Origin of the sequence: Clostridium sp. YIM B02569 (genome assembly GCF_022320765.1) — a bacterium.
Lineage (GTDB): Bacteria > Bacillota > Clostridia > Clostridiales > Clostridiaceae > Clostridium > Clostridium beijerinckii.
In genome coordinates this window covers 57,672-111,833 of the sequence record NZ_JAKJJX010000021.1, presented here as the reverse complement: position 1 = coordinate 111,833, position 54,162 = coordinate 57,672, and the positions used below count along the sequence as shown (strand labels likewise).

Sequence of the window (54,162 nt, the reverse complement as noted above, 5' to 3'; positions counted from 1 at the left end):
GGGGCATATTTAATAGCCAAAATACTAATTAAGATGGCCAAGTTAAAAGATGAAGGAAAAGAAATATCAAGCCTTATAGAAAATTTAAAATATCCTAAGGAAAGTATGGATATGAGAATAAACATAAAGAGGGAAGATTTTAAATCATATGGAGAAATGATAATAGAAGGCTTGAAGAAATATGTAGATCATGTGAATGGATGGACTATTGAACCTAAAAATTATGAAGGGATAAAGATAAATTGCGATAAAGAAAATGGAGATGGCTGGCTATTGTTAAGATTATCGCTGCATGAGCCTGTACTGCCACTAAATATAGAATCGGATTCGGAAAACTCTATTAACATAATATTAGAAAGATTAATGCCATTTTTAAGAAAATATGAAGATTTGAATTTAGATAACTTTAGCAATATATTTGAAGTACAATTAAAAAAATAATAAGGGCATTTTGGACTTGTTATTTTCTTTCATATGCCTTAAATGATTTTTGATTGGAGTGATTGTATTGAAGATAGCAGCCTCAATAATGTGCGCGAATCAATTAGAACTTCATAGTGAACTAAAAAAATTAGAAGATGCAAAGGTTGATTTATTACATTGCGATGTAATGGATGGAGTTTTTGTTAACAATTTAGCTATGGGACCTTATGTATTGGAACAAATAAAGAGTGTTACCAATATTCCTCTAGACATACACTTGGCAACTGTAGACACACTGAAATATATAGATATGTATAGCTATCTAAATCCAGAATATATATCATTTCATATTGAAGCAAGTAAAGATGTAGAAATAGATATAAAGAAGATTAAATCAAAAGGAATAAAAGCATCAATTGCTATAAGTCCAGAAACGTCATTAGAAAGCGTAAAACCATATTTACAGGATATAGATATGATTCTTGTTATGACTGTTAATCCTGGTTTTTCAGGACAAAAGTTTAATTATAAAGTTCTTGATAAGTTAGATGAATTAAATAAATATTTATCAACACTTAGTAATAGACCATTAATAGAAGTTGATGGATGCATAAATAAAGAGACAGTTAAGGAATTAAAACATAAACAAATAGATGTTTATGTTTTAGGTACATCTGCATTATTTAACAATAAAATAGAGGATTATAAATCTAAGATAAATGAAATAAAAGAAATTAAATAATAATTTTCGCCAGTATTTAAGTATAAACCAATAATCACATACAAGAATATTAAATATTATAATCATGCTTTCACAATTTTAAATTTTTATTAAAACTGCTACAGAGAAATTTTTGTAGCAGTCTTTTTTTTCATAAAGATATTTATATATGTTGCTATAATAAATTTACAATTAGGCCTATAGTAAGCTAAGCGTTAAAATAAGATTGTAATTTAGAAAATTGAGTGTAATATATATTTACGGGGTGTAAAGAGAAAAATTTATATTAAAGAGAGATTATAATATTTAAATTTGAAGGAATATAAAAATATTATATAGGCAAAAGTACATGTAGTAATTAAAATAATATTATGAAGATATATTGCATTACATAAGATACGGGGAGGAAATACAATGTTAAAGATAGGTTGCCATTTATCGGCTTCAAAAGGATTCAAGAATATGGGAGAAGAGGCTATTAGTATAGGCGGAAATACATTTCAATTTTTTACTAGAAATCCAAGAGGTAGTAAAGCAAAGACTATAGATGAAACAGATATAAAAGAATTTTTAAAGTTAGCAGAAGAAAATAATTTATCTAAAATATTAGGTCATGCACCATATACATTAAATGCTTGCTCTGCAGATGAGAACACAAGAAATTTTGCAGTAGAGATAATGAAGGATGATTTAGAAAGGATGGAGTATATTCCTAATAATCTTTATAATTTTCATCCAGGCAGTCATGTTAAGCAAGGTGTGGAGATTGGAATTAAATATATTTCAGATATGCTAAATACAATTCTTAAGCCAGAACAAACAACTACTGTATTGCTAGAAACAATGGCAGGAAAGGGCACAGAAATTGGACACACATTTGATGAATTAAAAGAGATTTTAAATAATGTAGAATTATCACATAAAGTAGGTGTTTGTCTTGATACGTGTCATGTTTATGATGCAGGGTATGATATTGTTAATAATTTAGATGAAGTAGTAGAACAATTTGATAAGATAATTGGGTTAGATAAATTATGTGCAATACATTTAAATGATAGTATGAATCCATTTGGAAGTCATAAAGACAGGCATCAAAAAATAGGAGAAGGTTCTATTGGATTAGAGGGAATTAAGAATATTATTAATCATCCAATGTTATGCAATTTACCATTTTTCCTTGAGACACCAAATGAGATTGACGGATATGCAAGGGAAATAAAATTATTAAAGAGTATATACCAAAATTAAAAATATTTAGTGATAAAATTATAGACTGTGTATAGCGTAATTTTACTAATCAAATTGCATGATGAATAAAAAATAATAATATAGCAATATTACTTCTATAATAAATATTAAGTAATATAGAGAATTATGATATACTTAAGCTGTCAAAATATACATAAAAGGTGGAAAAAGTTATGAGGATCACGAAGAAGAAAAGTTTTGTTTTTATAACAATTATAATGGGAATATTTTTATTGGTAGGTTGCGGAAATAAAAATGCTAGCAATGGAAAAGGGGAAGCAGATAATTCCTCTAAAACAAGTGAAAGCAATGAGGCAACTCCATCAGCAAATAGTAAGGACCTGCCAATAGCTACTATAAAAGTAGAAGGATTCGGAGAAATTCAAGCTGAATTATATCCGGAAATTGCTCCTAATACTGTTAACAACTTTATATATTTAGCCAATAAAGGCTTTTATAACAACTTAAAATTCCATAGAGTAATTAAAGGGTTTATGATCCAAGGAGGAGATCCTAAAGGAAATGGAACCGGTGGGCCAGATTATTCAATTGAAGGGGAATTTACTTCTAATGGTTTTGCAAACAGTTTAAAGCATACAAAAGGAGTATTATCTATGGCAAGAGCACAAGACCCTAACAGTGCAGGAAGCCAATTTTTTATAATGTCAGGAGATGCACCAAATCTTGATGGAGAATATGCTGCTTTTGGAAAAGTAATATCAGGGTTAGATATAGTAGATAAAATTCAAAATGTAGAAACTAATTCTGCTGATGCACCTAAAAAGGATGTTGTAATTACATCAATAACTGTTGATACAAAAGGTGTTGAATACAAAGAACCGAATAAAAAGTAAATTTAAAATGTAGCTTAGAATCTAAGAATAAATGATTTAGTGGAGACTTATATGACTAATATCAATCATATAAGTCTCCACTAAAATTTTATCAGGCATTTATTGGATAGCTTGAGTAATGGAGTTTATTTTATCACTGGGATGCTTATTCCAATTATTTTTCCAAGATTTAATACATTCATATAGGATTATAATTAACATAGCAAGTATTATAACTGATAACACGGTTAATGTAGTCTTACCATTTGGAATATAGTTATTAAAGATATTTTCAATAGAAGCTGTTGAAGTCGTTATAGCGATAAATATCATAGGTAATATTGTTATAGGGGTATATTTCTTCTTGCCCATCTCTATAAGTACAGAAGTTCCGATTGCAAAAGCAATTGCGGCAAGAGTTTGATTGGCGACTCCAAATAGAGGCCAAATAGTTGAAATGTTACCACTATAAAGTAAGGCTCCCCAGCTAAGTGACATTAATGCACTGAAAAATACTAGATTAAATTTAGAATCTTTTCTAGCAAGTGGTTTGTACATTTTGCCAAAAAGATCTTGTAATAAATATCTTCCTATTCTTGTTCCTGAATCTATAGTTGTTAAAATAAATAATGCTTCAAACATTATACAGAAATGATACCAATAAGACATTAAGGTTGATGCACCAGGTAGCTTTTGGAATACATATGTCATACCAACGGCTAGAGACACAGATCCACCAGGCCTTCCAGCAAGTTTCTCACCAACAAGTGATTCGAGCATTCCTAAATCTTTTGGGACCAAATTTAATTTATCAAAAACTTCTGGCAAAGAGTTTATGGCAAAATAGTCAGCTGTAGGCAATGAGGTAGCTGCAATCAATGCCATTAGGGAGACAAAAGCCTCAAGTAACATAGAACCATAACCTATTGGAAGAATATCTTTTTCGCTCTTTATTAGTTTTGGAGTAGTTCCAGTGCTAATAAGTGAATGGAACCCAGATAGCGCACCACAGGCTATTGTTATGAATAAAAACGGAAATACTTTACCGCTAACAACCGGACCACCACCATGAACGTATTGAGTTAGTGCAGGCATTTCTAAATTTGGTCTGACTATTATTATACCGATAACTAAAGCACCAATAACTCCAAGTTTCATATAAGTACTTAGATAATCACGAGGTAATAATAATAGCCATACAGGTAAAGCCGCAGCACAGAATCCATAGATTACTAATATTACAGATAGTTGTTTAGTATCAAGAGTCAAAAAATTACCAAGAGTTGTACCTTCAATTTGTGGCCCAAAGATGACCGCAAGCATTATTAAAGCCATACCTATTATAGTAGCCTCACCTATTTTACCAGGTCTAATGTATTTTAAATAAATTCCTATAAAAATTGCAATTGGAATAGTAGCCCCAACTGTAAATGTACCCCAAGGGCTATTATAAAGCGAGTTAACGACTGGCAAGCCAAGACCTGCCATTGTAATTATTAATATGAAGATAACTGAAATGGAAGTAATAAAGCCAATTCTTTTTCCTAATGTATGCTTTGCAATTTCTGCTATGGACTCACCATTAAACCTAACTGATGAGAAAAGCATTATCATGTCATGAACTGCACCTGCAGCAACGGAACCAATCAATATCCAGAGAGTACCAGGAAGGTAACCAAACTGGGCTGCTAAAACGGGTCCGATAAGAGGACCAGCTCCTGCAATAGCCGCAAAGTGATGACCTAGCAGAACCCACTTATTTGTTGGAACATAATCCTTGCCATCATTGTATATTTCTGAAGGAACTTTTTTAGATTCGTCTAAAACCAATACCTTTGCAGCAATGAAAGCACCGTAGAATCTGTATGATAGTATTAGAATTAAAGCACCAATAATAACTAAAACAATAGAATTCATATCTACATCCCCTTTGTGTAAATGTTTTCTTACATATATAATCTAACATTATAAATAAATAGTGACTATATTTTGTATGTGAAATGCTATATTTAGTGGATGAATTAACAAAATATTGAGGCGGTTTGCAGTAAGTTTTTATATAAAGGAAGTGAAAATTGAGATTTTATTACATAGTAGTATAATTTATGTATATAGAGGTGAAAGGGAGGTGATAGTATGTTGATGGTGAATATGCTAGAGAGAATGGCACTTATAACAATATTTATATATGTAATATTACAGACTAATATTATGAAGTGTTTCGTTAAGGACAAGTTTGATAGAAAAGATAACATAATGATGATTCTGATATTTTCACTCCTTGCTATTTTAGGAACTTATTTTGGAATATATATAAAAGATCAATCATTAGCAAATAGCAGACCAGTTGGAGCAATAGTTGCAGGATATTTAGGGGGACCTGTTATTGGAATTATAGTTGGATTTATAAGTGGATTGCATAGGTATTCATTTGGAGGATTTACGGCGTTAGCTTGCGGATTATCAACAATTGTGGAAGGCGCAATAGGTGGAGGATTTAGAATATTATTTAAGAAAAAGGGGCTAAACCCAGCTGTTGCAGGGTTAGCTGCAGTAGTAGCAGAAATTACTCAAATGATAATTATATTAATGTTTTCTAAAGATATAAATTCAGCAATAGATCTTGAGAAAACAATAGCATTATCTATGATACTTATAAATTCTATTGGTGTATTTTTAATAGTTATGGTAATTGAAAGCTCAAAAAAATTGGTTGATGGTGAAGTAAAACTTATAAAATTAAAAGAAGAAAATAAAGTAGCAGAATTAAAGGCTTTAAAAGCACAAATAGAGCCTCATTTTTTATTTAATTCTCTTAATGTGATAAGTGCATATTGTAGAACTGATGGAGAAAAGGCAAGAGAACTTATATTAAATCTTTCAAATTATTTTAGAGCTACGCTAGAAATAGAAGGAGATTTTTCTACATTAAAAAAAGAATTGGCTTTGATAAGGGCTTATGTAGCAATTGAACAAGCTAGATTCTCAAATAGACTAGAAGTGAAATTTTTAATAGATGATAATTTACTAGATATAAAATTCCCAATACTTGTACTTCAGCCAATTGTGGAAAATTCAATTAAGCACGGAATACTGAAAAAAATTAATGGTGGTATAGTAACAATTTCTATTAAAAATGATGAAAATGACGTTAGTATTGAAATTAGTGATAATGGGGTAGGCTTTGAAAATGCAGATGAATCTTTATCAACTGGACTTGGCCTTAAAAATATCAACAATAGACTTAGATTATTATATGGAGAAAGTTACTCTTTAAATATAGTAAGTTCAAATAATGGAAGCAGTGTTAATTTTAACATTCCAAAATAATTATTATAATTAATGGGGGGAATTAAATTGAAATTACTAGATGAGATAAAAGTAGCAATAGTTGAGGATGAAGCAATATCCAGCGATGAATTAAAATACATAATATCTAAGGATGGCAGATTTAAAGTTGTAGGGCAAGCATATGATGGAATAAGTGCATTAACTTTAATTGAAAGCGAGGAGCCAGATATTGCTCTTATTGATATCAATATTCCGGGAAAAAACGGAATAAAATTGGCAGAAGATGTAAAAGAGATATTTCCGGATATAATTCTAATTTTTTTAACGGCATATGATACTTATGCAATAAGGGCTTTTGAACTTAAAGTTTATGATTATATACTAAAGCCATATGATGAAAAGAGAATAGCGGAATCATTAAATTGTGCGTTAAATACAATTAGTAATAGAAATGAAAATGAAATAATCAATATATTAAGTAAGCTTGAAAATAAACAAGCATTGAAGAAAATCCCGTGTGAGAACAATGGAAAAATAATTCTTATCGATGTTAACAAAATTTCCTTCTTTTATTCAGAGGGAGAGAGGAATTATGTTAAGACTAATAAAGATATTTATTGTACAACAAAAACTTTACAAGAGCTAACGGAGAAAACAAATTTCTTTAGATGCCACAGGAGTTACGTAGTAAATCTTGAAAAAGTTAAAGAAGTTTACCCTTGGTTTAACGGTACTTATAAGTTAATTATTGATGATGATGAAAATAATGAAATACCGGTGAGCAGATCTCATGTTAAGGAAATAAAGATTATTTTAGGACTATAGTACTAGCTCCAGTTTTAGAAGTATATAAATTTTAGAAGAATATTAATTAAAATTGAGTTTTTAAATTAAAAAATTAGATGAATTTTTTGAATAAAATATTAATTTATTCATTTGTAGTTTATGAAAAAGTCTAAATAAGGGATACTCATTGTTAATCTTACCAAGATTAACAATGAGTATCCTTTATTTGGATTAATTATTATATAAAGTTCTGTATTATCTCAGTTATACAGTCTTTTTGCAGGCGCAATTATAAAAATTAATTTTGTAATTAATTTTATCAAGATTTCTTTGTAATTCAGCTATTTGGCTAATAACTTCTTCACGGTGTTTTATAAATATTTCTCTACGAACATCAATAGTATTATCACCTTTAAGGCATAACTGGATATATTCTTTGATTTGCTTTATAGGCATACCTGTATTTTTTAAACAACAAATAAGTTCAAGCCATTCTAAATCTTTTTCTTTAAAATCCCTGTTGCCTGACTCACTGCGATCCACAAATGGAAGTAAACCTTCTTTTTCATAATATCTAAGAGTGTGTGGACTTAAATGTGTTTTTTCAGCAACTTCAGCAATACTGTATCCCATAGTATTACCCTCCTTTAAACTGCATGATGTATTTTATAACTTAGAGTATACTCTAAGAGTAAGCATTTGTAAAATTGCATCAAAAAATTATTTCTAAAATGAAAAGTTATAAATGATGAATATGGTATTATAAATAAAAAATTACTTTTTAATTTTGGAACAATGACTTTAGTGCTGCAATAACGAAATTAACTTTTCATTTTAAGGTTTATTTTTCCAAAATATGTTGACTTAGAGTTAACTATAAGATGTAAAATATATATAGAACAATTTATCATATAAATTATCTATTTTAAGGAGGAATTACTTTGTTATATAGAGGGTTTGGAAAGACAAATGAAAAGGTTTCGGTTCTAGGATTTGGTTGTATGAGGTTACCTATTATTAATGGAGATACTACTAAAATTGACGAAGAAAAAGCTACAAAAATGATTCGCCACGCAATTGATGAAGGAGTTAACTATATTGATACTGCATACCCTTATCATGGAACAGGAATGGCAAGTGGAGGGGAAAGTGAACCATTTGTAGGTAGAGCCTTAAAAGGCGGATATAGAGAAAAGGTGAATTTAGCTACAAAACTTCCTAGTTGGGCAATTAAGACTAGAGAGGATATGGATAAATATTTAAATGAACAATTAGAGCAATTGCAAACAGATAGAATAGATTTCTATTTAGTTCATGCTTTAAATAAAGGTTCCTGGTAAAATTTAAAGAAGTTAGGAATAGATGAATTTTTAAACTCAGCAATTAAAGATGGAAGAATAAGATATGCAGGATTTTCATTTCATGATAAGTTAGAAGTTTTTAAAGAGATAGTGGATTATTATGATTGGTCATTCTGTCAAATTCAATATAACTATTTAGATGAAGAATTCCAAGCCGGAACTGAAGGCTTAAAATATGCAGCAGATAGAGGTCTTGGAGTTGTTATCATGGAGCCGCTTAGAGGTGGAAAAATAGTTAGAAATCTTCCGGATGTAGTTACTGATACATTTGATAAAGCAGAAATTAAGAGATCTCCAGCCGAATGGGCACTAAGATGGGTATGGAATCATCCAGAGGTATCTGTAGTACTAAGTGGTATGAATGTAATGGATAATGTTACTGAAAATATTAGAGTGGCAGGTAAAGCTTTACCAAATTCACTAACAGAAAAAGAGCTAGAAATAATGGATAATGTTAAAAAAGCATTTAAAGAAAGAATAAAAGTTAATTGTACAGCTTGCGAGTATTGCATGCCATGTCCAGCAGGCGTAAATATTCCTAAGAATTTTACATTATATAATGAGTATAATATATTCGTTACTCCAGCAACAGAAAAAGAACTTAAGGAAAGATATAATGGAGTAGCACCATCAGAAAGAGCAGATAAATGTGTTGAATGCGGTAAGTGTGAAAGCCATTGTCCTCAAGCAATCAAGATTCGTCAAGAATTAAAAAATGTTAAAACAATATTTGCATAAAGTAAAATATTACAATTCACAAAATAGTTTCTAGACAGTTGAAAAAGATCATTACATTCCAAAATAAGAAAAAAATGTATATATTCAAAAGAGTATTTTTTCGATAATTAAGAAGATATAACATTATATAGACAAAAATAAATTTATTAAAATCATACAAATGAGTTAAGGAGTGAGCTAAATGAGAATATTATATTACGATTGTTTTTGCGGTATAAGTGGAGATATGAATCTGGCAGCGATGTTGAACTTAGGAGTTCCTAAAGAATATTTATTTAAAGAAATTTCAAAGCTTAATTTAAATTCTGAATATGATATACAAATTAACAGTTCTGAGAAACTTGGAATAACAGGAACAAGAGTAGATGTTATATTAAAAGATGAAGTAAATAATTCAGATAACATAGGATATAAAGATTTTGAGAATTGCAGTACTGATATTATAGAAGATCACAGTCACTCTCACGTACATGATCAAGAGCACGATCATCATAATCATTCTCATGGTGAAGATGCTTCACATAATCATGAACACAATCATCCACATAGCCATGAACATGATTGTTCACATAATCACGAACAAGCTCATGTTCATAGCCATTCAGGAAATCACGATCATCATCATAGAAACTTAAAAGATATAGAGAATATAATAAATTCTAGTAACTTAAGTGAAAAAGTTAAGAATTTAAGTTTAAATATGTTTATGAGAGTAGCAGAAGCAGAAGCAAAGGTACATGGCAAAACATTATATGAAGTACACTTTCATGAAGTAGGCGCCATTGATTCAATTGTTGATATAGTAGGAGCTGCTATTTGTTTAGATTATTTAAAAGTTGATAAGATTATGGCATCTCATGTTCAAGTTGGTGGCGGATTCGTAAAATGTGCTCATGGTCTCATGCCAGTTCCAGCACCTGCGACCGTAGAAATATTAAAAGGCATTCCAATAAATGTTGGGGTAGTTCAATTTGAAACAACTACGCCTACAGGAGCTGCGATACTAGCTGAAAATGTTAAAGAATTTACTTCGAAAATAGATTTCTCTATAAAGAAAATTGGATATGGAATTGGACATAGAGATCTAGATATACCTAATGTTTTGAGAGTTTACTTAGGAGAAGACAATAGCTTAGAGAAGATAGAAGAACAGTATATATTGGAAACTAATATAGATGATATGAATCCAGAATTTTATGGATATATCGAAGAAAAGCTTTTTGATGCAGGAGCATTAGATGTTTTTAAAACTCCTATATTCATGAAAAAAGGAAGACCAGGAATAAAGTTAAGTGTATTAATTAGTGAAAAAATAGAAAAAGATATTTTGGACATAGTTTTTGAAGAGACGACATCTATAGGCGTAAGAAAATATAAATTTGAAAAAATAATGTTAAATAGAGAGTTTTCAAAGGTAGAAACTCAGTATGGAGAAGTAACAATCAAGAAATCATATTATAAAGGTAACTTAGTTAAATATAAGCCGGAATATGAGGAATGTAAAAAGATTGCAAAAGAGAATAACATAACTATGGAAAAGGTGTATAGGGAAGTTTATAAGCAAACTTCGAATATTTATAATGAGTAATTCTACAATCAAATTGAGAAAATAAAAATGTATAGGTGAGAGGCGGAATAGATAGATGATTAATAATGATAAATATAGTGAACTAGTGAAATACCTTAAAGGATTAGGAAAAGTAGTTTTAGCATTCTCAGGGGGAGTAGATAGCACATTCTTACTTAGAGTAGCCAAGGAAGCTCTTGGAGACAATGTAAAGGCAGTAACGATTTTATCACCTTACATTCCTAAGTGGGAAATAGCAGAGGCTAGAGAATTGGTAAGGGAATTGGGAGTTCAACATGAAATTATTGAGGCTCCAATTATTGATTCAATTAAATTTAATCCAGAGGATAGATGTTATCTTTGTAAAACAGCTGTATTCACTATGATATTAAATGTAGCAAAAGAACAAGGTTATAATTGTGTAATTGATGGGACAAATTTTGATGACATAAGTGATTATAGACCAGGTCTTAAAGCGTTAAAAGAACTAGAAGTAAGAAGTCCGCTATTAGAGTGTAAATTAACTAAAGCAGAAATAAGAGCATTCTCTAAAGAATTGGGACTTAACACTTGGGATAAGCCACCTTATGCTTGCCTTTTGACAAGGATACCTTATGGAAATGAGCTTAAGGTAGAAGATTTTGAAAAGATTGAAAATGCAGAAAAGTATATGATGAGTATAGGTTTTAGAGCTGTTAGAGTACGATGTCATGGTGATTTAGCGAGAGTTGAAGTAAGCAGGAATGATAGAAGTAAACTATTTAATGAAGAACTTTTAGATACTATTGCTGAAAAAATAAAAGAATGTGGATTTAAATATGTAACATTAGATTTGCAAGGTTATAGAGTAGGAAGTTTTAATGAAACTATAGTAAAAAAAGAAGATAATCAAAATAAATAGTAATATTTTAGAGATAAATTAAAATGGTGTAATAAGGTAGTGTAGAAGATCTCAGGAGGATAAAGCTAATGAACAAAGAAGAAATTAAAGAATTATTAGAAAGTGTTAAAAATAACAAGTTGAATGTAGATGAGGCACTTGAAAAATTGGAAGATCTACCTTTTAAAGATTTAGGTTTTGCTAAAATAGATAATCATAGAGAAATTAGGGTTGGCTATCCGGAAGTAATATACTGCGAAGGTAAGACTGTAGAGCAGGTTAGAGATATTGTAAAATTTATGATTACAAAAAATAATAATATATTAGGAACTAGAGCCAATGAGGAAATGTATAATGCAGTCAAAGAAATATGTGAAGAAGCAAAATATAATAAACTTGGTAGAACAATAACTATTAGGAAAAATGAACAACCTCTTACGGAGAATTATATAGCAATTGTTGCAGCAGGGACTTCAGATTTACCTGTTGTAGAAGAAGCATTTGAAACAGCGAGTATATTAGGCAATAGAGTTGAAAAAATAACTGATGTTGGAGTTGCAGGGATACACAGACTTTTTTCAAAACTGGATGTCATTAGGGGGGCAAAAGTCGTTATAGTAATTGCAGGTATGGAAGGTGCATTAGCGAGCGTTGTAGGAGGACTTGTAGATAAGCCAGTAATAGCAGTGCCAACAAGTGTTGGATATGGTGCTAATTTCGGAGGAATTGCAGCTTTATTATCTATGCTGAATAGTTGTGCTAGCGGTGTTAGCGTAGTTAATATAGATAATGGCTTCGGGGCGGCATATAATGCTAGTATTATTAATAAGCTGTAGTTTTTTACAATGATTTTATATGGTTAATTAATATTTAAAATTCAGTATCCAATTGTTTAGTTAGGAAAGAATATAATTAACATTATAAATATAAAAACAAAAGGGAGGAGGAATTATATGTCAAAACTTTTTTCAAATTTTAAACTCAAAAATTTAGAATTTAAAAATAGAATCGTTATGGCACCTATGTGTATGTATACAGCTAAGGAAGATGGAATAGCAACTGAGTGGCATAAAATACATTATGCTACAAGAGCTTTAGGCGGAGTAGGACTTATAATCCAAGAAGCAACTGGAGTTGAAAGTAGAGGAAGAATAAGTGATAAAGATTTAGGAATATGGAATGATTCACAAATAGAGGGTTTAAAGAAGATAGTTGATACATGTAAAAGCTTAGGTGCGGTTATGGGAATTCAACTTGGTCATGCAGGTAGAAAGTGTGAAATAAAGAATCTTGAGATCATAGGACCTAGTGCTGAAGCATTTAGTAGTGAATATAAAGTTCCAAAGGAAATGAGTAAAGAAGATATAAATGAAGTAATAAATGCCTTTAAAAGTGCCGCTAAAAGGTGTATTGAAATAGGATATGATATTATAGAAATCCATGGTGCTCACGGATACTTAATAAATCAATTTTTATCTCCTCTTACCAACAAAAGAACTGATGAGTATGGAGGAAATTTAGAAAATAGAGCGCGATTCCTAAAAGAAGTAGTAAAAGCGGTTAGAGAAGTGTGGACCAAGGAAAAACCAATAATACTTAGGGTAAGTGCTGAAGATTATTTAAATGAAGGAAATCATCCAGAGGATTTGGCTAAAATAATAAATTTGGTTAAAGAAGAAGGTATTGATATAATTAATGTAAGCTCAGGTGGCGTTGCACCAACTCCTGTTCCAATTAAGGTATATGAAGGATATCAGATAAAATTTGCAGAGATAATAAAAGAAAATACAGGACTTCCTGTAATAGCTGGAGGACTTATTATATCGCCTTATATGGCAGAGGAAATAATTCAAAATGATAGAGCAGATATGATTTTCTTAGGAAGAATTCTTTTAAGAAAACCATACTGGCCGCTTGAAGCTGACTCAAAATTAGATGGTGAGGTAAAATGGCCTGAGCAATATGAAAGAGGTAAGTTCAGAAATAATAGATAACCATATTAATTGGCAATAGTTAATCTTATTAATAATTATTTGAATAAATTTTAATTTTAAAGCCAGCAGTATAAAATGAATTTAAATGTACACCATAATAATGAGGTGATACATATGGATAATAATAAAAACAGAATAAAAGATAGACCTAAATCTAATGCGGAACGTAGAAAAATAGATCCTAAAAATAATGCGGATTTAGGCATTATTGATGGAAAAAAGATAGGCGCGCCTCCACATAAAGAAAAGGATCACCTATAATATAAAGAGGATATATCAAAATGTTTTTATCTGTTTGATATATCCTTTATATTTTATATTAACAAGTATATAGATAGAGGAAAATTAAATTATTAATTTTTTATAAAAGCAATTATAATAGATGATATATTACATAAGCAAAGGAGACTAGCAAATGAAACTAGATTTAACAATATTTGAATTAGGAAAACTTTTAAAGAAAATAGAGGATAAATATGATTTGAACATATTAGTGAAATTAGCATTAAGTGGTGGATGGGCTACAATAACTGGCAATGCTAATATTTTAAAGTATCCAAATGATTCAAACTGTGGCTGCAATGGAAAAGACAACATTATAGATATAAGTGTAGAGCATGATGGTAATGAGCATGGATCTGTAATAAAAATTACAGGTGCTAAAGATAAAAAGTTTGATATAGATATATCAAGTACTAGATACAAAGAATTGCGTCCAAATAACTTAACTGTTAACAAAATAAAAATTAACGAAAATGAAAGTAAATTAAGAATTGATGAAAATATAATATTTACAATAGGTGCGTCAGTTGATGATATAAAAGAACTTATAGAAAACTAAATATATACAACATTAGCCAGCATAAAACAGTCCGAAATACACATACTATTAAAGAGTCAATAGGAAGAGGAGAGTGATATAAATGGACAACAGTATGAAAAGAAAACATACAAGCAAACATAAGACTTTAAATCATAATCCACAGGCAGAAAGCGTAAAAGCAGTTTTTGGCGAGCCAAAAGCGAAAGATTCTGAATTTACTCCAAGAACTTTTGACTAATAGCAGAGATATTAAACATAGGCACGATTGTAAATATTATATAATTATATTTCATAGTGATTTCTGAAATGTGAATTGTATAATAGACCAAACAATTTAATAGTTAAAGAAGGAATATTTTGAGTATAAAAAACTTAAAATATTCCTTTTTTAGTGCAAAAGAATTTAATGTTTTAAGGTATAAATTTGAAATATTATTAATTTATTTAATAATTAGTTATTAATTAGAAATATCAAAATATCTATATATTAGACAGGCTATAGTGAAAAACAAAATTATTATATGGATGTTATTTAATAAAGTTATGAAATAACACTCACTAAGTGATAAATTTGTATGGTTATTGTTTAGGTTTTTATTTAATAGGAATTAAACAGTAAGTATTTGAAAAAAGTAGTCATAATGTCTTTGTTTAATTGAATATATTTTAGTTATAAAGGAGGAGGAGTGTTTATGAGTATGAACTTTAAAGAATTTATAGAAACAGATAGAGAAAAGTCTAACACCCAAAAGTTTGAAGGAAGTTTCCTAGAATATTTAGATATTGTTAAGGAAAATCCAGAAATTGTTAACCTTGCTCATAAAAGAATCTATGAGATGATTATGAGCAAAGGCGTAGAGGAGTTAAAAGGTGAAGAAAACCCTCGAGTAAGAAAAATTTATGGAAATGATCTAATAAGAAAATATGGCTTTTTTAAAAATGATTTTTACGGAATTGATAAAGTTATAATGAAACTTGCAAGTTATTTTAAATCAGCAGCCATGAAAGGTGAAGAATCAAGGCAAGTATTATATCTTGTTGGTCCAGTAGGAGCAGGTAAATCTTCAATAGTGGAAAGTTTAAAATCAGCCTTAGAAAGTTGTGAACCAGTTTATTCATTAAAGGGATGCCCAATGCATGAAGAACCTCTTCATTTAATTCCAAAGCATTTAAGACCAAAATTTGAGGAAATGCTAGGAGTACAAATCGAAGGAGATTTATGCCCAGTATGCAGGTATAAACTTGTTAATGAACTTAAGGGAGTTTATGAAGATTTTCCGGTTGAAAGAACAGGATTTTCTATTAGATCAAGAAAAGGAATTGGAGTAGTTCCACCTGTTGATCCCAATAATCAAGATACATCAATACTAACAGGATCAATTGATATTTCTAAGATGGATATGTACTCTGAAGATGATCCAAGAATTTTTTCTCTAAATGGAGCATTTAATGTCGGTAACCGTGGACTAGTAGAATTTATAGAGGTATTTAAGAATGATGTTGAATATCTTCATACAATAATTACTGCAACCCAAGAAAAATCAGTACCATCTCCAGGTAAGGGTTCAATGATTTACTTTGATGGAGTTATAGTTGCTCACTCAAATGAGGCGGAATGGAATAAATTTAAATCAGATCATACAAATGAAGCAATTTTAGATAGAATTGTAAAAGTTGAAGTTCCATATTGCTTAGAACTAGATGAAGAAGTTAAGATATATGAAAAAATAATAAAGAAGAGCAATTTTAAAGCGCATATAGCGCCACATACTATTGAAATCGCAGCGATGTTTGCAATACTTTCAAGGTTAACACCTTCAGCTAAAGTAGACGCGGTGACAAAACTTAAGATTTACAATGGAGAAGAGATTGTTGAAAAAGGAACTACAAAGAAGATCGATATTGGAGAACTTAGAGAAGAAGCCGGTCAATATGAGGGCATGAAGGGAATAAGTACAAGATTTATCATAAAAGCAATAGATAATGCACTTGCTGAGTCAGGATATGATTGCATAAATCCACTTAGTATAATGGAAAGTATAATAAAATCTGTTAGAGAACTAGATATTGCAGCAGATGATAAAAAGAAGTATTTAGGCTTTATTCAGGATAATATAAGAAAAGAATATAATAAAATTCTTGAAAGAGAAATTACAAAGGCATTTATTCACTCATTTAGAGAACAAGCTGAGAGTTTATTTAACAATTATATAGATAATGCTGAGGCATATGTAAATAAGACTAAGATAAAAGATGTTTCAACTGGTGAAGAACTTAATCCAGATGAAGAATTTATGAGAAGCATAGAAGAGCAAATAGGTGTATATGCCGCATCGGCTAAAGGCTTTAGATCAGATGTGACTTCATATATGTTCTATATAGTTAGGAAAGGCGGAAAATTAGATTATACTTCTTATGAGCCTTTGAAGGAAGCAATAGAAAAGAAATTAACAGCTTCAGTTAAAGATTTATCAAGAATCATAACTAAATCAAAGGTTAGGGATAAGGAACAAGCAGAGAAATATGATTCTATGGTTGAAGAAATGAAAAGAAACGGATATTGTCTTCATTGTTGTGACGTAATCTTAAAATATGCAGCTAATAACTTATGGAGGGATTAGATTAGCTTATGGCAATATTTAGAGATTACACTAACAATCAAATTGATCACGACAGATCCATAGAAGATAGAAGAAGGCATAGGCAACTTGTAGAAAAATCAATAAAAGAAAATTTGGGAGATATATTATCAGAAGAGAGTATAGTTGGAGAGAGTAAAAACAAAAAATTTAAGATACCAATTAAAGGAATTAAGGAATATCAATTCGTCTATGGAAAGAACTCTAAGGGAGTGGCCAGTGGAGTAGGTAACGAAAAAAGGGGAGAAAAATTAGGAAATGGAAATAAGAAATTAGCTAAAGGAAACCAGGGAGCTGGAAATGAAGAGGGTGATGATATATATGAAACAGAAATCACTCTCGAGGAGCTAATGGACTATATATCTGAAGATCTTAATCTACCTAATTTGGATCAAAAAAAGTATTCAGAAATAGTTACTGAAACTAGCGGCAAGAAGAGAGGATATCAAACTCATGGAATAAGACCAAGACTTGCAAAAAAGAAAACAGTTATGTCAAAGATAGCAAGAAAACAGGGAAAGAAGAGAGCTTTAAAGGAATTAGAAAGTGACGAAGAGTTAGAAAGATTTCCTTTTAGAGAGGAGGATCTTAGGTACTATAGGGTTAAATTAAAACCTAAAAAAGATAGCAATGCAGTAATGCTATTTATCATGGATGCTTCTGGTTCTATGGATGTGACTAAAAAATATTTAGCAAGATCTTATTTTTTCGTGTTGGCAACTTTTCTAAAAAGAAAATATAACAATATAGCATTTGAATTTATATATCATACTACAGTTGCAAAGAGAGTAGATGAATTCGAATTCTTCCATAAGTCTGAATCTGGTGGTACTTATATATCTAGTGGCATTAATGAGGCATTAAAGGTGATTGAAGAGAAGTATCCTCCGGCAGCATGGAATATATATAGCATATACGCAAGTGATGGAGATAACTGGTCTGAAGATAATGAAAAAGCAGTTGCAGCGGTAAAAGATATATGTGAGGTTAGCAATATGTTCGGCTATGCAGAACTTTTACCATCCACATATACCACTACAATGTATCATAAGTTCAAAAAAGAGATCACTAATGAAAAATTTGTTCCTGTAATTATAAAAGAAAAGAAGGACTTATGGGATGCACTTAAGATTATGCTTAGGAAGGAGTTAAAGGAGGAATAAGAAATTGGAATATAGCTTTAATGATATTGAAAAGTGGAATGAGAAAATAGAGAAAAAGGTTAGGGAATATGGGCTAGAATGTTATCCTCAAGAATTTGAAATTATAGGCTTTAATGAGATGATTGGATATGAAGCTTATGTTGGAATGCCTTCAAGATATCCACATTGGAGTTTTGGTAAATCTTATGAGAAAAGTAAAACACTTTATTCTTTAAATCTTACTGGCCTTCCTTATGAAATGGTTATTAATTCAGATCCTTGTTTAGCATATTTAATGAAGGATAATACGTTATTGTTACAGATATTAACAATGGCCCATGTATATGGGCATAATGACTTCTTCAGAAATAACAGATTATTTAAAGAAGGAACTAATGCTAAATATACTTTAGAAATGTTTAATTTAGATGCCAAAATAATAAGAAATTATATTGACGATCCAAGTATTGGATACTCGGAAGTTGAAAGAATACTAGATGCAGGTCATGCGATAAGGTATCAATCTAAAAGAACTGTTGGAGTTAAGGAACTGACTAACAATGAGATTAAAGAAAATATTTTAAAAGATTATGAAAATAAAAAAGAAAATAGAGATATTTTAGATCCTTATGAAGAAATCAGTTTACCAGATTTAGATAAGATTCCATTGGAACCTGTTGATGATCTCATGGGATTTATAATAAATTATGGTCAGTTACAAGAATGGCAGAAAACAATATTAAGAATTGTTAAGAGAGAAACAGAATATTTTATTCCTCAAATTGAAACTAAAATTATGAATGAAGGATGGGCAAGCTATACACACTATAATATTTTAAAACAATTAGAATTGCCACAAGAACTACATTTAGAGTTCTTGAAAAGGCATAATGATGTAATAGCTCCTGCTATAGGCGGGTTAAATCCTTATTATGTTGGTTTCAAAGTATTTGAAGATATTGAAAAGAGATACGGAAAGGAAAAAATATTTGAAGTAAGAGAAATTGAAAGAGATTCTTCATTTTTACGACGTTATTTAACTAAAGAATTGTGCGAAGAATTAAATTTATTTCAATATAATCAAAGAACTTTTGATGTTGTCATCGAAGAAATTTCAGATGAAACTGGCTGGAAAACTATTAGAGATACTTTAAGTTATACTGCTGGTATGGGGAATATACCATATATTAGAGTTGTTGATTTGAATAAGAAGAATTATACATTAACCCTAGAAAATGTTTTTGACGGAAGACCACTTGAGCTTTCTTATGCAAAAGAAACGTTGAAGTACGTTCAAGAATTATGGGGGCATGATGTTAGGCTAATTACTAAATCAAGCGATAAGCAAGAAGTGATCTTAACTTGTAATCAGGAAAAGAAGATAATTGTATCCTAAAAGATCGGAATTATAAAAAAGTAATAAACAATATTTTATGATTTAAGCCAATAAGCATGTTTCATCATTATGAGTTAACTTATGAGGTAACCAAAAGTATAAAAATGAATAGTTTATATATGAGAGAAAGTAATATTTTGGGAGACAAAGATGAACTTAAAAGGTAGTCAAACTGAAAGAAATTTATTTAAAACATTTGCAGGAGAGTCTAGAGCTAGAAATAAATATACTTTTTATGCTGAGAAAGCTAGGGATGATGGTTTCCTCTATGTTGCAGAGGTATTTGAAGCAACTGCAGGTAATGAAAAAGCTCATGCAAGAGAAGTGTTTAGAAGATATTTAGATAGGATTAATAATACAAAAAATAATTTGATAGAATCTGCACTTAGTGAATCTGAAGAAAGTAAAGTAATTTATAAAGAATTTGAGGAAATTGCTAGAGAAGAAGGTTTTGACGACATTGCAGATTTTTATAAAGAACTTCAAGAAGTTGAAGAACATCATAAGGAGAGATTTTTAGATTTAGCTAAAAAACTCAAAGAAGGTAAGATGTTTAAATCAGATAGAGAAGAAGAATGGATATGTCTAAATTGTGGTTATATATACGAAGGTAAGGAAGCACCTATGAAATGCCCATTATGTAGATATCCAAGAGCATATTTTAGAAGATTATGTAATGAGGATTGTAAGTAGGGGGAAAACATATGATTTATGAATATCCTGAAGAATTTGTGGTTCCTGTGGTTTATGTAGAGGGTTTGAAAGAGAAGCCTATTAACAGAAGTTTGGAGTTTAAGTATTTTCAGATTGATGAAAGTATGACTCCTAGTGAAAAGCCACAAGAAAATAAAATGTTTCAGATGAGCACGTACCATGATGAAGATATTTCAAACAAAGGAATGATGTTTTTAGATTTAGATGAAGATTTGCTTCAAAAACCTTGCCATGAAAAATATAAGTTTGATGATATAGTTGAAAGTGAAGAAGAACATTATAGCTCTAACAATATATTTAACGATATAGATAATGAATATGCTGATGGTGAAACATTAAGAATGTAATGTATTATTTGTAGTTAGTCACTTATTAGGGATTAACTACAAATATTTTATTTAGATAGTATTAATTTTTTATAAAGGATTAATTATGAGATTTAATGATTTAGCTAAAAAACAATATGAAGATATCGATAATTTAAGTGTATTATTAAAGAATTATGTGGATGTTTATAGACTATTAATTGCTGGAGCATCAGAACTATATGGTGTAAATTTAGCAGAGAAAAGTGAAGTTAAGAAAGCACTAGAGAGAGTTGAAAATGTAGGTGAATTAATAGATAAGTTGATAAGCACTTTAGAACGATGTGAAGGTTCTTATCTAAAGTATTGCAAGATTAAAAATGAATATATTACAGTAAGTACAGAGAAAGATAAGATATTTACTGAAATAGATAATGAATTAAATTTTCAAAACTCAGAAAGAGAAGAATAATGATGAAAACTAAACAAAAAAACTCTATCTTGAAATTTTAGGATAGAGTTTTTTATTATGAATTATAATTAAAATTTCTTTAATTTAATTTTACTTACCATTAAGTATGAACCAAGGATCATCAAAAGAACAACAAGATAAATCGATGGTGTAATATTAAAATTAAATATAATTAATGAAAAGAATGCCATAAAGCAACCTGCTATTGTTATTGGTATACCAGTAAAAGCGCCGTCAAAATCAGTAGTATTAAATCTAGCTAATCTATAGGCACCACAAATTGGAAATAGTAATAAAACTATAAATCCAAATAATCCTTTAGGGCCAAAAGATTCAAGATTAAATAATATATATACTAATATAGATGGTGCTACTCCAAATGAAACCAAATCTGCTAAAGAATCTAATTCTTTACCTAATTCACTAGAAACGTTTAAAAAACGAGCTATTCTTCCATCATATCTATCTACCAATCCTGCTAATAAAATAAATGCACCTGATATTGCATACTTTTCATTCATTACTGATAATATAGATATAATTCCACAAGATAAATTAATAAAGGTAAATACATTAGGAATACAACTTTTCCTCATAAAATCACTCCTAAAATTATAAAAAATACTTACAAAGAGTTATTATAGCACATAAATGAAAATAATATAAGGTGCAAAATTAACTTTAAGTTTTTATTAAGATTATCTAGTATCGACATTAAGTAAGTAAAATGATATAATAAACTCTATGACAAAGGTATTATATGTAAATATTTATAGGAATTTAATATATGTATTTAGAGCTAATTATAATCTTGTATATAAGAATTATTTTAAGGCTATTTTTTATGTATATAAATAATAATTTAAGAAAATTTATTGGAGGTAGGTTAATTTATGAAAAAGGTTAGATTCATATACAACCCATACTCAGGAGAAAATAGTATAATAAGCGAATTAGACAATATTATAAAACTACACCAAGAAGTAGGATTAATAGTAGTGCCATATAGAATTCAAAAAGGTAAAGATTTAGCAGAGGCATTAGATATAATAGATGAAACTTATAGCTATATTTTAATAGCTGGTGGAGATGGAACAGTGGATTCTTTAGTAAATGCTATGAAAAATAAAAACATAAATATACCTATAGGTATATTACCAGTTGGAACTGCAAATGACTTTGGAAAGTTTATTAATATGCCAAATGATATAGAAGAAGCATGTAAGCAAATATTAAGCTCAAAGCCAGTAGCTGTTGACGTTGGGAAAATAAATGAGAAGTATTTTATAAATGTAGCAAGCTCAGGACTTTTCACTGATGTATCTCAAAAAACTGATGTAAATTTAAAGAATACAATAGGAAAGTTAGCCTATTATCTAAAAGGTCTTGAAGAATTACCTAACTTTAGAAAGTTAAAGATAAAATTATCATCTAAAGAGTGTGATTATGACGGAGAAATGTATTTACTTTTGGTTTTTAATGGTAAAACTGCTGGAAACTTTAACTTAGCTACAGAAGCAGAAGTTACAGACGGAAAACTCGACGTAATAATATTTAAGGCTATACAAATAATAGAGCTAATACCACTTTTTATAAAGCTTTTAAAAGGCGAGCATTTAGATTCGGATAAAGTGGTTTATTTTAAAACAGATGATTTATATATAGAATCTCCAGAAGACATTGTTACAGATATTGATGGAGAAAGAGGGCCTGATTTTCCATTGAGGGTTCAATGTATTAAGGGTGGAATTAAACTTTTAGGTATAAAATAAGATAGACAGTAATAAATATAAGTAACAGGAATATGGAATGGAGCGTAATTAGTGAATTTTGCATATTATTTATTTTTGTTACTTATAATTTTTTTGTCAATTTCACTTATAAGAAAGAATTTAGAGGTTTCACCAAAGAAAATAAAAATATATTTGGCATTAGTAATTACATTATTTTTATTAAGGCATATAGCATTATTTTTATTGTGTATACTCAAGAATAGTACAATAATATATTATTTAAAACCGATAATATTTTTGAATCATTTATCAGTGCCTCTTATAGTGCTAGCTGTAAGCTATGTTTATTTAAGATCTGAGAAGTTAAATTTTGGTGGAACATATGTTATTGCAGCAACAGTATGTATTATTTATGCTGTAATAATGCAAACTTCAAAGTTGACAGTTCAGGTAAATTATTTATATGGATTTATCTTACAGATAGATAAGGAAACTATTTTATTTTTGTTTTCGCTAATACTACTTGGTGCATTACTCATACTAAATGTAATTTTATTGGATAGACCATATGCAAATAAAAAAGGAATATGGTTATTAATTATAGCAATATTAATAGTAATGATAGAAGATATTATTATTTTAGGTGGAATTAAAATCTTCCCTTATTCGGTAATTGGGGATATGTTATTTCTTATAATTATAAATTTAGTATTAAAGGGCTTTAAAATATTGCCAAAGAACAATTATCGTTCCTAGGAAACGAATTGAGTACGAATTTGTGCTTTAGAGTATGTAAACAGCAGGTAAAATACTAAGATAAGTTGTTATAAGTGTGTAGAGGATTTTTTGAATAAGAGTAATATGTGCTAACGGTTAATAGACAGAAAGGATACTTAGTTGCAATATCAAGCAACTAAGTATCATTTCTTTTATATGGTTCTTTTTCTTCTATTTGAATAATTATCAGATGAATGTTTATTTGAGTGTTTTTTATTGCTATTAGTTGAATTCTTCTTATTATTACTCATAGAATTTTTTTCATTAGATATTTTACTACTAACATTTGAATTTTTATTTGAGTTATTCCTAGGACCATCGTTTGATTTATGCTTACCTTGATAGCCTAGTTTTCCAGGAGCAAAGCCTATTAAACAGTTTTTACTATTGCCAATTAGGTCTTCTCTGTGAGCTTTAAGTAGAGCTTTCTTTACTTTTTGATAATTTTTAGGAACAGCAAACTGTATTAGAGCTCTTTGCATTTCTTTCTCTTCAGGTGTTTTTGGAATATAAACTTTTTCTCCGGTAATTGGGTTGAATCCAGTATAATACATTGTTGTTGATAAGCTTCCTGGTGTTGGATAAAAATCTTGCACTTGTTCAGGTGTATATCCCATCTCTTTAATGTATAATGCTAAATCTATTGCTGCATTAAGATCAGAACCTGGATGAGATGACATTAAATAAGGCACTAAAAATTGCTTTTTATCTATTTGCTTATTAATTTGAAAATACTTATTAACAAATTTATCATAGACTTCTCTTGTTGGTTTACCCATCTGATTCAATACTTTTGGAACTACATGTTCTGGAGCAACCTTTAACTGACCACTAATATGATGCTCACATAATTCTTTAAAAAATGCATCATTTTTATCATGTATTAAATAATCATATCTTAGACCAGAACGTATAAATACCTTTTTTATTCCAGGAAGTTTTCTAACTTTCTTTAATAGAGAAAGATACTCAGTATGATCTATTATCAAGTTTTTACATGGGCTAGGGAACATACATTGTTTATTTTTGCAAGTACCGTGTTCTATTTGTTTCTTACAAGCTCTATGTCTAAAATTTGCAGTAGGACCTCCAATATCATGAATATATCCTTTGAAGTCAGGTAAAGTCGTTAAAAGCTTTGCTTCGTCAATTATTGACTCTTGCCCTCTATTCTGAATTACTCTTCCTTGATGAAATGTTAGCGCACAAAATGAACATGAGCCGAAACAGCCTCTATGGCTTGTTATAGAAAATTTAACTTCTTGTATTGCAGGTATGCCGCCCTTTTCTTCATATATAGGGTGATAGGTTCTTGTGTAAGGTAAATCATATGTCATATCCATTTCTTCTTGAGTTAAGTTTTCTTGAGGTGGATTCTGAACTAAATATCTATCACCGTATTGTTGAATTATAGTTCTACCGTTTATAGAATCTTGTTCGTAGTATTCTAATTTATAAGCTTCACCATAAGCTTCCTTATCCGTAGATACTTCGTCAAATGAAGGGACTATAACTGCATTTTTAATATTAGATATATCTTTAGTCAAATAACAAGTCCCACGAACACTTGTTATATTTTTAATATTTGCTCCATATCTTAATAACTCTGCAATTTGAACAACGGTTTTTTCGCCCATGCCGTACATCAATAAATCAGCTTTAGAATCTACAAGGATACTTCTTCTAACTTTGTTATCCCAGTAGTCATAGTGAGCAAAGCGTCTAAGACTTGCCTCTATTCCTCCGATTGCAATAGCTGCATCTTTATAAGCTTCACGTATTCTATTGCAGTAAACAATTATTGATCTATCTGGTCTGTGGCCAGCCTCTCCTCCAGGAGAATATAAGTCTTCACGTCTTGTTTTCTTTGCGGCTGTATAGTGATTAACCATAGAATCTATATTCCCTGAATTAACTAGGAAACCATATTTAGGCTTACCTAATTTTTTGAAATCCTCAGAACTATGCCAATTAGGTTGAGCTATAATACCAACATTAAAACCTTGTGCTTCAAGAGTTCTGCCTATAATAGCAGTACCAAAAGAAGGGTGATCTACATAAGCATCGCCAGAAACAATAATAAAATCTAATTGGTCAATTTTTCTTTTTTTCAAGTCTTCTTTACTAATAGGTAAGAATTCTTTACAAAGCTTCATATAATATTAACTCCAATTCTTAATTTATTTTACTTAAAGCATATTTATATTAAAATTACGTATATTAAAGATCGCTATATTGGGATATTATACTAACGTAATAAATAATTAAAAAGTCAAATGAATAAGCTTTTAAAGCTTATTCTTAAAGTATATTAACATAACAATAATTAGTTTACAAACAATATCAATAGGCAAGTGTAGTGTAAATTCAATGCAACTCATAAAGAAATATTTATAATTTACAAATTGAGGATTAATTAAAGAAATTTTTATGTGTTCAAAAGATAAATCAAAACAAAAAATTATTGCCTTTTTACTTCTATGTAATATAATAATTAGAGATAGTAGTAAAATATAACTAAGTGAAGATATACAGGGCGGTGTAAAAGATGGAGGAAGGACCTCAGAATATAAACTATAATATAGCAAAAACTAAATATATTCAGAAGGAAAATCTTTTATCTTGCCTTAAAAGATATAAGTAGATGCAATTTAGTTACAATACTAATTTTACTTAAGGATTTTCTTTCTGCAGAAGTAGGGGGGAAATAATTAAGATGGAATTATCTATATTTCTATATACTAACATTCTAGATAAAAAAGTTTATGACGAGTTTGGTGATGTTTTAGGAACTCTAAGAGACATTTATGTGACTACGGAGGATGGATATCCTAGAATAATTGGATATAAGCTTAAAAAGGACGGAGTAGCCTTTCATTATGAGTTTAGATATATAGAATTTTTAAATAGGGATGGTAAAATTAAGATCACAACAAGAGGAAGTAAAGAAATATTACCGATGAGGTATAGTTATCTTCTTTCAGAAAATCTATTAGATAAAAAGATAGTTGATATAAATGGAAAACAAGTTGTAAGGGTTAATGATTTGAGAATCGCAAAAATTGCAGGAGAATACAGAGTTATTGGAGTTGAAACAGGAAAATTAGCTAGATACAGAAGACTAAAGATAGCTGGTATTATGAAATTTATATACGGGATCATGAGAAAGAAGTTAGAAGATAAAGTTTTAAGATGGGATGATGTTGAATCCTTGGAAATGGTTGAAAATAATTTGAAATTATCCATACCATATAAAAAATTGTCAACTCTACATCCAGCGGACCTTGCAGATATATTAGAAAATCTAGATACAAACTCAAGAAAACAAGTATTGGAATCACTGGATGAGGATTTAGCGGCCGATACATTAGAGGAAATAGATTCAGAATACAAGGGGACAATAATTAAGGAGCTATCTGACAGCAAAACTGTAGAAGTGCTAGAAAATATGCCTAATGATGAGATAGCTGATTTGTTAGATGATTTAGATGAAGAGGAAAGAGAAAAAATATTAGTGAATTTAGAAAAAGAAGATGCAGATGAAGTTAAGGAATTGTTGCAATATGAGGATGAAACTGTTGGTAGTATAATGAGTAAAGAATTTATATCTGTTAATTTAGATATTACAGTTGGAGATACTATTGAGATATTGAAAGAAACAAAACCAGATGAAGAAGTTATTTATTATATTTATATAACGGATGAAGAAGAACGTGTTCAAGGTGTGGTATCTTTAAGAGATTTAATAGTTAGTGATAGTGATTTGAAGATAAGAGAAATAATGGACTATTCTGTATCACGTGTAAGGCATGATGATGAAATTAGCGAAGCTATAGAAGTTGCCTCAAAATATGATTTGAATTCAGTGCCAGTAGTAGATGAATACGAAAAATTAATTGGAATAGTAATTATTCATGATTTAATAGATGAATTTTTGTATCCACTCTGGAAGAAGAAAAATTAGAACATAAATTATTTAAATTTTTAATAAAAAAAATATTTTAGTTTTAGTATTTACCCATCAGGAATACTTGTTTTTATATATTTAAGAAAGTCAACACTTTTTAATTAAAACTTTAAAAAGTATTGACTTTTTTTTTAGAAAGAATATAATTATAATATAAAACCTATCAAAACACTAAGAATTAAAAACTATGAAAAAGAAAAGTAGCATAAAGGAAGTTTACAGAGAGAAAAGGATGCTGAGAACTTTTTATCTAGAATTTATGTGAAGTGCTCTTTGGAGTTGAAATTTGAAATTAAATATATTAAAAAATGGAGCGATAGTATATCCATTGATTTTTTGATATATTTTTTAGTATGATTTTCCGGGATCACCCGTTATAGTGATATGATATCTTAAGTATCAAAATTGAGAGGGATTAGTTATTTAATCCAATTAGAGTGGAACCGCGAAATTTACTTCGTCTCTATAATTTTTTATGGAGGATGAAGTTTTTTTATTATATTTAATATAAAAAGAATGTAAAAAGATATACTAAAATTAGTAGAAGTTTGAGGAGGAGAATAATAATATGGTTTATAATGGAGGATTAGAGTTAATAGGAAATACACCTATTTTAAAAATTAATAATTTAATTAAGGACGAAAATAGTGCAGATATATACGTAAAACTTGAAAAATTTAATCCGGGTGGAAGTGTTAAAGACAGAGCAGCGTTAGGAATGATCGAAAGAGCTGAGAAAGAAGGAGTATTAAAGCCAGGGGCAACAATAGTAGAACCTACAAGCGGAAATACAGGAATAGCACTCGCACTTATAGGAAAATTGAAAGGTTATAGTGTAACAATAGTAATGCCAGAAACAATGAGTAAGGAAAGAAGAGATCTCATAAAAGCATACGGTGCAAATCTGATATTGACTGAAGGATCTAAGGGGATGAAAGGAGCTATAGAAAAGGCTCTAGAAATAGGAAGTGGAGAAGGATTTTTTATCCCTCAACAATTTGAAAATATAGCTAATCCAGAAAAGCACTATGAAACAACAGCAGAAGAAATATATAAAGACATTCCAGATTTAGATGCCTTTGTTGCAGGCGTTGGAAGTGGTGGAACTGTGATAGGAGTATCTAAAAATTTAAAAAAGAAGAATTCGGATATTAAAGCATTTGCAGTTGAACCAGCAAATTCACCAGTTTTAAGTGGTGGAAATCCAGGTGGTCATAAAATTCAAGGTATAGGGGCAGGATTTGTTCCAGGAGTTTATGATAAGGAATATGTAGATGAAATACTACAAGTAAGAGATGAAGATGCATTTAAAACAGCAAAAGCATTTGCTGAAAATGAAGGTGTATTGATTGGAATATCTTCAGGTGCAGCTGTATATGCAGCAATACAGGTTGCAAAAAGACTTGGAAAAGGTAAAAAGGTATTGGCTATTGCTCCAGATGGGGGAGAAAAGTATATATCTATGGGATTATATGATTAATTAATTTAACTATAAAAGTTTTATTAATAATCAGAAATTAACAGTGAAACGATTGATTTAACTTAAGATACCAATGAAGTTCTATTAATAATTGTATATGTGAAAAGCTCTACTGAAAACTATAGAAAGGAGAATAGGCTGTGTTTAAAAAATTGAATTACGATCTAGAAAGAGTTTTAAATGAAGATCCAGCAGCTAAAAGTAAACTAGAAGTATTATTATTGTACCCATGTATTCATGCATTAATATCATATAGAATTGCACATGCTCTATATTTAAAGAAATGGTTTTTCTTGGCGAGATTAATTTCCCAATTATCTAGGTTTTTAACAGGTATAGAAATTCATCCGGGAGCTAAGATAGGAAGAGGGCTGTTTATAGACCACGGAATGGGAGTAGTTATAGGTGAGACTGCAGAAGTCGGAGACAATGTGACGCTTTACCATGGTGTAACTCTAGGTGGTACAGGTAAGGATGTAGGGAAAAGGCATCCAACTATCGAAGATGACGTTTTAATAGGCACAGGTGCAAAGGTACTTGGACCTATAACTGTGGGGAAGGGTGCCAAGATAGGAGCTAATGCTGTAGTTGTAAAGAATGTGCCAGCAATGGCAACTGCAATAGGAGTTCAAGCTAAAAACATTGTTAGAAATAGTGCAAGTGCAGCAATAATTGAAATTAGTGATTTAAAAGGACGCAAAAAGAAAATATTTAACGATATGGTTATTTAATGCTTTAGAATATGGAAGTATATGAAGTACAATTAATATAAACTTGTATATTGTATAGTTCGGTAGCATTTATTTATAGGAATTTTACTAAGTTAAGATGTTTTACTAAATATTAAAATACAACATTTCTTTATTAATTATTTTATTAAGAAATGTATTATAATCTAAAAGTTAAGAGATGCATTAATTAAACTTTAGAGCAAGAAAGTTTAGTTAATGTATTTTTTTATATGGAGATTCTGCTAAAGCTAAATAAGTTACATTAATTTATCTTGCTTATAATTAAAATGATTTTTGCGAATAAGTTATAATAATAAAAGAAGATATTAGTATAACTGGTGTTAAATCTTACAATAACCTTAATATTTTTGGTAATTGCATAGACATATGAAAGCATATATAATGTATATAAATAATGATCAATAATATATTATGCATGTAATACTTGTATAGAATTGAATAATTGTAATAAAATGTAATTAGTAGTATAATATAAAATGTGATTATTAAGAAAGGTTGGAGAAAAATGTTATCACCAGTTGCAATAAAATTAATAAGAATGATGCCAGAAGGGATAATTATAAAAATAGCAAAAAAAATAGTAGATAATTATATAAGAAAATATGCTAATATAACTGTTAATGGAGCAGATAATATAGATAAAGTAAAAAAACCAAGAATATTTGTATGTAATCACTTGAGTAATTCGGATGGATTAGTTTTATCAAAAATGCTAAAAGAGAAAAGTGATCCACATTTTGTAATGGGAATAAAATTGTCAGAAGATCCAATAACGAAATTAGGAACTCAGATAGTGAAGAACATACCAATAAAGCCCAATTCTGCTGATAAGGAAGCTATTACAAGAGTTGTTAAAACTCTTAAAGAGGGAAATGATATTTTAATATTTCCTGAAGGTACTAGGAGTAGGACAGGTGCTATGATAGAAGGTAAAAAGGGAATTCTGTTATTTGCAAGGATGGCGAAAGCAGAAATAATTCCAATTGGTATGTCTGGAACAGATAAGTTATTACCTATAAGTAAAAGTGGCGATATGGGAGCAGAGAAATGGCAGCATGCTGATGTTACTATAAACATAGGTGAAAAAATTGTATTTCCTGCTAAAGAAAAGGATGAAGACAAACATGAATATGATAATAAATGTATGGATATCCTAATGAGGAGTATAGCTAGTCTTTTACCTGAAAGTTATAGAGGAATTTATAAGTAAGGAGATTACAAAAGATATGAAAGCAAGGACAAAAAAAATTGTAGATATATTAAAAGAGACATATCCAGATGCAAAATGTGAATTGAATTATGGAACACCACTACAATTGCTTATAGCTACAATATTGTCTGCTCAAACAACAGATAAAAAAGTAAACGAGGTAACGAAAGATTTATTTAAGGATTATCCAGATTTAGATTCTCTTTTAACATTAACAAACGAGGAACTTGAAAAAAGGATAAAACAGATAGGTCTATATAGAAATAAATCTAAAAATTTAATACTTATGTTCAATCAACTTAAGGAAAAATTTAACGGAGAAGTTCCAAAGACAATGGAGGAAATAACTTCACTTGCTGGAGCGGGAAGAAAAACAGCTAATGTAGTTTTATCAAATGCCTTTAATGTACCATCTATTGCTGTAGATACACATGTTTTTAGAGTATCAAATAGATTAAAACTTGCAGATTCGGAAAATGTTTTAGAGGTTGAAAAACAATTACAAAAAGAACTACCAAAGAAAGAGTGGACTCTTATGCATCATCTACTTATATTTCATGGAAGAAGATGTTGTAGTGCTAGAAATCCTAAGTGTGGGGAATGTCCAATAAAGGATTTATGTAGTTATGATAATAAAACTAACAGATAAAAGAATATTTATAAAATTTTCATGAACCACAATTAAGACAATTTATAGTCAAAGTGGTTCTTTTAATTGTGCCGTTAATTTAATAAAATAAAGATAAGTTAGAATGAATAAATTTAATTAACAGGAAATATTAATAAGTATTTTGGAGGTAATCTATGAAAATTGGAGTTATAATGGGTGGTATATCATCAGAAAGAGAGATATCATTGCAAAGTGGAAAATCTATAATTGAAAATATAAACAAGGAAAAGTATGAAGTGTTACCAATTGTAATAGATAAAAAAGAAGATATAATAAATAAATCTAAAGGGATAGATTTCGCACTTTTAGCTTTACATGGCCAATTTGGAGAGGATGGAACAGTTCAATCCGTGCTTCAAACACTAGGTATACCATATTCAGGGTGTGGGCCTTTAAGTAGTGCTATGTGCATGGATAAAGATGTATCAAAATCCGTTTTAGAGGCAAATGGGATTAGAACTGCTCCTTGGATTAACTTAAGAAAAGGTGATAATATAGATTTCAATAAAATAAATGAATTAGGATATCCAGTTGTAGTAAAACCTACTCATGGTGGATCAAGTGTTGCAACATTCATAGTTAAAGAAGAGAAGGAAATTGAAAACTGTGTTTCAGAAGCTTTTAAATGGGATAGCGAAGTTATGATAGAAAAATTTATAAAAGGTGATGAAATAACTTGTCCTGTATATAATAATAAAATGCTTCCAGTAATTGCAATTAAGCCTAAGGCCGAATTCTTTGACTTTACATCTAAATATCAAGATGGAGGAGCAGAAGAAATAGTGGTTGAGCTAGAAGCAGAGTTACACAAGGAAGTAGAAAAGATGGCGTTAGAAACTTATAAGGCACTTAAATGCGAAGTGTATTCTAGAGTTGATATGATAGTTACAGAGGAAGGTGTACCATACATTTTAGAAATAAATACTCTTCCAGGAATGACTAAAAATAGCCTAATTCCTAAAAGTGCAGCAGCTTTGAATATAGGATTTTCAGAACTGATAGATATGATTATACAGGATTCATTGAAAATAAGAAGATAGTATATGAATTATAAAACTTTTTGAATATTTATAACATTAAAATTGAAAAACTACTTGTTTAAGAATACCTTAGACAAGTAGTTTTTATCATAATTTCTATTGAAAACAATCTGCAAATCTTCCTGTAAAACCTTTTAGAAAATATAACTTATATTAAGACAACTTAGTTATTGTTTCTTCTTGCAATCTTTACATACGCCCTTCATAACCAAGTCATGATCTGTTAAAGTGAAGCCAGTCGCATTTTGAACTAATTCCTGAATTTGAAGCATAGGACAAGGGATTTCAACTTCTTTGTGACATATATCACATTCCAAATGATGCCTATGAGTTTTTCCTTTTAGCTTATATGAAAAGACTCCATCATTTAGAGTTATTTTTTCAATAATTTCTTTTTCTTCAAATAATTCTAAAGTTCTATAAACCGTGCTCAAATTTATATTTATATTGTTGCTTTTATAAATCTGATATATTTTTTCAGCTGACAAACTGTTTTCAGAATTTTTTAATATACTTAGGATTTCTGTTCTTCCTTTAGTTATTTTAATTCCTTTATTTTTAAGAATTTCCTTTGGTTCCATTTTCATATCCCCTAACAGCTAAATATTAAATATATTATATCACATATATTTAATATCTTAAAAAAATATCATCTTAAAACCAAAAAATATAAGAGCTATCCCGCCAAAAAAATTAGCATACGTTGTAACAAATTTTATCTTTTTAATGTATCTGCACATAAAAAAACCTACTGTACATGTAAATAAAGTGATTAATCCAATCAAAATTGAATCAACACAAAGTAGTAGATTGTATGAAATCTCATGAAATGCAGTGAATCCTATAACTAGTGCATCTATACTAACTGATATTCCAAGTATTAAACAAGTAGTATTCTTTATTAAAATTTCAGTTTCTTTTTCCTTAAAGCCATCTATTATTATAAGAATTCCTACGATTGCCATAATTATTCCACCAGCAATGGAAGGGATGCATGTAATATAAGTATCAAATAAATATCCTAAACTTCCACCTACATATGTAAATAAAAACTGAAAGAATGCAAATGATAATAAAAACTTTATTTTATGGATTCTATTAATTCTAGGATTTAGACCGATTCCTAATGTTACGCCAAAAGCATCCATGGCCAGTGCAATTCCTATTATTATAATGTCGTACAAATTCATTTTCTCTTCCTCCTTTAAAATTAGACTTACTCTATAATAATTAAAGTTTTTTTAATATATGCAAAAATTTTAAAAAAAGTCTTTATTAAATCTTTTTTTTGTTGTATATTAATAAATAGTGTATTACTATTGGCTAAATAGTATAGCATATTTAACCAAATTAGTATAGCAAACAAGGAGGAAATTTCATGTCAAATTGTATAATAGCTCAATCTGGGGGGCCAACAGCAGTAATTAATTCAAGTGTAGTAGGACTTTTAAATGCTAATAAAGAACTAAAAACTTTTGAAAAAGTTTATGGAGGCCTAAATGGTATTGAGGGTATATTAAATAGAAATATAATTGATTTGTCATCAGTTTCAGAAAATGAAATAGATAATTTTAGATTTACTCCATCTTCAGGACTTGGATCTTGTAGGTATAAATTAAAAGATTTAGATTCTTGTAGTGAAGAATATGAAAGTTTAATAGAAATACTTAGAGAATATGATATAACGTCATTCTTTTATGTTGGTGGGAATGATTCTATGGATACCATAGCAAAGCTTTCACGATATGCAAAACAAAATGATATTGGAATAAGTTTTATAGGTATACCTAAAACTATTGATAATGATTTAAAATTCACTGATCATACTCCTGGCTTTGGCAGCGCAGCAAAATTCATTGGAACAACAGCGCTTGAGACATATTTAGATGCATCAGTTTACATAAACAACGGTATATTTATTTTAGAAACAATGGGAAGGGATACAGGATGGCTTGCAGCTTCTGCATGTATTGCAAAGCTTGATGGAAAACCAATTGCAGATTTTATATATCTTCCTGAAGCAGCTTTTGATAAAATTAAATTTTTAAATGATGTTAGGCAAAGATTTGAAGAACAAAATAAAGTGTATATAATTGTATCAGAAGGAATAAGAGATAAAGATGGAAGATTCATTTCTGAATTTGATTGTGTTTCTCAAGATAAATTTGGACATGTTCAATTAGGAGGTGTATCTGAATACTTAAGAAGGATAATTCTTGATGCTGGATTTACAACAAGAGTAAAAGCACTACAACTTGGGGTTCTTCAACGTTGTGCAATGCATTGTGCTTCAGACACTGATTTAACAGAAGCGTATAATGCTGGAAAGATGGCTTTACAATATGCTTCACAAGGAGAATCAGGGAAAATGGTTAGCATTAACAGGTTATCTAATGAGCCTTATGAAGTGAATTACCCATTAGTTAATGCAGAAGATGTAGCAAATAATGTTAAGTATTTCCCTATAGAATGGATTAATAAAGAAGGTAATTTTGTAACACCTGAAGCGTGCTCATATTTTGAGCCATTAATCAAAGATTCTCCTAATTTAGCTTTTGAGAGAAATCTTCCAAAATATAAGGTATTTAATCAATAGATAATAAGTATAAAATAATAAGCTTAGATGTTTTAATATTTAACTAATAGAAGGATGTATATATGAAGAATTTCATTTATACATCCTATAAATTAATAGAATTTTCAATAGTATAATAAATTTTATTATACTATTTATTTTTAGTTCTAAATCAAGAAAATTTGTTATTTTATTTTTCGTAAAGAGATATCTTCTAATACATTTAAAAAGGTATCAACTTCTTCAATTGAATTATATAATGCAAAACTTACTCGTATCATTCCTAACATTTTTTTGTCTGGATTATCAAGGAATTCTTTAGCTTCATCTTCACTTACGTTCATGAGCCTTCTACAATATGGATGGGAACAAAACCAGCCATGTCTTACAGAAATTCCTTTCTTTTTAGCCAAGATATCAGCTACATCATGATGATACATATCCTCTATATTAAAGGTAGCAATTCCAAGCCTATCACTGATGTTTTCAGTATCTCCATAGTTTATAATTTTAGGGATTTTCTTAAGTCCTTCTATAGTGTGCTCTAAAAGAAGTCTTTCATGTTTTTCTATATAGTCGTATCCAATGGTATTAATAACTCGTAATGAATTAACTAAGCTCATTACACCCAAAAAATTTGGTGTTCCTGCTTCATTCTTCTCTGGTGGTGTAAGAAACTTAATCTCTCTATCCATTACTAATTCAACGGTTCCACCACCTAAATAATCTGGATCTGCATCCATGAAATCCTCTTTTAATCCTATTATGACTCCTATACCAAAGGGAGAATAAATTTTGTGCGACGAAAATACCAAGAAATCAATTTGATCATCATCTGTGTCCCCGCTAATATTAACTCTTGTGTGCGGTACAAGTTGTGCACCATCTACAATCAATTTGGCACCATATTTATGAACCAGTTTTGCTATAAAATGAATATGATTTATATAACCAGTTACATTAGAAGCTCCAGTAAGAGATACATATTTTATTTTACCATTGCTTTTCTTTAGTTTCTCTTCCAACTCTTCAAGTTTAAGTCTGCCTTGTTGATCTACTTCGATATAATCAACGTTACCTCTTTTTCGCCAAGGCAAATCATTTGAATGATGCTCCATTCTAGAGGTTAATACTATTTCGTCTGGAGTTTTAGTAAGAGTTTTTGCTAGTTTGTTTATACCTTCAGTTGTATTACTAACGTATATTACAACATATTTATCTTTATCTTTTACATTGAAAAAATCCAATAAAAAATTTTTAGATTCTTTATATAAATTGGTGGTTATTTCAGCTTTTTGACCTGTTCCTCGTCCTATAGAAGCATAAGTATTGCTCAATTGTTTTATATATTCAATACTTGACTTAATAGGCGGAGTTGTAGCTGCATTATCAAAATTTATTCCATCTATACAGTTTCCATCTGAATCACACACTTTTTCATCTAATCCAACAAATAAGTCTTTAATGTTTTCCTTATTTTCTATCTTCATATGCATCTCCTCCAATATATATATTATTCCTATAATATATTTATTGTTCGCTTAAGAGGGCTGTAAAATTCATATCTTTTTCTTTCCATTTTGTACTATATATAATTGTTATGCATATTAATTAAGAGAAGCAAATATTATTTATTTATAGGAGGTAGTTTAAAATGAACCCTGATAAGAAGTATATGTCTCAAGTCAGCTCGAGTGATAACGATATTAGATTTGTTCCACCAGCATTTATGAGTACAAATATCTACGAAAAAGCTTCGTTTGGTATTGATGATAATAATCGTAATTTAGATTTATTTCCTTCCGAAACAGGCATGCCTGAATTATGTTATTATTCCGATAATCAAAATGAGGGAATTAGTAGTGGTCTCAATTTTAATAACATAGCTAATAATGAAATACCTACTACTTTTGATGCACTAAGAGGTCTTGATTTAGATTTAAATGAAGAAGATCTTGAAAGAAATAATTCTGATAATGATGTGAATAAAATTTATGCTAGAATTGAAAGAAGACATCCAGGAATATTCGCGACTCTTTATTCATATAGAATTCCTCGTCCGATAGTTAGAGTAATTATAAAAAGGTTGATAAAACTTACATTATCATATTGCGATAAAAATAATAACTATTAATAACCAGTTTAACATACAAAAATATCTTGAAGATTTACAACTACTATAATGTAAAATCTTTAAGATATTTCTTTACATAGCTTTTAAAAATAGGTTTCAATATATATGAGTTACACGCTTATCATAGCTAAAATTTTTTTAAAAAGTATTGGTTTTATACTTTCGATATCTGTTGGTTCTTTCAATATTATAGTAGTAAAACATATGCTGCCAACTAATTCAAAAATCATAAATAATGTCATTTCAGCTTCTTCTTCGTTCATTCCCGATTTAGTTAGGTTTTTTACAAAAATATCTAGAACTTTCTTTACATCATTATATGCTTCTGGTTTCATTATTGCCTTTCTATAAAGTCCCCATGAAATATTCTTATTAATTAGCTTCAACAGAGAAACATTATCTTTTAAATAATTTATTATATAATCGATAAAGAATAGTGTACGTTCTTTAAAATCTTTGCTTCCAAAAGCATTTGTTTTAGCTAATCCTTCTCGTATTATTGCATTACTTTTTTGAAGAATTAATTTATTTAAAATATCGTATTTATCACTGAAATACAGATAAAAAGTTCCTTTTGCTACTTTTGCATTCTTAGTTATATCATCGATCGAAGTTTTTTCTATGCCATTTTTAAGAAATAAATCATATGCCGCTAAAAATAACTCTTCCTCTTTTAATTGTTTTTTATTCTGGGTAAGAGATTTGTTGTTATTCTTTAAAGTCATATTTTGCCTCCAAATTACGTGTTTAACTTATTATAAAGCAAATTAAATAATAATCCAAATTTTACGTAGAGATAATAAAAAATTATCAATTAACTCTTAATATAGTTAAATTGATATAACACCGATAAGATAGTATAATTTAGTAGAGAAAATTTAGTTAAACTATTAATCCATTATATATAGGATTTACGTTTTAATATTAAATTAAACCTTTATAGTTTAAATTCTGGATTTTCGTATGAAATACTGGAGGATAAAAAATGATTGTATTAAGTTGTAAAAATATATGTAAAAGTTATGGTATAAATACTATTTTAAAAGATGTAACATTTTCAATAAATGAAGGAGATAAGGTTGGTATAATTGGATCAAATGGAGAAGGAAAAACGACCTTATTTAAGATATTATCAAAAGAAATTACGCAAGATGATGGAGAAGTCTTTATAGATAAAAATAAATCTTTGGGTTATCTTGCTCAACATTTAGCATTAGATTCATGCAAAACGATTTATGATGAAATGCTCATTGTTTTTGAAGATCTTCAAAGGTTAGAACGGAAGATTACAGAGTTAGAAGCTAAGATGAATGAAACGTATGATGAAAATAATGCTTCATATCATGAGAAAATTATAAAAGACTATGGAACTGCCCAAGATCTGTATCAAAACAGAGGTGGATATACATATAAGGGAGAAATATCTAGAGTTCTTAAGGGATTGGGATTTAATGAAGGTGACTTTGATAAACTAATTTCAACTTTAAGTGGAGGGCAGAAAACTAGAGTCGCACTTTGTAAGCTATTACTTTTAAATCCTGATATATTATTGCTTGATGAGCCTACAAATCATTTGGATTTGGAAGCAATTGAATGGCTTGAAGAATATTTAAAAACTTATAAAGGAACTGTAATTGTAATTTCCCATGATAGATTTTTCTTGGATTCTGTAACGACAGCAACATTTCAGGTTATAAATGGTCATGTGAATTGTTATAATGCTCCATATACAAAATCTTTAGAACTTATGAAGAAAGATTATGAGGCTAAATTAAAAGCTTATAATTTACAACAGACGGAAATAAAAAGACAAGAAGCAATAATAGAAAAATTTAGGTCATTCAATAGAGAGAAAAGTATAAAAGCAGCTGAAAGTAGAGAAAAGGCACTTGATAAAATGGAAATTGTAGATGCTCCTGATAAAGAAAAAACCGCATCTAAGATTAAATTTGAGGCTTCCGTTAAAAGTGGATATGATGTGCTTCATGTGGAAAAGTTGGCTAAAAGCTATGGAGAAAAGAAATTATTCGATAATTTATCTTTTGATTTAAAAAGAGGAGAAAAGATTGCGTTAATAGGTGAAAATGGCCGGGGGAAAACCACACTTTTTAATATAATAATGGATAAAGTTAAAAGTGATTCAGGAGTTAAGGTTTTAGGAGTAAATGTTAATGTAGGATACTATGATCAGGAACAATCTAATCTTGATCCTAATAAGACAATATTAAATGAAGTATGGGATGACTTTCCAGAGTTAACTACAAGTGAACTTAGAGGATTTCTTGGATCATTTCTTTTTAGAGGCGATGATGTATTTAAAGAAATAAACAAGTTGAGCGGAGGAGAAAGATGTAGAATAAATCTCCTAAAATTAATGTTATCTAAATCAAACTTACTTCTATTAGATGAACCTACAAATCATTTGGATATTCCTTCGAGAGAGGCTCTTGAAGAAGCAATTTTAAGCTATGATGGTACATTAATTGTAATTTCCCATGATAGATATTTTTTAAATAAAGTAATTAATAGAATATTGGAATTAGAAGAGCATGGAGTCAATGAATATCTTGGGAATTATAGCTACTATACTGAAAAAAAGAAGAATCCACAGAGATTTGAAACATATGAGGGGCTAGCATCTGGAAAGACAAAAACTCAATTAAATGAAGAAAAGAAAAAGAAAAAGGCTCTAGAGAAAGAAGCTAAGGCTAAGCAAAATGAAATTAAGAATATAGAAACTAATATAACTCAAAATGAAGAAGCTCTTGAAAAGTTACAGGAGGAACTTTGTAAAGAAGAAGTTTATTCTAATCCATCTGAAAGTGAGAGAGTAAATAAGGAAATTAAGAATCTTCAAGAAACTATTGAAAAATTATATGAAAAATGGGAAGAGCTTTCTAGTTAGTTTAATGTGAGATAGACTAACAAGTTATAAAGAGAAAACTGGGAGAAAGACTATTAACATTATAAATAAAGGCATGTTTTGTGTATGGTGCAAATGTGAACTTAATTACAGTTTATTAGGTTTCATAAACTATGACAATGCATGCCTTTTATCAGGAAATTATATGTGTATTATATGCACATATAGAGAATATTTTAATTATTTTGATAGTCAGACATAAAAATATGCATGAACATATTTTATAAAATATTAAGAACTACTAGTAATTTTTTTTAAGATATTTAGGTTAGAATGAAATTATAATAGAATTCAGATATAAAATTTTTAGATTGGAGATGGAATGTTTGGAAAAAGGAACTATTCTAATTGTGGATGATGAAAAGGAAATAAGAGATTTAGTTGATATATATCTTAAGAGTGATGGATTTAATACTATAAATGCATGTGATGGTTTGGAAGCTATTAATTTAGTTAGAGATAATGATATAGATTTAATTATATTAGATGTTATGATGCCTAACTTAAATGGAATAGAGACTTGTTTAAAGATTAGAGAGATTAAAGAAATGCCTATAATAATGTTATCTGCGAAAAGTGAAGATATTGACAAGATATTAGGACTTAATATGGGAGCAGATGATTATTTAACGAAACCATTCAATCCATTAGAGTTAGTTGCAAGAGTCAAGTCACAACTTAGAAGATTTCATATGTTTGGTAAGAACACAAATATGTTAGAAGTAGAAGAAGAAAATATAATACAAATAGAAGATCTTAAAATAAAGTTAGAAACACATGAAGTATTGTTAGGCGATAATATAGTGAAACTTACTCCAACAGAATTTGATATATTATCATTGTTAGCTCAAAGCCGAGGTAAAGTATTTTCAATAGAAAATATTTATGAGAGTGTTTGGAATCAGGAATTCATGACTTCTGATAACACTGTTATGGTTCATATAAGAAAAATAAGAGAGAAAATAGAAGAAAATCCAAGAAATCCTCGATTTATAAAGACTGTTTGGGGGGTAGGATATAAAGTTGAGAAATAAAGATGTTGGAAGGCATAGAACTTTTAGCAATGACATTCCAAATTCAAAATTACTACAGTATACTGAAAAATTAATACGAAGTATAAAAAAGAGAATTGAGAAGAATATAAGATTTGAACTTATGATGGTTATAGGAATATGCTTTTTAGTAGCATTTATCTTTTATAGTTTTTCTAATAATCTTTTTAAGAGAGAGCATACTGAGCCGCAGATAAAATATGATTATGATTCTATTGAGAGGTCTGCAAATGATTTGGCTAAACAAATAGAGTCTCAAGAAAATTTGAAATTAGAAGATAACGATAAGATTAATGATATTTTAGAAAATGTATCTGATGGAGAGGAAAGTTATATAACAGATTTAGATGGAAAGGTGTTATATAAAACTAAAAATGTTGCAGAGGAAAATATAGATATTTATAGTGCACTAAAAAGTGCAATGACAAATGTAAATAGTGAAGAGATTGGTGAACCAAGAGAAAAAAGTTATATAATGCCTCTAAAGATAGGAACTGATAGGGTGTATTTAATCTATTCAAAGATTCCAGAAGCAAGGATAACATACAATACAATTAGCACGTCAAATTCATCTTTAGCACTAATTCTTACAGTTATAGTTTTTATAGTTTTATTTGTTGTAATAACTAATAATAAGATGAAATATTTAGATGAGATTGCAGTCGGTCTTAAGATAATAGCAAGTGGTAACTTGAATTATAGGATAGAAGAGAAGGGTACAGATGAAATTAAAAATATAGCTTATAATATAAATCAAATGGCTAAAGAAATTGGAGAGAAAATTAGTGCTGAGAGAGATGCAGAAAAAACAAAAGCAGATTTGATAACGAATGTTTCTCATGATTTAAGGACGCCACTAACATCTGTGATGGGATACATAGGGCTTGTTATTCAAAACAGGTATAAAGATGAAAAAGAAATGGAGGAATACTTAAACATAGCATTCAATAAAGCTGAAAGATTAAAGCTACTAATTGATGATTTATTCGAGTATACTAAGCTAAATAACAGCGGAATAACACTAACAAAGACTAAAGTTAATCTAGCAGAATTTCTATCACAATTAATAGAAGAATTGACACCGTTACTTGATGAAAATAAATTAACGATATATAAAAAATTCGAATCTGAAAAAATCTCAGTTTCTATAGATACATTAAAGATGCTTAGAGTTTTTGAAAATATAATAACAAATGCAATAAAATATTCGTATAAACCAGGAGAAATATTAATAGGATTATATGAGAAGGATGGTAAAGCCATTGTAGTTTTTAGAAATAAAGGAGACCATTTATCAAAAGAAAAAAGTGAAAAATTATTTGATAGATTTTATAGACTAGATGAATCTAGAAATACTAATACAGGAGGATCAGGTCTTGGGTTAGCTATTTCTAAGAATATAGTAGAATTGCATGACGGCAAAATATGGGCTGAATCAGTAGGAAATAATATAAGTTTTTATGTACAACTAAACCTATAATTAATTACTAAATTATAGGTACTTTTTCTGTTGTAAATTAATATTTATATTAGAGAAGTATTTTTATGTGGAGGAAATATGCAAAACAAAAATCCTAACAGTCGTTTTGGAGTAGACATAAATGAATATACAACAAGTGTTCAGTTTAACGTATTGGCAACAAAAGTAGATTTTTTGTACTTGAGAGCGTCAGGATCTGCAACAGGAAGGTTTAGGGTTGATAGAAAGTTTGTAGATTATGCGAAGAATAGTAGGAATTATGGAATCCCAGTTGGAGCATATCATTTTTCTATGCCATCTTATGATCTAACAGATGCGGATAGACAATGTGATGACTTTATAAATACACTGCAGCAGGGGTTCGGAAACAATGATTATGGGGATTTGTTTCCTGTAATAGATGTAGAGGCACCTTTGGATAAATCAATAAGTACAAGAACATTAATTGATTGGATTGATAGATTTAGAAAAAGATTTGAAAGAAAAACTAGAAGAAGGCTTATGATTTACACAGGAACAAATTTTATAGAGCTTTATGATAATTTTTATATTCCTGGACGTGGCTATCCACTAAAAAATATGCCACTATGGATTGCAATGTATACAAGTATCCCTATTAATCCTGAATTCCCTCCTAATGTTGGAGGCTGGACCAGATGGAGGATATGGCAATATAGTGAAAGCCAAACTGTACAAGGAATTGGGAATCCTGTTGATGCAAATTGGGGACCGGATAATGTAGATTTATTAAGGCAGCCTCGTGTTGTTACTGGATTAAAGGCAGCGTACCAGAATAGGAACATAAATGTTTCTTGGAATAGAAATCCTGATGTAGATTTATTGGGATATAACATTTTTGTAAATAGAGAATGGGTTGGAACTGTTGATGAAAATGCTACAAGTTATTTAATAACTAGTAATAAGGTAAATACTCAGAAGAATGCACCAGTAGAAGTATCAATTGAAGCTTTTGATTATGATGGAGAAACTTCAAAAACTCGTGCAAAAGTAAATCTATAATAAATAGTATCGTATTTCAGCTTATATGGGAATATAATCATATTTCTATTGATAGTTGGAATATGATATAATGAAAACATTGATGACAATTTGAAAAATATGTAAATTATCATCGATAAATGTACTCAAAATAAATATTAAACATAGAAGATGTATGATATTTAATTCCTTGAAAGGAGAATAAGGGAGTGGAAAAACGCACCGGCAAAAGAGCAAACGCTTCTAAAAACAATTATAATAAAAAGAAGAAAATTATGCTCGCAATATTTACATTAATTATAGCAGGAGCTGCTGCACTAATTGCATACTCAATAGCTATAAAAGGTATAGTTAAGGAGTGGGATGATAAAATATATCCGGGAGTAACTGTACAAGAAGTAAATATTGGAGGAATGACTAAAGAAGAAGCTAAGAATAAGCTTACCGAAACATTTGTAACATCTATAGAAAATAAAAAGTTATCTATTAAAATAGAGGACAAACAATATGAACTTATTTACTCTGATATTAATCCTAAATATGATATAGATGCAACTGTTGAAGAGGCTTATAAACTTGGAAAAAAAGATGGGGTCTTAAGCAGATATATAAGCATAAAGAGTAATAATAGTAAGAGCAAGGAGGTTCCAATCAAATTTTCTTATAATGAAGAAAATTTGAAGGAATACGAGGAAAAACTTCAGATAGCTGTTAATCAACCTGCTAAAGATGCAGCAGTTAGCATACAAAAGAATAATATTGTGATTAAACCAGAGACAGAAGGAAAGACAGTTAATTTAGATACACTAGATCAGAAGTTGAAAGAAAATATAAATGGAGATATTAATTCTGATAATTCAGTATCAATTGATTTAGAAGTAACAAAACCTAAAATAACTCAAGAAGATCTATCCAAGATAAAAGGAGTAATGGGTACTTTTTCATCAAATTATTCCACATCGCCGGAAGGAAGATGTAATAACATAGAAATAGCTACTTCAGCAATAAACGGAACAATAGTTATGCCAGGAGAAATATTTAGTTTTAATGATGTTGTAGGACCTAGAACAGCTGAAAGAGGTTATAAGGAAGCTGGAACATATGTTGGAAATAAAATAGAACCCGGAATTGGTGGTGGAATATGTCAAGTATCGACCACTATTTATAGAGCTGCTATGAAAGCAAACCTAAGGTCTATTGAAAGAACAAATCATTCCATGGCTGTTGGTTATGCACAACCTGGGCTTGATGCCACTGTTTCATATGGATATTTAGATTATAAGTTTAAAAACACATATGATTTTCCTATATATATTCAAGGGAATACGTCAGGTAAAGTAGTGACTTACAGTATATATGGAGATCCTAGTGCTTTAAATGGAAGAACATATGATATGGCAAGTGAAATTCTTGAAACAATACCACCAGAAACAAAAGTGGTAGATGATAGCAGTTTACCAGTGGGACAAGAAGTAACAGAGGGAGCTGGAATGACTGGTTATAGAGCAAGAGCATATCAGATAACTTATGAAAATGGTTCTGAAGTGAATAGAGAAGTAGTATCAACAGATACTTATGCAAGTGTAGGAATAGTAGTCAAAAAAGGAACTCAACCCGTAGATGCGACTCAACAGCCAGAAACAACAGCAGAGCCGCCAGCAGCTCAGCCAACAGCAGAACCACCTGTAGCTCAACCAACACAATAGGTAAAAATTTAATATTTACAAAAAACTCAAAGCATATTTTCTTTAGGAATTATTAAGATGAATTAAAGAAAGTATGCTTAAGTTTTATTCAAGGACAAGATAACTTTAATATATTGAATAATTTACTAATTAGAATATGTAATAATATACATTTAATATTGAAAGATTCTTCCATGACTATATAATTATTATTTTTGACTTGTTATGAACCATATAGTATAATTTTAAATTAAAGTGAAATAATTTTTGTACAAAATAGGAGAAGGTGACGTTTTGAATTTAAATATAGTATTATATGAACCTGAGATACCTCAGAATACTGGAAATATTGCAAGAACTTGCGTTTTAACAGGCAGCAAGCTGCATTTAATAAAACCTCTTGGGTTCGAAATAAATGAAAAGCAAGTGAGAAGAGCAGGTTTAGATTATTGGAAAGATTTGGAACTAGAAATACATGATAGCTATGAAGAATTCTTGAAAAAATATGGTAATAAAACAATATATTTATCCACTACACATGGAGAAACGCATTTTGATGAAATTTCCTTCAAAGAAGGGGATTTTATAATGTTTGGAAGAGAATCTAGTGGAGTTCCTGAAGAAGTGCATAATAGACATATTGGATTTAGGGTTCCAATGATAAAATCAAGTACTAGAAGTTTAAATTTATCTAATACAGTAGCTATAGTGACTTATGAAGCTTTAAGGCAGATAGGATTTCCTAATATGAAATAATTGAAGAGGAATGAAGATATATGGAAAAGATAAAAATTATAACAGATAGCACTGCTGATCTGCCAAAAGATATATATGAGAAATACGATATAGAAGTTTTGCCATTATTGATAAACTTTGGTGAAGAAAGTTATCTAGATGGCGTTGAGATAAATACGGATGAAGTTTTTGAAAGAATTAGAAATGAAAATATACTTCCAACTACAGCTCAAGTTACTCCGAATAGATTTGTTGAAATATATAAGAAGTACTTAGCGGAAGGATATAAAATTATATCAATTCATATGTCTTCTGTGATGAGTGGAACATACCAATCGGCATGTATTGCTAAGGAAATGCTAGAAAGCCAAGATATAATAGTTGTTGATTCTCAGAATGTAACAGCCGCTTTAGGAATACTTGTATTAAAAGCTGTTAAGCTCAGAGAAAATGGTTATAATATTTCAGAAGTTGAAGAAAAATTAAATAGCATTAGAAATAAAGTTAAGCTTTCAGTTTACTTTGATTCTTTAGAATACCTCGTGAGAGGCGGAAGAATTTCAAAAACTGCTGGCATGGTTGGTGGAATGCTTGGAATAAAATTAATACTTGAAATAAAAGATGGTATAATGTCAGTTAAAGATAAAATTAGAGGAAATAAAAAGGCGATTAAGAAAATTATTAGTGATTTAGAAAACGCGACGTTAGATGATGAAGTACCTGTAATATTGATTGACGTAAATAATATTGAAGTAAAGGAAGCACTTAGAACATATATGAAGGACAATGGTGTTAACTTTATTGAATGTCCAGTTGGATCAACTGTATGTATACATTCTGGACCTGGCTGCTGTGGATTAGTCTTTTTAAATAAATAAATTTAATTAATAAATAAAAAACATGCTTTTAGCTACAATTTATATTTAAACATAGTTGATATAAGTAGTATATAAGCATGTTTTTATATTTATTTTACCAGACCTAATTTTCATAGTTACATATAGTGGACTTGCAATATTTACAGAATAGGAGGTATACTAATAGAAAGAGAGATCACTTCAATAAATTTAATGAATACGTTTAATTAAAAATAATTTATATAAATTATAAGGAGGAAACTTATGAATTTGGATTATAACATGAAGATGACCCAGGAACAGAGATTAGTACTCACTCAAAATATGCAACAATCCATAAAGCTTTTACAAATGTCTCTTCATGATTTGAGAGAATATATTGACAATGAATATTCGGAAAATCCAGTGTTAGAGGTTAATGAGGAAATAAGCTCATATGATGATGAACAGATAAACAGAGACGTTAATATAGAAGACAAATACGATCATAAAAAATTAGTTGAAGAATTATATTCTGATAATTACAAGGATAGATCAGAAACAAATTATTCTAATGAAGAAGTTTCGCCATTAAATTTCATTGAGAAAAAAGTATCACTAAAAGAATATTTACAAGAGCAGTTGATTGAAGCCGACATAGATCAATATATGTTAGATATATGTAATTATATTGTTGAATCATTGGATTATAGAGGCTATTTGGAAATATCAACAGGAGAACTTGCAGAAGAATTGAATATACCTGAAGAGATAGTTAATAAGGCATTAGAAGTGGTACAGGCGTTGGAACCATATGGAATAGGTGCTAGGAATATCAAGGAATGTCTGCTTATCCAGAGTCTAAAATTAAATATTTTAGATGATGTAATAGAAAAGATAATTTTAAATCATTTAGAAAATATTGCAGAAAATAAATATGAAACTGTGGCAAAGGACCTTAATATAAATCCAAGAGAAGCTCAAAGATATGGTGATTTAATAAAAAAGCTGGAACCTAAACCATCAAGAGGATTTTATACAGGAGAAGAGGTTAATTATATAATTCCTGATGCTGAAATAAAGAATGTTGATGGTGAATTTTTCATTTTGATGAATGAAAGTGTTTTGCCAAGACTTATGATAAATAAAACATATAGAGATGTTTTAAGAAATAATCAAGATTCAGAAACAAACACTTACGTTAAGGAAAAAATTAATCAAGCACTTTTCTTAATTAAGTCAATAGAGCAAAGGAAAAATACATTATATAAGGTGTTAGAATGTGTTGTTGAAAAGCAAAATGATTTCTTTAAGTTTGGAAGACAGTATATAAAACCTTTGACATTAAAAGAAGTTGCAGAAATAATCAATCTTCATGAATCTACTGTAAGTAGAGCAATTAAAGATAAATATGTTTTAACAAGTTATGGAACAGTTAAAATAAAAGATTTATTCGCAAGTGGGTTATCCTCAAATAATAATGAAGATATGGCAACTTCAAAAATAAAAAATGAAATAAAGAAAATAATAGAAGAAGAGAATAAAAGTAAGCCTTTGTCAGATCAACTAATAAGTTCTATGTTAGTAGAAAAAAATATGAATATATCTAGAAGAACTGTCGCAAAATATAGAGAGGAATTAGGTATTAAATCATCTTCTGCAAGGAAGAGATTATAAAAATTCCATAAAATAATTACTTTGAAATTTTAATGTTAAAAATTCAATTGTCAATATTCAATTACGTTTTAAGAATATGTTAACTTTGAGTATAGTAATATATAAAGTTCATGATTACTTTTTCTGTAATTAATATTGACAGTTGATAAAATGGTTCTTGAATTCAAAAATACTATTTCACATAGCTATCATTAAGCGTAATAATATTAAATATGAAACGCTGTATAAAACTAGAAAAAAGTTTGCTAATAATTTATTTTGTTAGGGTTTTTTTGTTTTTTTTGAAATATTATAAAAAAAGTTTTCCTAAAGACTTTAAAATTTCAAAAAGGTGTTTTATAATAATAGATGTGGGACGTAATGAAATGATATGGGACACGTAGTGACCAAAGGAGTGTTTGAGTTGCAGGAAATATTAGAATTACAAAAGAAGATAGTTCCTGAGCTTGTAAATACATTGGAGAAAAGGTATAACGTACTCAGAACAATCTTTCATAATCAACCTATAGGACGAAGAGTACTCGCTGATATGTTAAATGTTGGTGAAAGAACAGTTAGAACAGAAATAGGTTTTTTAAAAGAACAAGGTTTAATTGAGATAAATACTTCTGGAATGACAGTTACAAGTGAAGGCGTAGAGATTATACACAAACTAAATGATTTCATTCATGAAATAAAAGGTCTTTCAGAAGTTGAAAAGAAAATACAATCTTCTCTTAACTTAAAAAAAGTAATCATAGTCCCAGGAGATGTAGAAGAAAATCCTTTAGTTTTAAAGGATTTAGGAAAAGCATGTGCTAATTATGTTAAAGATGTGCTAAAAGATAATTCTATTATAGCATTAACAGGCGGGAGCACTTTAAAAGAAGTTGTAGAAGCTTTTCCAAGAGTAACAAATTTATCTCAGATACAAGTAGTACCAGCTAGAGGTGGAATGGGGAAAAAGGTTGAAACCCAGGCCAATACGTTAGCAGCCACTTTGGCAAAAAAATTAAATGGTACTTATAAGATGCTTCACATCTCAGAAAATTTGAGTCTAGATATAATAGGCACCTTGCTTAAAGAAGAGGCAGTAAAAGTTGTTATAGATACTATACATAAGGCAGATGTACTAATTTATGGTATAGGTAACGCGGTGCAAATGGCTCGAAAAAGAGGTGTACCACAGCAAGAAATTGATAATTTGATTAATAATGGAGCTGTTGGAGAAGCATTTGGATGTTATTTTAATAAAGATTCGAAAATAATCTCAGAAACTACCGCAATTGGAATTAAAATTAATGAAGCAAGAAAAATAAAAACACATATTGCAGTAGCAGGTGGGAAAAATAAAGTAGAGTCAATTATTGCAACTGAATATAACGACAATGATGGTGTTTTAGTTACAGATGAGGCAGCAGCCAAAGGAATATTAAGTAAACTAAATAGTTAAATTCAGTTATTAAATTAGTTTGTAAAATTTATTTTTATAAAAAAGAAAAGCATTATTAGGAGGTAATTGTAATGGTAAACGTAGCAATTAATGGTTTTGGAAGAATAGGAAGATTAGCTTTAAGATTAATGATTAACAACCCTGAATTTAATGTGGTTGCAATCAACGACTTAACAGATGCTAAAATGTTAGCTCATTTATTTAAATATGATTCAGCTCAAGGAAGATTCGATGGAGAAATCGAAGTTAAAGAAGGAGCTTTCGTAGTTAATGGAAAAGAAATTAAGGTTACTGCTGATGCTAAGCCTGAAAACTTACCATGGGGAGAATTAAACGTAGATATCGTTTTAGAATGTACTGGATTCTTTGCATCAAAGAAATCAGCTTCAGCTCATATCGCAGCTGGTGCTAAGAAAGTTGTTATTTCAGCTCCTGCAGGAAATGATCTACCAACAGTAGTTTACAATGTAAACCACGACATCTTAAAGGCAGAAGATACAGTTATTTCAGGTGCTTCATGTACTACTAACTGTTTAGCTCCAATGGCTAAAGTATTAAGTGATGATTTTGGATTAACAAAAGGTTTCATGACTACAATTCACTCATACACTAACGATCAAAATACTTTAGATGCTCCACACAGAAAAGGTGATTTAAGAAGAGCTAGAGCTGCTGCAGCTTCTATCATTCCTAACTCAACTGGTGCTGCTAAAGCAATCGGATTAGTTATTCCAGAATTAGCTGGAAAATTAGATGGTGGTGCTCAAAGAGTTCCAACAATCACTGGTTCATTAACTGAATTAGTTTGTACTTTATCTAAGAAAGTTACTGTAGATGAAGTTAACGCTGCTATGAAAGCTGCTGCAACTGAATCTTTCGGATACACTGAAGATGAAATAGTTTCTTGCGATATAATCGGAAGCAGCTTCGGTTCATTATTCGATGGTACTCAAACTAAAGTTATGGAAGTTAATGGAGAACAATTAGTTAAAGTAGCTGCTTGGTACGATAACGAAATGTCATACACTAACCAATTAATCAGAACTTTAGGATACTTCGCTAACTTAAAGTAATTTGAATTATATCTTAGAACATAAAGAGCGCAAATTTATGTTAAAGTAAATAAGTCTGGTTTTGTAGTATAAGGCTATAAAGCCAGACTATTTTAAAATGAAGGAATAATCAATAAAATAAATATCAGAGGTGAAAATAAATGAATTTCAATAAGAAAACAATTGAAGATATTGAAGTGAGTGGAAAAAAAGTACTAGTAAGATGTGACTTTAACGTACCACTTAAAGATGGAGTTATAACTGATGAAAATAGATTGGTAGGAGCTCTTCCAACTATTAAATATTTAGTAGAAAAAGGTGCAAAGGTTATTCTTTGTTCACATTTAGGAAAAGATGCTTCAAAATCATTAGCACCAGTAGCTACAAGATTAAGCGAAATGCTAGGGAAAGAAGTTATTTTTGCTAGAGATGAAGAAGTTGTTGGCGAAAACGCTAAAAAAGCAGTTTCAGAAATGAAAGATGGAGACATCGTTTTATTAGAAAACACAAGATGCAGAAAAGAAGAAACTAAGAACATTCCAGAATTCTCTAAAGAATTAGCTTCATTAGCTGATGTATTTGTTAATGACGCATTTGGAACAGCTCATAGAGCTCACTGTTCAACTGTTGGTGTAACTGATTATTTAGATACAGCTGTATGTGGATACTTAATCCAAAAAGAATTAAAATTCTTAGGAAATGCAGTTGAAAGTCCAGTAAGACCATTCGTTGCTATCTTAGGTGGAGCTAAAGTTTCTGATAAAATCGCTGTTATAAACAATCTTTTAGATAAAGTTAACACAATTATTATCGGTGGAGGAATGGCTTATACATTCTTAAAAGCTCAAGGATATGAAATCGGAACTTCATTAGTTGAAGAAGATAGACTTGAATATGCTAAAGAAATGGTTGCTAAGGCTGCTGAAAAAGGAGTTAAATTCTTATTACCAGTAGATCACAGAGTTGCTGCAGAATTTAAAGATGTAGAAGCTACAATTACTGAAGATCAAAATATTCCAGTAGGAAACATGGGATTAGATATTGGACCAAAGACAGAAACTTTATATGCTGATGCAATTAAAGATGCTAAGACTGTAATTTGGAATGGACCAATGGGTGTATTTGAATTCGAAAACTATAATAAAGGAACAATTGCAGTAGCTAAGGCTATGGCTGATGCAGATGCTACTACTATAATTGGTGGTGGAGATTCAGCTGCTGCTGTTAATATTTTAGGATTTGGAGATAAGATGACTCACATTTCAACAGGTGGTGGAGCATCATTAGAATTCTTAGAAGGTAAAGTATTACCAGGAATCGCTGCATTAAACGACTAATTTTAAATAATTGGTTTTGAATAAATAATATTTTCAAAAGAAGTTTATAAGTTTAGTTAGATTATATAGTGAAACTTGATAGGTAGTGATTGCCCCCTAATGAATTTAAGTTGAACTTATCCACAAGAGTGTAAACATATCTCTTATATTTAAGTAATAGATTTTTGAAGATGCTAGATGGTTAAGTAAGATATTTGAATAGTTAGGGAATATATATTCAAAAAAAGTAATAAGCTATTTTTTAGGAAGCAAATTCGACGGGATTTGGTGGGTCCAAGGCCAAGGAGCCATTCTTAAATATTTAGTTTGTAATTTTTGTAGATATATAATAAGCTTAAGGAAATTTGATCACTTTCCTTAAGCTTATATAGATTCATAATATAATTAAGACAATTTATAAGTTTCATTAATAAAAAAATTATGAGGTGAGTGGAATGAGAAAAGCAATTATCGCAGGAAACTGGAAAATGAATAAAACTATTGATGAAGCAGTTAAAATGGTAGAAGAATTAAAGCTATTAGTTAAAGATGCTACATGTGATGTAGTTGTATGTCCTACATTTGTATGTTTAGATGCTGTTAAAAAGGCTGTAGCTGGTTCAAATATAAAGGTTGCTGCACAAAACATGCATTTTGAAGAAAGTGGAGCTTTCACAGGAGAAGTTGCTCCAGGAATGCTTGAAGCTATGGGAATAGATTATGTTGTTTTAGGTCATAGTGAAAGAAGAGAATACTTCAATGAAACTGATGAAGCATTAAACAAAAAAGTTAAGAAAGCTTTCGAACATAATATTACTCCAATACTTTGTTGTGGAGAATCTTTAGAACAAAGAGAAAACGGAACTACTAATAAAGTTATTGAAGCTCAAATAAAAGCTGATATAGCTGGATTAACTAATGAACAAGTAGAAAAACTTGTTATTGCTTACGAACCAATCTGGGCAATTGGAACAGGAAAAACTGCTACTGATGAACAAGCAAATGAAACAATCAAGGCTATAAGAGCTATGGTTGCTGAAATGTATGGATCAGAATCGGCTGAAAAAACAAGAATTCAATACGGTGGATCAGTTAAACCAAATACAATAAAAGCACAAATGGAAATGTCTGATATAGACGGAGCATTAGTTGGTGGAGCTAGCTTAGTTCCAGCTGATTTCGCTGCAATAGTTAATTATTAGTATTAAATTTTTTAAGCTGTCTTAGAATGACGAAAATCGCACTAAGACAGCTTTTTTTAAGTAAATAATAATTTGATATTAAAGTAATTCATAAAACATTTA

48 protein-coding genes, 2 pseudogenes and 1 other annotated feature are annotated in these 54,162 nt (G+C 29.6%); of the genes and pseudogenes, 42 read left to right on the top strand and 8 right to left on the bottom strand.

The annotated features are described in order from the left end of the window. The 4 genes and pseudogenes from L3B96_RS18580 to L3B96_RS18565 form a co-directional block, all read left to right on the top strand. Positions 1-441, top strand: a pseudogene (locus tag L3B96_RS18580) (phosphomannomutase/phosphoglucomutase); the annotation flags it as partial. A gap of 67 nt (positions 442-508) precedes the next feature. Beyond that, complete coding sequence (locus tag L3B96_RS18575; protein ID WP_023973690.1) at positions 509-1,165, top strand: ribulose-phosphate 3-epimerase; 657 nt, start codon at positions 509-511, stop codon at positions 1,163-1,165. Between the two features lie 393 nt (positions 1,166-1,558). Further along, positions 1,559-2,392, top strand: coding sequence for a deoxyribonuclease IV (locus L3B96_RS18570; RefSeq protein ID WP_238948275.1), 834 nt, complete (start codon positions 1,559-1,561; stop codon positions 2,390-2,392). A 173-nt stretch (positions 2,393-2,565) separates the two neighbouring features. After that, positions 2,566-3,246 carry a peptidylprolyl isomerase gene (locus L3B96_RS18565; protein ID WP_017212525.1) on the top strand — a complete coding sequence of 227 codons (681 nt, stop codon included), beginning with the start codon at positions 2,566-2,568 and terminating at the stop codon, positions 3,244-3,246. 99 nt (positions 3,247-3,345) lie between these two features. Here L3B96_RS18565 and L3B96_RS18560 read toward each other — a convergent pair whose 3' ends face one another. Further along, positions 3,346-5,142: a carbon starvation protein A gene (locus tag L3B96_RS18560; protein WP_171787290.1), complete on the bottom strand. Its 1,797-nt coding sequence runs from the start codon at positions 5,140-5,142 to the stop codon at positions 3,346-3,348. A gap of 219 nt (positions 5,143-5,361) precedes the next feature. On the opposite strand from L3B96_RS18560, the gene L3B96_RS18555 reads away from it, so the two are divergent. Beyond that, entirely contained in the window at positions 5,362-6,555 is a 1,194-nt protein-coding gene (locus L3B96_RS18555) for a LytS/YhcK type 5TM receptor domain-containing protein (RefSeq protein WP_238948274.1), read from the top strand. A gap of 27 nt (positions 6,556-6,582) precedes the next feature. After that, positions 6,583-7,341: a LytTR family DNA-binding domain-containing protein gene (locus L3B96_RS18550; protein ID WP_238948273.1), complete on the top strand. Its 759-nt coding sequence runs from the start codon at positions 6,583-6,585 to the stop codon at positions 7,339-7,341. Positions 7,342-7,566: 225 nt separating this feature from the next. Here the strand turns inward: L3B96_RS18550 and L3B96_RS18545 are convergent, their stop codons facing one another. Then, positions 7,567-7,935 (bottom strand): MerR family transcriptional regulator, encoded by a 369-nt coding sequence (locus L3B96_RS18545; RefSeq protein ID WP_065416017.1) that lies wholly within the window; start codon positions 7,933-7,935, stop codon positions 7,567-7,569. 308 nt (positions 7,936-8,243) lie between these two features. On the opposite strand from L3B96_RS18545, the pseudogene L3B96_RS18540 reads away from it, so the two are divergent. From L3B96_RS18540 to L3B96_RS18475, 14 genes and pseudogenes are all read left to right on the top strand, one after another. Then, positions 8,244-9,401 (top strand): annotated as a pseudogene (locus L3B96_RS18540) (aldo/keto reductase). 181 nt (positions 9,402-9,582) lie between these two features. Then, positions 9,583-10,989 (top strand): nickel pincer cofactor biosynthesis protein LarC, encoded by a 1,407-nt coding sequence (gene larC / locus L3B96_RS18535; RefSeq protein WP_238948272.1) that lies wholly within the window; start codon positions 9,583-9,585, stop codon positions 10,987-10,989. 55 nt (positions 10,990-11,044) lie between these two features. Then, positions 11,045-11,869: an ATP-dependent sacrificial sulfur transferase LarE gene (gene larE, locus L3B96_RS18530; protein ID WP_011967908.1), complete on the top strand. Its 825-nt coding sequence runs from the start codon at positions 11,045-11,047 to the stop codon at positions 11,867-11,869. Between the two features lie 68 nt (positions 11,870-11,937). Further along, positions 11,938-12,684: a nickel pincer cofactor biosynthesis protein LarB gene (gene larB / locus L3B96_RS18525; protein WP_011967909.1), complete on the top strand. Its 747-nt coding sequence runs from the start codon at positions 11,938-11,940 to the stop codon at positions 12,682-12,684. A gap of 117 nt (positions 12,685-12,801) precedes the next feature. Further along, positions 12,802-13,842, top strand: coding sequence for an NADPH dehydrogenase NamA (gene namA, locus L3B96_RS18520; RefSeq protein WP_238948271.1), 1,041 nt, complete (start codon positions 12,802-12,804; stop codon positions 13,840-13,842). A gap of 75 nt (positions 13,843-13,917) precedes the next feature. Further along, a complete protein-coding gene (locus L3B96_RS18515; protein ID WP_238948276.1) occupies positions 13,918-14,103 on the top strand; it encodes a hypothetical protein in 186 nt (61 codons plus the stop codon). Positions 14,104-14,257: 154 nt separating this feature from the next. Continuing rightward, complete coding sequence (locus L3B96_RS18510; protein WP_238899281.1) at positions 14,258-14,683, top strand: UDP-N-acetylglucosamine pyrophosphorylase; 426 nt, start codon at positions 14,258-14,260, stop codon at positions 14,681-14,683. A gap of 82 nt (positions 14,684-14,765) precedes the next feature. Continuing rightward, positions 14,766-14,903, top strand: a complete 138-nt coding sequence (locus tag L3B96_RS18505; protein ID WP_011967913.1) for a CPC_1213 family protein — start codon at positions 14,766-14,768, stop codon at positions 14,901-14,903. A 460-nt stretch (positions 14,904-15,363) separates the two neighbouring features. Next, complete coding sequence (locus tag L3B96_RS18500) at positions 15,364-17,286, top strand: PrkA family serine protein kinase (protein WP_238899417.1); 1,923 nt, start codon at positions 15,364-15,366, stop codon at positions 17,284-17,286. 8 nt (positions 17,287-17,294) lie between these two features. After that, entirely contained in the window at positions 17,295-18,467 is a 1,173-nt protein-coding gene (gene yhbH / locus L3B96_RS18495) for a sporulation protein YhbH (RefSeq protein WP_011967915.1), read from the top strand. Positions 18,468-18,471: 4 nt separating this feature from the next. Further along, entirely contained in the window at positions 18,472-19,842 is a 1,371-nt protein-coding gene (locus L3B96_RS18490) for a SpoVR family protein (protein ID WP_011967916.1), read from the top strand. A 150-nt stretch (positions 19,843-19,992) separates the two neighbouring features. After that, a complete protein-coding gene (locus L3B96_RS18485; RefSeq protein ID WP_011967917.1) occupies positions 19,993-20,535 on the top strand; it encodes a rubrerythrin family protein in 543 nt (180 codons plus the stop codon). A gap of 11 nt (positions 20,536-20,546) precedes the next feature. Next, entirely contained in the window at positions 20,547-20,903 is a 357-nt protein-coding gene (locus L3B96_RS18480) for a hypothetical protein (RefSeq protein WP_023973678.1), read from the top strand. Positions 20,904-20,988: 85 nt separating this feature from the next. Beyond that, a complete protein-coding gene (locus L3B96_RS18475; RefSeq protein ID WP_011967919.1) occupies positions 20,989-21,333 on the top strand; it encodes a hypothetical protein in 345 nt (114 codons plus the stop codon). Between the two features lie 68 nt (positions 21,334-21,401). Here L3B96_RS18475 and pssA read toward each other — a convergent pair whose 3' ends face one another. Beyond that, entirely contained in the window at positions 21,402-21,929 is a 528-nt protein-coding gene (gene pssA, locus L3B96_RS18470) for a CDP-diacylglycerol--serine O-phosphatidyltransferase (protein WP_011967920.1), read from the bottom strand. Positions 21,930-22,226: 297 nt separating this feature from the next. Between pssA and L3B96_RS18465 the strand changes: the two genes are divergently transcribed. Both L3B96_RS18465 and L3B96_RS18460 read left to right on the top strand, forming a co-directional pair. Beyond that, positions 22,227-23,105, top strand: coding sequence for a YegS/Rv2252/BmrU family lipid kinase (locus L3B96_RS18465; protein WP_011967921.1), 879 nt, complete (start codon positions 22,227-22,229; stop codon positions 23,103-23,105). A 51-nt stretch (positions 23,106-23,156) separates the two neighbouring features. Next, positions 23,157-23,822 carry a hypothetical protein gene (locus L3B96_RS18460; RefSeq protein ID WP_011967922.1) on the top strand — a complete coding sequence of 222 codons (666 nt, stop codon included), beginning with the start codon at positions 23,157-23,159 and terminating at the stop codon, positions 23,820-23,822. Positions 23,823-23,995: 173 nt separating this feature from the next. Here the strand turns inward: L3B96_RS18460 and L3B96_RS18455 are convergent, their stop codons facing one another. Further along, complete coding sequence (locus L3B96_RS18455; protein ID WP_238948270.1) at positions 23,996-25,999, bottom strand: YgiQ family radical SAM protein; 2,004 nt, start codon at positions 25,997-25,999, stop codon at positions 23,996-23,998. A 560-nt stretch (positions 26,000-26,559) separates the two neighbouring features. Between L3B96_RS18455 and L3B96_RS18450 the strand changes: the two genes are divergently transcribed. From L3B96_RS18450 to L3B96_RS18425, 6 genes are all read left to right on the top strand, one after another. Continuing rightward, positions 26,560-27,807: a CBS domain-containing protein gene (locus L3B96_RS18450; protein WP_011967924.1), complete on the top strand. Its 1,248-nt coding sequence runs from the start codon at positions 26,560-26,562 to the stop codon at positions 27,805-27,807. 181 nt (positions 27,808-27,988) lie between these two features. After that, positions 27,989-28,278, top strand: a binding site (T-box leader). A 100-nt stretch (positions 28,279-28,378) separates the two neighbouring features. Continuing rightward, on the top strand, positions 28,379-29,290 hold the full coding sequence (gene cysK, locus L3B96_RS18445; RefSeq protein WP_011967925.1) for a cysteine synthase A: 912 nt from the start codon (positions 28,379-28,381) through the stop codon (positions 29,288-29,290). 140 nt (positions 29,291-29,430) lie between these two features. Next, positions 29,431-30,021 (top strand): serine O-acetyltransferase EpsC, encoded by a 591-nt coding sequence (gene epsC / locus L3B96_RS18440; protein WP_017212509.1) that lies wholly within the window; start codon positions 29,431-29,433, stop codon positions 30,019-30,021. 526 nt (positions 30,022-30,547) lie between these two features. Beyond that, positions 30,548-31,252, top strand: coding sequence for a lysophospholipid acyltransferase family protein (locus L3B96_RS18435; RefSeq protein ID WP_023973670.1), 705 nt, complete (start codon positions 30,548-30,550; stop codon positions 31,250-31,252). Between the two features lie 16 nt (positions 31,253-31,268). Continuing rightward, complete coding sequence (gene nth / locus L3B96_RS18430) at positions 31,269-31,901, top strand: endonuclease III (RefSeq protein ID WP_011967928.1); 633 nt, start codon at positions 31,269-31,271, stop codon at positions 31,899-31,901. 155 nt (positions 31,902-32,056) lie between these two features. After that, a complete protein-coding gene (locus L3B96_RS18425) occupies positions 32,057-32,962 on the top strand; it encodes a D-alanine--D-alanine ligase (RefSeq protein WP_077854122.1) in 906 nt (301 codons plus the stop codon). 167 nt (positions 32,963-33,129) lie between these two features. Here the strand turns inward: L3B96_RS18425 and L3B96_RS18420 are convergent, their stop codons facing one another. After that, positions 33,130-33,543 (bottom strand): Fur family transcriptional regulator, encoded by a 414-nt coding sequence (locus L3B96_RS18420; RefSeq protein WP_011967930.1) that lies wholly within the window; start codon positions 33,541-33,543, stop codon positions 33,130-33,132. Between the two features lie 57 nt (positions 33,544-33,600). Then, a complete protein-coding gene (locus tag L3B96_RS18415; RefSeq protein WP_011967931.1) occupies positions 33,601-34,152 on the bottom strand; it encodes a manganese efflux pump in 552 nt (183 codons plus the stop codon). Positions 34,153-34,340: 188 nt separating this feature from the next. Between L3B96_RS18415 and L3B96_RS18410 the strand changes: the two genes are divergently transcribed. Further along, a complete protein-coding gene (locus L3B96_RS18410; protein WP_011967932.1) occupies positions 34,341-35,558 on the top strand; it encodes a 6-phosphofructokinase in 1,218 nt (405 codons plus the stop codon). Positions 35,559-35,722: 164 nt separating this feature from the next. Here the strand turns inward: L3B96_RS18410 and L3B96_RS18405 are convergent, their stop codons facing one another. Then, a complete protein-coding gene (locus L3B96_RS18405) occupies positions 35,723-37,027 on the bottom strand; it encodes an aminotransferase class V-fold PLP-dependent enzyme (RefSeq protein ID WP_238948269.1) in 1,305 nt (434 codons plus the stop codon). 164 nt (positions 37,028-37,191) lie between these two features. Between L3B96_RS18405 and L3B96_RS18400 the strand changes: the two genes are divergently transcribed. Continuing rightward, positions 37,192-37,671: a hypothetical protein gene (locus tag L3B96_RS18400; protein ID WP_238948268.1), complete on the top strand. Its 480-nt coding sequence runs from the start codon at positions 37,192-37,194 to the stop codon at positions 37,669-37,671. Between the two features lie 110 nt (positions 37,672-37,781). On the opposite strand, the gene L3B96_RS18395 is transcribed toward L3B96_RS18400, so the two are convergent. Then, positions 37,782-38,396, bottom strand: a complete 615-nt coding sequence (locus L3B96_RS18395; RefSeq protein ID WP_238948267.1) for a TetR/AcrR family transcriptional regulator — start codon at positions 38,394-38,396, stop codon at positions 37,782-37,784. A gap of 260 nt (positions 38,397-38,656) precedes the next feature. On the opposite strand from L3B96_RS18395, the gene L3B96_RS18390 reads away from it, so the two are divergent. The 12 genes from L3B96_RS18390 (at position 38,657) to tpiA (ending at position 54,060) form a co-directional block, all read left to right on the top strand. Beyond that, positions 38,657-40,576: an ABC-F family ATP-binding cassette domain-containing protein gene (locus L3B96_RS18390; protein ID WP_238948266.1), complete on the top strand. Its 1,920-nt coding sequence runs from the start codon at positions 38,657-38,659 to the stop codon at positions 40,574-40,576. A gap of 344 nt (positions 40,577-40,920) precedes the next feature. After that, on the top strand, positions 40,921-41,628 hold the full coding sequence (locus L3B96_RS18385; protein ID WP_011967937.1) for a response regulator transcription factor: 708 nt from the start codon (positions 40,921-40,923) through the stop codon (positions 41,626-41,628). Further along, a complete protein-coding gene (locus L3B96_RS18380) occupies positions 41,618-43,126 on the top strand; it encodes an ATP-binding protein (RefSeq protein ID WP_238899288.1) in 1,509 nt (502 codons plus the stop codon). Before L3B96_RS18385 ends, L3B96_RS18380 begins: the two co-directional genes overlap by 11 nt. A gap of 78 nt (positions 43,127-43,204) precedes the next feature. Beyond that, positions 43,205-44,146, top strand: coding sequence for a glycoside hydrolase family 25 protein (locus L3B96_RS18375; protein ID WP_011967939.1), 942 nt, complete (start codon positions 43,205-43,207; stop codon positions 44,144-44,146). Positions 44,147-44,334: 188 nt separating this feature from the next. After that, complete coding sequence (locus L3B96_RS18370; RefSeq protein WP_238899289.1) at positions 44,335-45,831, top strand: VanW family protein; 1,497 nt, start codon at positions 44,335-44,337, stop codon at positions 45,829-45,831. Between the two features lie 273 nt (positions 45,832-46,104). Beyond that, on the top strand, positions 46,105-46,566 hold the full coding sequence (locus L3B96_RS18365) for a tRNA (cytidine(34)-2'-O)-methyltransferase (protein ID WP_238948265.1): 462 nt from the start codon (positions 46,105-46,107) through the stop codon (positions 46,564-46,566). Between the two features lie 20 nt (positions 46,567-46,586). Continuing rightward, positions 46,587-47,423, top strand: a complete 837-nt coding sequence (locus L3B96_RS18360) for a DegV family protein (protein ID WP_065418318.1) — start codon at positions 46,587-46,589, stop codon at positions 47,421-47,423. Between the two features lie 243 nt (positions 47,424-47,666). Continuing rightward, complete coding sequence (gene rpoN, locus L3B96_RS18355; RefSeq protein WP_041894052.1) at positions 47,667-49,058, top strand: RNA polymerase factor sigma-54; 1,392 nt, start codon at positions 47,667-47,669, stop codon at positions 49,056-49,058. A gap of 370 nt (positions 49,059-49,428) precedes the next feature. After that, on the top strand, positions 49,429-50,490 hold the full coding sequence (locus L3B96_RS18350) for a sugar-binding domain-containing protein (RefSeq protein ID WP_031275614.1): 1,062 nt from the start codon (positions 49,429-49,431) through the stop codon (positions 50,488-50,490). A gap of 71 nt (positions 50,491-50,561) precedes the next feature. Continuing rightward, positions 50,562-51,563: a type I glyceraldehyde-3-phosphate dehydrogenase gene (gene gap / locus L3B96_RS18345; RefSeq protein ID WP_011967945.1), complete on the top strand. Its 1,002-nt coding sequence runs from the start codon at positions 50,562-50,564 to the stop codon at positions 51,561-51,563. 140 nt (positions 51,564-51,703) lie between these two features. Continuing rightward, on the top strand, positions 51,704-52,879 hold the full coding sequence (locus L3B96_RS18340) for a phosphoglycerate kinase (protein WP_238899291.1): 1,176 nt from the start codon (positions 51,704-51,706) through the stop codon (positions 52,877-52,879). Between the two features lie 434 nt (positions 52,880-53,313). Next, positions 53,314-54,060, top strand: a complete 747-nt coding sequence (gene tpiA, locus L3B96_RS18335; RefSeq protein WP_238899292.1) for a triose-phosphate isomerase — start codon at positions 53,314-53,316, stop codon at positions 54,058-54,060. Positions 54,061-54,162 lie beyond the last annotated feature (102 nt).

What these genes read in the sequence shown, in the direction of transcription:
- L3B96_RS18570 (WP_238948275.1), top strand. Translation starts at nt 1,559, where the DNA reads ATGTTAAAGATAGGTTGCCATTTATCGGCTTCAAAAGGATTCAAGAAT.
- L3B96_RS18565 (WP_017212525.1), top strand. Translation starts at nt 2,566, where the DNA reads ATGAGGATCACGAAGAAGAAAAGTTTTGTTTTTATAACAATTATAATG.
- L3B96_RS18560 (WP_171787290.1), bottom strand. Translation starts at nt 5,142, where the DNA reads ATGAATTCTATTGTTTTAGTTATTATTGGTGCTTTAATTCTAATACTA.
- L3B96_RS18555 (WP_238948274.1), top strand. Translation starts at nt 5,362, where the DNA reads ATGTTGATGGTGAATATGCTAGAGAGAATGGCACTTATAACAATATTT.
- L3B96_RS18545 (WP_065416017.1), bottom strand. Translation starts at nt 7,935, where the DNA reads ATGGGATACAGTATTGCTGAAGTTGCTGAAAAAACACATTTAAGTCCA.
- larC (WP_238948272.1), top strand. Translation starts at nt 9,583, where the DNA reads ATGAGAATATTATATTACGATTGTTTTTGCGGTATAAGTGGAGATATG.
- larE (WP_011967908.1), top strand. Translation starts at nt 11,045, where the DNA reads ATGATTAATAATGATAAATATAGTGAACTAGTGAAATACCTTAAAGGA.
- larB (WP_011967909.1), top strand. Translation starts at nt 11,938, where the DNA reads ATGAACAAAGAAGAAATTAAAGAATTATTAGAAAGTGTTAAAAATAAC.
- namA (WP_238948271.1), top strand. Translation starts at nt 12,802, where the DNA reads ATGTCAAAACTTTTTTCAAATTTTAAACTCAAAAATTTAGAATTTAAA.
- L3B96_RS18515 (WP_238948276.1), top strand. Translation starts at nt 13,918, where the DNA reads ATGAATTTAAATGTACACCATAATAATGAGGTGATACATATGGATAAT.
- L3B96_RS18510 (WP_238899281.1), top strand. Translation starts at nt 14,258, where the DNA reads ATGAAACTAGATTTAACAATATTTGAATTAGGAAAACTTTTAAAGAAA.
- L3B96_RS18505 (WP_011967913.1), top strand. Translation starts at nt 14,766, where the DNA reads ATGGACAACAGTATGAAAAGAAAACATACAAGCAAACATAAGACTTTA.
- L3B96_RS18500 (WP_238899417.1), top strand. Translation starts at nt 15,364, where the DNA reads ATGAACTTTAAAGAATTTATAGAAACAGATAGAGAAAAGTCTAACACC.
- yhbH (WP_011967915.1), top strand. Translation starts at nt 17,295, where the DNA reads ATGGCAATATTTAGAGATTACACTAACAATCAAATTGATCACGACAGA.
- L3B96_RS18485 (WP_011967917.1), top strand. Translation starts at nt 19,993, where the DNA reads ATGAACTTAAAAGGTAGTCAAACTGAAAGAAATTTATTTAAAACATTT.
- L3B96_RS18480 (WP_023973678.1), top strand. Translation starts at nt 20,547, where the DNA reads ATGATTTATGAATATCCTGAAGAATTTGTGGTTCCTGTGGTTTATGTA.
- L3B96_RS18475 (WP_011967919.1), top strand. Translation starts at nt 20,989, where the DNA reads ATGAGATTTAATGATTTAGCTAAAAAACAATATGAAGATATCGATAAT.
- pssA (WP_011967920.1), bottom strand. Translation starts at nt 21,929, where the DNA reads ATGAGGAAAAGTTGTATTCCTAATGTATTTACCTTTATTAATTTATCT.
- L3B96_RS18465 (WP_011967921.1), top strand. Translation starts at nt 22,227, where the DNA reads ATGAAAAAGGTTAGATTCATATACAACCCATACTCAGGAGAAAATAGT.
- L3B96_RS18455 (WP_238948270.1), bottom strand. Translation starts at nt 25,999, where the DNA reads ATGAAGCTTTGTAAAGAATTCTTACCTATTAGTAAAGAAGACTTGAAA.
- L3B96_RS18450 (WP_011967924.1), top strand. Translation starts at nt 26,560, where the DNA reads ATGGAATTATCTATATTTCTATATACTAACATTCTAGATAAAAAAGTT.
- cysK (WP_011967925.1), top strand. Translation starts at nt 28,379, where the DNA reads ATGGTTTATAATGGAGGATTAGAGTTAATAGGAAATACACCTATTTTA.
- L3B96_RS18435 (WP_023973670.1), top strand. Translation starts at nt 30,548, where the DNA reads ATGTTATCACCAGTTGCAATAAAATTAATAAGAATGATGCCAGAAGGG.
- nth (WP_011967928.1), top strand. Translation starts at nt 31,269, where the DNA reads ATGAAAGCAAGGACAAAAAAAATTGTAGATATATTAAAAGAGACATAT.
- L3B96_RS18425 (WP_077854122.1), top strand. Translation starts at nt 32,057, where the DNA reads ATGAAAATTGGAGTTATAATGGGTGGTATATCATCAGAAAGAGAGATA.
- L3B96_RS18420 (WP_011967930.1), bottom strand. Translation starts at nt 33,543, where the DNA reads ATGGAACCAAAGGAAATTCTTAAAAATAAAGGAATTAAAATAACTAAA.
- L3B96_RS18415 (WP_011967931.1), bottom strand. Translation starts at nt 34,152, where the DNA reads ATGAATTTGTACGACATTATAATAATAGGAATTGCACTGGCCATGGAT.
- L3B96_RS18410 (WP_011967932.1), top strand. Translation starts at nt 34,341, where the DNA reads ATGTCAAATTGTATAATAGCTCAATCTGGGGGGCCAACAGCAGTAATT.
- L3B96_RS18405 (WP_238948269.1), bottom strand. Translation starts at nt 37,027, where the DNA reads ATGAAGATAGAAAATAAGGAAAACATTAAAGACTTATTTGTTGGATTA.
- L3B96_RS18400 (WP_238948268.1), top strand. Translation starts at nt 37,192, where the DNA reads ATGAACCCTGATAAGAAGTATATGTCTCAAGTCAGCTCGAGTGATAAC.
- L3B96_RS18395 (WP_238948267.1), bottom strand. Translation starts at nt 38,396, where the DNA reads ATGACTTTAAAGAATAACAACAAATCTCTTACCCAGAATAAAAAACAA.
- L3B96_RS18390 (WP_238948266.1), top strand. Translation starts at nt 38,657, where the DNA reads ATGATTGTATTAAGTTGTAAAAATATATGTAAAAGTTATGGTATAAAT.
- L3B96_RS18375 (WP_011967939.1), top strand. Translation starts at nt 43,205, where the DNA reads ATGCAAAACAAAAATCCTAACAGTCGTTTTGGAGTAGACATAAATGAA.
- L3B96_RS18360 (WP_065418318.1), top strand. Translation starts at nt 46,587, where the DNA reads ATGGAAAAGATAAAAATTATAACAGATAGCACTGCTGATCTGCCAAAA.
- rpoN (WP_041894052.1), top strand. Translation starts at nt 47,667, where the DNA reads ATGAATTTGGATTATAACATGAAGATGACCCAGGAACAGAGATTAGTA.
- L3B96_RS18350 (WP_031275614.1), top strand. Translation starts at nt 49,429, where the DNA reads ATGGGACACGTAGTGACCAAAGGAGTGTTTGAGTTGCAGGAAATATTA.
- gap (WP_011967945.1), top strand. Translation starts at nt 50,562, where the DNA reads ATGGTAAACGTAGCAATTAATGGTTTTGGAAGAATAGGAAGATTAGCT.
- L3B96_RS18340 (WP_238899291.1), top strand. Translation starts at nt 51,704, where the DNA reads ATGAATTTCAATAAGAAAACAATTGAAGATATTGAAGTGAGTGGAAAA.
- tpiA (WP_238899292.1), top strand. Translation starts at nt 53,314, where the DNA reads ATGAGAAAAGCAATTATCGCAGGAAACTGGAAAATGAATAAAACTATT.